The 57671-nt window shown below is 54.4% G+C and carries 51 protein-coding genes, 1 tRNA gene and 1 pseudogene (1 of these 53 only partly in view); 30 read left to right on the top strand and 23 right to left on the bottom strand.

Annotation, left to right across the window (positions count from 1 at the left end):
* From DDZ13_RS12990 to DDZ13_RS12955, 8 genes are all read left to right on the top strand, one after another.
* Positions 1-159: the final stretch of a hypothetical protein gene (locus DDZ13_RS12990; protein WP_110131889.1), read on the top strand. Its footprint begins 192 nt before the window's first position; the window shows 159 of its 351 coding nt (coding positions 193-351); its start codon lies off the left edge, out of view; the stop codon is at positions 157-159.
* 4 nt (positions 160-163) lie between these two features.
* On the top strand, positions 164-526 hold the full coding sequence (locus DDZ13_RS12985; RefSeq protein WP_233246162.1) for a hypothetical protein: 363 nt from the start codon (positions 164-166) through the stop codon (positions 524-526).
* Positions 523-1107: a hypothetical protein gene (locus tag DDZ13_RS12980; RefSeq protein ID WP_110131887.1), complete on the top strand. Its 585-nt coding sequence runs from the start codon at positions 523-525 to the stop codon at positions 1105-1107. Before DDZ13_RS12985 ends, DDZ13_RS12980 begins: the two co-directional genes overlap by 4 nt.
* 289 nt (positions 1108-1396) lie before the next feature.
* On the top strand, positions 1397-1786 hold the full coding sequence (locus tag DDZ13_RS12975; RefSeq protein WP_110131886.1) for a hypothetical protein: 390 nt from the start codon (positions 1397-1399) through the stop codon (positions 1784-1786).
* 62 nt (positions 1787-1848) lie between these two features.
* Complete coding sequence (locus DDZ13_RS12970) at positions 1849-2133, top strand: hypothetical protein (RefSeq protein WP_110131885.1); 285 nt, start codon at positions 1849-1851, stop codon at positions 2131-2133.
* Between the two features lie 44 nt (positions 2134-2177).
* Positions 2178-2618: a hypothetical protein gene (locus tag DDZ13_RS12965; RefSeq protein WP_233246161.1), complete on the top strand. Its 441-nt coding sequence runs from the start codon at positions 2178-2180 to the stop codon at positions 2616-2618.
* Positions 2619-2689: 71 nt separating this feature from the next.
* Positions 2690-3118, top strand: a complete 429-nt coding sequence (locus DDZ13_RS12960) for a hypothetical protein (RefSeq protein WP_110131883.1) — start codon at positions 2690-2692, stop codon at positions 3116-3118.
* Positions 3119-3183: 65 nt separating this feature from the next.
* Positions 3184-4527: a sulfatase family protein gene (locus tag DDZ13_RS12955; RefSeq protein ID WP_110131882.1), complete on the top strand. Its 1344-nt coding sequence runs from the start codon at positions 3184-3186 to the stop codon at positions 4525-4527.
* Here the strand turns inward: DDZ13_RS12955 and DDZ13_RS12950 are convergent.
* Entirely contained in the window at positions 4502-5170 is a 669-nt protein-coding gene (locus tag DDZ13_RS12950) for a metal-dependent transcriptional regulator (protein WP_110131881.1), read from the bottom strand. The genes DDZ13_RS12955 and DDZ13_RS12950 overlap by 26 nt on opposite strands.
* Before the next feature lie 168 nt (positions 5171-5338).
* Between DDZ13_RS12950 and DDZ13_RS12945 the strand changes: the two genes are divergently transcribed.
* Positions 5339-6157, top strand: coding sequence for a tetratricopeptide repeat protein (locus DDZ13_RS12945; RefSeq protein WP_158279919.1), 819 nt, complete (start codon positions 5339-5341; stop codon positions 6155-6157).
* 299 nt (positions 6158-6456) lie between these two features.
* Here DDZ13_RS12945 and DDZ13_RS12940 read toward each other — a convergent pair whose 3' ends face one another.
* On the bottom strand, positions 6457-6798 hold the full coding sequence (locus DDZ13_RS12940) for a hypothetical protein (protein ID WP_146209367.1): 342 nt from the start codon (positions 6796-6798) through the stop codon (positions 6457-6459).
* A 142-nt stretch (positions 6799-6940) separates the two neighbouring features.
* Between DDZ13_RS12940 and DDZ13_RS12935 the strand changes: the two genes are divergently transcribed.
* The 3 genes from DDZ13_RS12935 to DDZ13_RS12925 all read left to right on the top strand — a co-directional run bounded on the left by DDZ13_RS12935 (position 6941) and on the right by DDZ13_RS12925 (position 10573).
* Entirely contained in the window at positions 6941-7402 is a 462-nt protein-coding gene (locus tag DDZ13_RS12935; RefSeq protein WP_110131878.1) for an NUDIX domain-containing protein, read from the top strand.
* Positions 7403-7486: 84 nt separating this feature from the next.
* On the top strand, positions 7487-8740 hold the full coding sequence (locus tag DDZ13_RS12930) for an FtsW/RodA/SpoVE family cell cycle protein (RefSeq protein WP_199221124.1): 1254 nt from the start codon (positions 7487-7489) through the stop codon (positions 8738-8740).
* Between the two features lie 87 nt (positions 8741-8827).
* Complete coding sequence (locus DDZ13_RS12925; protein ID WP_110131877.1) at positions 8828-10573, top strand: Rne/Rng family ribonuclease; 1746 nt, start codon at positions 8828-8830, stop codon at positions 10571-10573.
* Positions 10574-10676: 103 nt separating this feature from the next.
* Here the strand turns inward: DDZ13_RS12925 and DDZ13_RS12920 are convergent, their stop codons facing one another.
* The 3 genes from DDZ13_RS12920 to DDZ13_RS12910 are packed head-to-tail and all read right to left on the bottom strand — an operon-like array spanning position 10677 to position 13353.
* Positions 10677-11468: an SDR family NAD(P)-dependent oxidoreductase gene (locus tag DDZ13_RS12920; protein WP_110131876.1), complete on the bottom strand. Its 792-nt coding sequence runs from the start codon at positions 11466-11468 to the stop codon at positions 10677-10679.
* 20 nt (positions 11469-11488) lie between these two features.
* Positions 11489-12655 carry a mandelate racemase/muconate lactonizing enzyme family protein gene (locus DDZ13_RS12915; RefSeq protein ID WP_110131875.1) on the bottom strand — a complete coding sequence of 389 codons (1167 nt, stop codon included), beginning with the start codon at positions 12653-12655 and terminating at the stop codon, positions 11489-11491.
* Positions 12656-12657: 2 nt separating this feature from the next.
* Positions 12658-13353, bottom strand: a complete 696-nt coding sequence (locus DDZ13_RS12910) for an RraA family protein (protein WP_110131874.1) — start codon at positions 13351-13353, stop codon at positions 12658-12660.
* Between the two features lie 235 nt (positions 13354-13588).
* Between DDZ13_RS12910 and eda the strand changes: the two genes are divergently transcribed.
* From eda to DDZ13_RS12885, 5 genes are all read left to right on the top strand, one after another.
* Entirely contained in the window at positions 13589-14218 is a 630-nt protein-coding gene (gene eda / locus DDZ13_RS12905; protein ID WP_199221122.1) for a bifunctional 4-hydroxy-2-oxoglutarate aldolase/2-dehydro-3-deoxy-phosphogluconate aldolase, read from the top strand.
* Positions 14219-14265: 47 nt separating this feature from the next.
* Complete coding sequence (locus DDZ13_RS12900) at positions 14266-15483, top strand: sialate O-acetylesterase (protein WP_233246160.1); 1218 nt, start codon at positions 14266-14268, stop codon at positions 15481-15483.
* Between the two features lie 72 nt (positions 15484-15555).
* On the top strand, positions 15556-16725 hold the full coding sequence (locus DDZ13_RS12895; protein WP_110131871.1) for a glycerate kinase: 1170 nt from the start codon (positions 15556-15558) through the stop codon (positions 16723-16725).
* Positions 16722-17387 carry a DUF2062 domain-containing protein gene (locus tag DDZ13_RS12890; protein ID WP_110131870.1) on the top strand — a complete coding sequence of 222 codons (666 nt, stop codon included), beginning with the start codon at positions 16722-16724 and terminating at the stop codon, positions 17385-17387. The genes DDZ13_RS12895 and DDZ13_RS12890 overlap by 4 nt, the downstream gene beginning before the upstream one ends.
* A complete protein-coding gene (locus DDZ13_RS12885) occupies positions 17362-18639 on the top strand; it encodes a DUF1343 domain-containing protein (protein WP_110131869.1) in 1278 nt (425 codons plus the stop codon). The genes DDZ13_RS12890 and DDZ13_RS12885 overlap by 26 nt, the downstream gene beginning before the upstream one ends.
* Before the next feature lie 134 nt (positions 18640-18773).
* Here the strand turns inward: DDZ13_RS12885 and DDZ13_RS12880 are convergent, their stop codons facing one another.
* From DDZ13_RS12880 to DDZ13_RS12860, 5 genes are all read right to left on the bottom strand, one after another.
* On the bottom strand, positions 18774-21101 hold the full coding sequence (locus tag DDZ13_RS12880; RefSeq protein WP_158279918.1) for an ATP-binding protein: 2328 nt from the start codon (positions 21099-21101) through the stop codon (positions 18774-18776).
* 133 nt (positions 21102-21234) lie between these two features.
* The gene (locus DDZ13_RS12875) at positions 21235-23580 is read right to left on the bottom strand and encodes an FG-GAP and VCBS repeat-containing protein (RefSeq protein WP_110131867.1); all 2346 of its coding nucleotides are present in this window, start codon (positions 23578-23580) and stop codon (positions 21235-21237) included.
* On the bottom strand, positions 23577-25355 hold the full coding sequence (locus DDZ13_RS12870) for a hypothetical protein (RefSeq protein WP_146209366.1): 1779 nt from the start codon (positions 25353-25355) through the stop codon (positions 23577-23579). Before DDZ13_RS12870 ends, DDZ13_RS12875 begins: the two co-directional genes overlap by 4 nt.
* 21 nt (positions 25356-25376) lie before the next feature.
* Positions 25377-26330, bottom strand: a complete 954-nt coding sequence (locus DDZ13_RS12865; protein ID WP_110131865.1) for a S1C family serine protease — start codon at positions 26328-26330, stop codon at positions 25377-25379.
* Positions 26331-26410: 80 nt separating this feature from the next.
* The gene (locus DDZ13_RS12860; RefSeq protein WP_110131864.1) at positions 26411-27145 is read right to left on the bottom strand and encodes a LolA-like protein; all 735 of its coding nucleotides are present in this window, start codon (positions 27143-27145) and stop codon (positions 26411-26413) included.
* Between the two features lie 108 nt (positions 27146-27253).
* Between DDZ13_RS12860 and DDZ13_RS12855 the strand changes: the two genes are divergently transcribed.
* Entirely contained in the window at positions 27254-28513 is a 1260-nt protein-coding gene (locus tag DDZ13_RS12855) for a mechanosensitive ion channel family protein (protein WP_110131863.1), read from the top strand.
* A 5-nt stretch (positions 28514-28518) separates the two neighbouring features.
* Here the strand turns inward: DDZ13_RS12855 and DDZ13_RS12850 are convergent, their stop codons facing one another.
* Together DDZ13_RS12850 and DDZ13_RS12845 are read right to left on the bottom strand one after the other, a co-directional pair.
* Positions 28519-29616, bottom strand: coding sequence for a class I SAM-dependent rRNA methyltransferase (locus DDZ13_RS12850; RefSeq protein WP_110131862.1), 1098 nt, complete (start codon positions 29614-29616; stop codon positions 28519-28521).
* Positions 29617-29620: 4 nt separating this feature from the next.
* On the bottom strand, positions 29621-30292 hold the full coding sequence (locus tag DDZ13_RS12845) for a response regulator transcription factor (protein WP_110131861.1): 672 nt from the start codon (positions 30290-30292) through the stop codon (positions 29621-29623).
* A 78-nt stretch (positions 30293-30370) separates the two neighbouring features.
* Between DDZ13_RS12845 and DDZ13_RS12840 the strand changes: the two genes are divergently transcribed.
* A complete protein-coding gene (locus DDZ13_RS12840; RefSeq protein ID WP_158279917.1) occupies positions 30371-33031 on the top strand; it encodes a TonB-dependent receptor domain-containing protein in 2661 nt (886 codons plus the stop codon).
* A 23-nt stretch (positions 33032-33054) separates the two neighbouring features.
* Entirely contained in the window at positions 33055-36924 is a 3870-nt protein-coding gene (locus tag DDZ13_RS12835; protein ID WP_110131859.1) for an ATP-binding protein, read from the top strand.
* Here the strand turns inward: DDZ13_RS12835 and DDZ13_RS12830 are convergent.
* Positions 36921-38036, bottom strand: a complete 1116-nt coding sequence (locus DDZ13_RS12830) for an LptF/LptG family permease (protein ID WP_110131858.1) — start codon at positions 38034-38036, stop codon at positions 36921-36923. The genes DDZ13_RS12835 and DDZ13_RS12830 overlap by 4 nt on opposite strands.
* Before the next feature lie 96 nt (positions 38037-38132).
* Between DDZ13_RS12830 and DDZ13_RS12825 the strand changes: the two genes are divergently transcribed.
* Complete coding sequence (locus tag DDZ13_RS12825; RefSeq protein ID WP_110131905.1) at positions 38133-39857, top strand: SLC5/6 family protein; 1725 nt, start codon at positions 38133-38135, stop codon at positions 39855-39857.
* Positions 39854-40009, top strand: a complete 156-nt coding sequence (locus tag DDZ13_RS15530) for a hypothetical protein (RefSeq protein WP_158279916.1) — start codon at positions 39854-39856, stop codon at positions 40007-40009. Before DDZ13_RS12825 ends, DDZ13_RS15530 begins: the two co-directional genes overlap by 4 nt.
* A gap of 204 nt (positions 40010-40213) precedes the next feature.
* Here the strand turns inward: DDZ13_RS15530 and DDZ13_RS12820 are convergent, their stop codons facing one another.
* Complete coding sequence (locus tag DDZ13_RS12820; RefSeq protein ID WP_110131857.1) at positions 40214-41578, bottom strand: glutamate--tRNA ligase; 1365 nt, start codon at positions 41576-41578, stop codon at positions 40214-40216.
* A 276-nt stretch (positions 41579-41854) separates the two neighbouring features.
* Here DDZ13_RS12820 and DDZ13_RS12815 point away from each other — a divergent pair, with 276 nt between their 5' ends.
* Complete coding sequence (locus DDZ13_RS12815; protein ID WP_110131856.1) at positions 41855-43741, top strand: PAS domain-containing protein; 1887 nt, start codon at positions 41855-41857, stop codon at positions 43739-43741.
* Positions 43734-44144, top strand: a complete 411-nt coding sequence (locus tag DDZ13_RS12810) for a response regulator (RefSeq protein WP_110131855.1) — start codon at positions 43734-43736, stop codon at positions 44142-44144. Before DDZ13_RS12815 ends, DDZ13_RS12810 begins: the two co-directional genes overlap by 8 nt.
* A 196-nt stretch (positions 44145-44340) precedes the next feature.
* Here DDZ13_RS12810 and DDZ13_RS12805 read toward each other — a convergent pair.
* Positions 44341-44418 (bottom strand) — tRNA-Pro (locus DDZ13_RS12805).
* Positions 44419-44529: 111 nt separating this feature from the next.
* On the opposite strand from DDZ13_RS12805, the gene DDZ13_RS12800 reads away from it, so the two are divergent.
* From DDZ13_RS12800 to DDZ13_RS12785, 4 genes are all read left to right on the top strand, one after another.
* A complete protein-coding gene (locus DDZ13_RS12800; RefSeq protein WP_110131854.1) occupies positions 44530-47379 on the top strand; it encodes a tetratricopeptide repeat protein in 2850 nt (949 codons plus the stop codon).
* On the top strand, positions 47376-48272 hold the full coding sequence (locus tag DDZ13_RS12795) for a hypothetical protein (protein WP_146209365.1): 897 nt from the start codon (positions 47376-47378) through the stop codon (positions 48270-48272). The genes DDZ13_RS12800 and DDZ13_RS12795 overlap by 4 nt, the downstream gene beginning before the upstream one ends.
* Positions 48259-48975: a MotA/TolQ/ExbB proton channel family protein gene (locus tag DDZ13_RS12790; protein ID WP_110131852.1), complete on the top strand. Its 717-nt coding sequence runs from the start codon at positions 48259-48261 to the stop codon at positions 48973-48975. Before DDZ13_RS12795 ends, DDZ13_RS12790 begins: the two co-directional genes overlap by 14 nt.
* A 183-nt stretch (positions 48976-49158) precedes the next feature.
* The gene (locus DDZ13_RS12785) at positions 49159-49689 is read left to right on the top strand and encodes a fasciclin domain-containing protein (RefSeq protein WP_110131851.1); all 531 of its coding nucleotides are present in this window, start codon (positions 49159-49161) and stop codon (positions 49687-49689) included.
* Between the two features lie 153 nt (positions 49690-49842).
* On the opposite strand, the gene DDZ13_RS12780 is transcribed toward DDZ13_RS12785, so the two are convergent.
* The 6 genes from DDZ13_RS12780 to DDZ13_RS12755 form a co-directional block, all read right to left on the bottom strand.
* The gene (locus DDZ13_RS12780) at positions 49843-50838 is read right to left on the bottom strand and encodes an SHD1 domain-containing protein (protein WP_110131850.1); all 996 of its coding nucleotides are present in this window, start codon (positions 50836-50838) and stop codon (positions 49843-49845) included.
* A gap of 26 nt (positions 50839-50864) precedes the next feature.
* Positions 50865-52829 (bottom strand): phospho-sugar mutase, encoded by a 1965-nt coding sequence (locus tag DDZ13_RS12775; RefSeq protein WP_110131849.1) that lies wholly within the window; start codon positions 52827-52829, stop codon positions 50865-50867.
* Between the two features lie 8 nt (positions 52830-52837).
* Positions 52838-53224: an HI0074 family nucleotidyltransferase substrate-binding subunit gene (locus DDZ13_RS12770; RefSeq protein ID WP_110131848.1), complete on the bottom strand. Its 387-nt coding sequence runs from the start codon at positions 53222-53224 to the stop codon at positions 52838-52840.
* A complete protein-coding gene (locus tag DDZ13_RS12765) occupies positions 53212-53562 on the bottom strand; it encodes a nucleotidyltransferase family protein (RefSeq protein WP_199221121.1) in 351 nt (116 codons plus the stop codon). Before DDZ13_RS12765 ends, DDZ13_RS12770 begins: the two co-directional genes overlap by 13 nt.
* A gap of 2 nt (positions 53563-53564) precedes the next feature.
* Positions 53565-54983, bottom strand: a complete 1419-nt coding sequence (locus DDZ13_RS12760; RefSeq protein ID WP_110131846.1) for a UTP--glucose-1-phosphate uridylyltransferase — start codon at positions 54981-54983, stop codon at positions 53565-53567.
* 121 nt (positions 54984-55104) lie between these two features.
* Positions 55105-55410, bottom strand: a complete 306-nt coding sequence (locus tag DDZ13_RS12755) for an FtsB family cell division protein (RefSeq protein WP_110131845.1) — start codon at positions 55408-55410, stop codon at positions 55105-55107.
* 57 nt (positions 55411-55467) lie between these two features.
* On the opposite strand from DDZ13_RS12755, the gene DDZ13_RS12750 reads away from it, so the two are divergent.
* Complete coding sequence (locus DDZ13_RS12750) at positions 55468-56289, top strand: ExeA family protein (RefSeq protein ID WP_110131844.1); 822 nt, start codon at positions 55468-55470, stop codon at positions 56287-56289.
* A 64-nt stretch (positions 56290-56353) separates the two neighbouring features.
* Entirely contained in the window at positions 56354-57055 is a 702-nt protein-coding gene (locus tag DDZ13_RS12745; protein WP_110131843.1) for a hypothetical protein, read from the top strand.
* A gap of 32 nt (positions 57056-57087) precedes the next feature.
* On the opposite strand, the pseudogene DDZ13_RS16035 reads toward DDZ13_RS12745, so the two are convergent.
* Both DDZ13_RS16035 and DDZ13_RS15640 read right to left on the bottom strand, forming a co-directional pair.
* Positions 57088-57221: pseudogene (locus DDZ13_RS16035) on the bottom strand (type II toxin-antitoxin system YafQ family toxin); the annotation flags it as partial.
* Positions 57222-57246: 25 nt separating this feature from the next.
* Positions 57247-57507, bottom strand: coding sequence for a hypothetical protein (locus DDZ13_RS15640; protein ID WP_199221126.1), 261 nt, complete (start codon positions 57505-57507; stop codon positions 57247-57249).
* Between the last annotated feature and the right edge of the window lie 164 nt (positions 57508-57671).

The raw sequence follows: 57671 nt of genomic DNA, 5'->3' as shown, positions 1-57671 counted from the left end.
AAGATCTCAAAGTCCCTGATCTACAAGATCGATTTCGGCATCCGTCACCAGTACGATCCAAATACCGGCCTCTACAGAGTCCTTTCAAAAACCAACCAACCTGCCCTCAGAATGCTGAAGCCCGACATAAAATACATCTCCTCACTGATCGAAGAATAAGAGCATGACCGGACGAAGGTATTTATCCCCTTACGCTTCGTTTTACATCTGCACCAACCTCAACATTAAAAACTCCATGATTGAAGCATTTTTAATCGGCCTGGTCCTCGCAACCATTCCGGGCTACTGGTTCAAGAAAACGATTCGTGCCGACGGGCACGAGTTTGTGATTCGAAACAACCTACTGGGCTTCGAGAAAATCATCGTGGACGGTGAAGTCCTTGTGTCCAAGTTTTGCTGGGCCGGCACGCATAAGTTTAGAATCGAGGGGTCCGAGTACGAGATATCCTTTTTTCATAAGCCACATTTCCTGTCACTCGGTATCAGCTTTCAAAAAGACGATACTCTCATCTACACAGATAAATGAAGAAGGCGAAGAGAATAGCCATCACCATCGGCATTGCCTGGCTTCTCACCCTTGGAATTCACGTGGGAACACTTCCGGGCGGCGTTCCTTCCATAGGAACAAAAGATGGTTATTATTGGGATGATTTCATCGACGGAAAACTACCGCACTACATGCTCGGCTTCATGGATGTCTCCCAGTATGATACAGGAATTCCATTCCTGTTTACATTTAGCGGAGGAGCGATGCCCGCATCAGTTGATTTAGCACTCAACGCTGACAGTAGCTTTAAAGGGAAATCATTCGTTATTCACAAAGCTACTTTGGTTTACGATGATGGGCATCGTTACGACATCGTCCACGAGACTCGTCCGAGGTCAGGGATTTTCTACGAGCTCGAAAGAGAGGGGAAGAAGTATTGCCGGGCAAAAGTTGCAGTCCCCGGCTGTATTTGGAAGAAACAGGACTACACGGTTGAGGTGCATGGAATGATCGAGAACGGAGAGAAGGATATAGAAATCAGGGAAGACGTAAGAGTCCTCTACTCTGAAAATAGTTTCGTTCATCCCGGATGGTTCTACTTTCTGTACCGGAGCGTATAAAAGCCAAAACAAAAAAACCAGGCTGCGGAGGACAACTCCGTTGAGGGTTCGCCAGCGGAACTCAACGGGCCTGGATTAGCCGGGGATTTCCGTGTTGAAAGGAAAGAGGATTGAGCTTTGGGCTGAACATTGTATTAGTCTTTTGAAATGTAGGCGATTCAGTCAACATGTCCGCCCCCGCCGACGGTTGGAGGAGGAAACTGATCAACCCCGATTCGGCCGCCCGACAAGCTCGAGAACCTCTTGAAACAATTCCCCACAGACTGGAATCACGGTCCTCACGTTCAAAATGAAAAGAATCCTCACAGCACTGGTATGCTTGGCTTTCGTCGGCTGTAGCGCAACCGTGCAGGAGCTCAAACAGACCCGGGAAAGGCATCCCCCCGAAAAGTTGAGCCTGAAGCCGGGGTATAATGATTACGTAAAGCGGCACTTCCTTGAGGAAGAAAAGGTTGAATGCGGCAGGATCTTCTTTGCCAACGGCGATTACGCGGATTATTGGTTCAAATCGCATCACCTCACCAAGGATGCAGGCTTCACTTACTTCGTCTTTTCAGACGATAAGGCAAAAATCATGGAGGGGTGGTTTTGCTGTGAAGTACAGCTTCCCCATGACCAACTTTCCAATAAGCATGCACTGATTGCTTTTATCGAAAAGCATGACGGCATGGTCCCATAAAATAAGGCCAACCTGGCAAAGGCGACCCACCCCGCTACTCTCTGCTCTCGACGCCCACAAATATGAATAAGCTAAAAGAAAGAATCGTTATTTTCCTGTTTGTTACCATCTCGGGCGGGGTGTGCGGCTATCTTTATCAGGCAGGCATATTTGATCTCTTCTGGTCTGCATCGTCGGACAGTTCGACCATGCGCAGCCACTACCGCGAGAGGGCGATGGAACCCGTGACAAAAGAGGAATTTAAGAAAGAAACGACAACAGGCTGGTGGGTCGGTTGTGCCGTAGGTGCGGGTTTGGGAATCTACTTCGTTGCCAGGCCAACCGGGAAAGAAGACGACCGTGCTTAAGCAACTGATCAAATGAAACGCAAATCCGGCCCGAGCCATTAACTTTGCCCGCTGCCGTTTCACCAGGACAGCCACGACGATTCACCAAGAAAAATAAAACGCTCACCGTAAAAACAGAAGGAAACAGAATGCTTTGGGACATAATCCAGCAATGGAAGATCGAGCAGATGCAACGCAATGTTGATGCTGCCAAGAAGGATAGCCGTGATGCCGTCGACAAATCACAGGATTACGCGGAAAAGGTGGGGCAACTCGCATTGGCAACGCAAGCAGTATGGAGCTTCCTGAAAGAAAAGCACCATCTGGATGAAAAAGATCTGATGCAGAGAATGGAAGAGCTCGACCTCATGGACGGCCAAAAGGACGGCAGGGTCGCCCCGAAGGTTGTGACCTGTCCGTCATGCAGCCGAAAGATGAACTCGCGAAACATGCAGTGCATGTTCTGCGGATGCGGAAACCCGGAATTCAACCCCTTTGCCGAATAAGCTCCAGCCGGCAGCACCAGCCAATTCCGGGCAAGGTCCCCAGATAGCCCAGCTTGACGTAATCAGTAAAAATGAAAACCTTCAAATGGAGCGCCCCCGAGCCAACTCACCATCAGGACTCATTGGACCCGGTTGAGACAAAAGAAGGAGGAAAAGAGATGATCGTCGGGGCCTTGATCATGACCTTGGGCTACCTGATGCTTTTTCCATTGGCTGAACTCGCCCTGGACGAATCTGCCCACACGGCCCTTTTCTGCACGATCATTGCCAGCGTCGGATTGGCCACTACCACAGTTGCGGGAAAGAATGGCATCATGGGAAACCTGATTGCTTCGGCAGCCGGAATGATTCTATTCGCAATGCTCTATGCAAATAAGGACCCCCTCTGGGCGATCGGTCTGTTATTTCTCGGCTTCTACCACCTGCCCATCCTTCTTGGCTGGGGAGTGGGCTATGGCTTTTATAAAAAGCGAAAAAACGACAACCAATCCAAACTCTGATATCAAATCCGCGACCATGCACCGCGTGGCCACCCCTTGAGACACTTTACTTTGTCTGAGTGAAAATGAACCGCCAGAATTTACTCAAATTAATTGCCACGCTATGTATCCTAACCAAGCCACTTCCGGCTGAAGATCCGACTCCGAAAGCCGCGCGGCCCAACATCGTTTGGATTATGGCCGAAGACATCAGTACGGAGCTGTCGTGCTACGGTCACCCGGCGGTGGAGACGCCCCATCTGGACGGCCTGGCCCGGCAGGGCGTGCGCTACACCCGGGCCTTTGCCACCGCACCATCCTGCACGCCATCACGCAATGCCATGATGACTGGCGTCTACCAGACGCGGACGGACACCCAGGACCAGCGTAGAAGTATCGGCACACTCCCCGAAGGCATCCAGCCGATCACCCACTTACTGCGTAAGGCGGGCTACTATACCGCTCTTGGCTGCGGCTACTCGGCTAAGACCGACCTGAATTTCGAAGCAGCCCCGCTCTTTGACGGTGACGACTGGTCCCAAAGGGAAGCAGGCCAGCCTTTCTTTGCTCAGATTACCTTATTCATCACCCACCGCCAGCCGGGCTCGGGCTGGCGTGAGGTTCGCGAGGCATCGGAATCCCCGGTTGCAGTCGACGAGGTCGAGTTACCCCCCTACTTTCCCGACCACCCGGTGTGTCGACGGGACTGGGCCGAATATCTCGACAGCATCGAAAAGATGGACGCACAGGTCGGTGAAATTTTGGACCGGTTAAAGAGCGAAGGCATTGAAGATAACACGGTCGTGGTCTTTATCGGCGATAACGGGCGCTGTCATCTACGCGGGAAATGCTGGCTTTACGATCCGGGCATTCAGGTACCGCTCATCCTCCGCTGGCCCGGGCAGCTGGCCCCGGGAATGGTCAACCATGATTTGGTCAGCTTGATCGACATCTCGGCAACCATACTTGATCTTGCGGGCGCCAGTCTCCCGGCCTACCTCGACGGGCACCCTATCCTGGGGCCCGACGCCCGGAAACGGGAGCAGATCTTCGCTGCCCGCGACCGGATCGACGAAGTGACGGACCGCATACGCTGTGTCCGCACCGAACGCTTCAAATACATCCGCAATTATAATCCTGAAAACGGTTACCGCGAATGCCGCTACGTGCAGAAGCACCGCCCGATGCTGCCGGTCATCAAAAAACTGAATGCCCGGGGTGAACTGACGCAGGCCCAGCAGCTGTTTCTGGCCGAAACCAAGCCGAAGGAAGAACTATACGACCTGAAAGCCGACCCGCACGAGCTGGACAATCTCGCCAAGTCGCCGGCGCACCAGCAAACGCTTAACGAGCTGAGGACCCGACTCGACGCCTGGATCGCCGACACGCAGGACAAAGGACTTATCAACGAGCCGCCTGTCGCACCATAACCTTGGCGGCAGCTCCAAACCCGAGGCTGTGCTGATCACCGGGGCCGACGTCGACCTGCACGGACTCGGCACTTGGATTCCGGGCAGTCACTTTGACTTTAATCCCGGGATTGAGGCCGGCAGAAGCGATGTAGTTCAAAAATCCGGTGTCCTGATCACGGATACGCTCGACTTCGAACTCCCTGTCGAGCTCGCAGTCGGCCAATGAATGCACGCTACCGACAGACAGCTCACCCTCCGCCGACGGGATGGGGTCGCCGTGTGGATCTTCCGTGGGATGACCAAGGTATTGATCCATCCGGTCCAGTAAAAGGTCGGACACGACGTGCTCCAGTTGCTCGGCCTCCTCGTGTACCTCGGACCAGTCGAAGCCAAGCACCTCGACGAGAAACTGCTCGATCAAACGATGACGACGAAGCACGTGGAGCGCGAGCTTCCGGCCCGGGTCGGTTAGTTGCACGCCGACACGGGGCGCATATTCCACCAGTCCGGCATCCGCGAGGGCCTTGACCATGGTGGTGGCCGTGCCCGGCACCACGCCGAGGGCTCCCGCGACCTGTCCCATAGGAATTTCGACTTGGGAGGTCTTTTCCTCCAGCAGATAAATCTGCTTGATGTAATCTTCGACGGTAGAGCTGGGCATGGTGTAAAAATCTATTGGGAACCAGTTCAGGCCAAGTCGAAACAAAAGATAAGACAAAAATCCATCAGCCACCTTTAGATTTATCGACCAGAGCACGATTTCGTGCTTTTCGTCATTTCAGACTTTTTTAATGTCATACGCAATATGAGGTGTCCTCTGCTCAAAGTCATGTCTCTATCTCTCATCGGCGTCGTGGTGACAAGTGTTGCGTGGGCTCAAACCAGCGTGGCGGACAGGCGCCTGGCCGACATCGCGATGAAAGAAGAGCGGATCTACAAAAAGATCGCGGAGGATCCCGAATTTTACAGCACCGACGATATTGAGCGCCATGTGACGGACCTGATCGGCGCTTACAGCGCCTACCTGATCGACCACCCCAATGACGTGAATGCCCTCATCCTTTACGGGAAGCTGCTCCGTCGGGTGGAGCAATACGAGGAAGCGTTCAGCGCCTTTCTCAAAGCGGACGAGATCGATCCCAACATCGCGGTGGTCAAACAACAGATCGGCACCCACCTGGCTGAGGGCGGCAAGGCAAAAGCGGCCCTGCCCTTTTACCTGCGCGCAGTCGAACTGGAACCGGAAACGGCGGTTTATCATTTCGCACTGGGGCAACTCCTGCAGGAATTCCGCACCGTTTACATCGATGACGGTATCTTTACCCGTGACGCTCTGGAGCGGGAAATGCTGAAAGCTTTCAAAAAGGCAGCGAGTCTCGAACCGGAAGCCTTCGATCTGCAAATGCGACTGGGCGAAGCCTACTACGACCTCAGCAGCCCCGATTGGAAGTCCGCACTGCTGCACTGGAACCGAATGCACAAGGAGGCCGATGACCCACTGAGGGTCGAAATTCTTAATCTGCACCGCGCCCGGGTCATGGGCAAGCTCGGCCGGACCAACCAGGCCATCGAGCTCGCCCGGAATGTGCAAACACCCAGCCTGCAAAAATCAAAGCAGCAGGTACTGGATGAGATCGCGCAGCACTGAGCGTAAGCGGCAACGGCAGAGCGATGCCCTCCGTCGAGGACTGGATGTAGTCCAGACTGGTCGAACGGTGTCCCATGCTCGAGTGCTTTCCCTCGTATAGCATGGGTTCACTTTGAACCGTTAATTGACGTTAATTAACGTTCATTAACGGTTCCTCCCCCAGCACTGTGGCTTCTCTTTTTCGTGTTTCTCGCGCCTTTCGTCGTCAAAATCAGACACGCCTGGCTTTTATTCATTCTTTCTACATCAGATTGAAAAGGTAAGGCCGGCGCCTTGCCCTGGTGCTGCTCCCTTAACTTCTATGACTGCTCCACCGCGGACTCGAAGCCGTAGTCATCGAGCATCTCGGTGACCACTCCGGAGAGCGTCGTGAGGTTCGCACCGGCACCGGCGGCCTCACAGGCGCAGCTTACGTAACCCAGCTGGTCCTGAAATGAGGCCCGCAATCCCCGGGCGTCCAGCCACTGGCCGACCACAATGAAGGCATCGACCCATTGGCGAAGACTGTACGGGCTCTCGTCGACCGCGTCCACCAGAGCGCGCACCGATTCCCGGTCCGAGAGATACGCCTCCGCCCAGGCCAGTCTGGCGGGTGAATCCGCAAACTGCTCCAAAAATTTATCTCTGCCGATCTCTTTCATTAAAACGATCATCGCCTAGAGGCTGCCCAAGCAGGGGTCGATTGTAAATAACGGTAAATATTTTTCACCCCTTTGTGACATCGTGAAGCAATTGTTGAGACTTGCCCCTCTTAGTGAGTGGGATTTGCTGTAGGCTCTATCTATGCGATTTATTCGAACAGCTGCCCGCGCGCTCATCATCCGCCAGAAAAAACTGCTCACCATCAAGATGCGTGATAAGACCGGTATTTTCTACATCCTGCCGGGTGGAGGACAGCGCCACGGCGAAACTCTCCGCGAGGGCTTGGAGCGCGAGTGCCTGGAGGAAATCGGCACCCGGGTCGAGGTCGGCGAGCTCCTCTACGTACGCGAGTACATCGGCAAAAACCACGAATTCCGCCATGCCCACCGCGCCTTTCATCAGGTGGAAAACGTTTTCCGCTGCAGCCTGCCCGATCCAGACGGCATCGGCCCGGGGAGCGAGCACGACAAGAAACAGATCGGTGTGGAATGGATCCCTCTCGACGAGTTGAAAGACCGCCGTTTTCTACCCGAAGTGATCAAAGCGCATTTCACCGACAAGGGTTTTGACCCCGGCTCCAATTATCTTGGCGACGTCAATTAAGTGCGTTGTTGGTTGCAGGTTGCCCGTTGAACGATAGCAGTCTGACCCAACAAACAACTTTCAACCAACAACTTTCAACATAGTGTGTCCGTCTACCGCCGCATTTTCAGTAAACAATACCAGCGCCTGATGTATCCGGGCGGGGAGATGCGCTTTGATATCATCAATCCGCTGAGCATTCTGCTGCTCTGTGGAATCGGGGTACTTTTCATCTACTCGGCCCAATTCTCCCACGACGACGGCGGCGACTGGAAAAAACAGATTTTCTGGATCACGATGGGCCTGACGGTCTACACCGTGATCGGCTCGATCAACTACAAGATTTTCCTGGAATACGCCCATTTTATCTACATGGCGGGGATCGTCGGGCTACTCCTGACCAACGAGCACAGCCCTGTCAGCGTGGAAATGATGGGCGCGCGGCGCTGGATTGATGTGGGCATCACAACGGTTCAACCCACGGAGGGGGCCAAGATCGGCACACTGATCATGGGGGCCAGCATCCTCGCCCGCTCGGAGATCGGCTCGGTGCGGGATTCGCTCTGGGCGCTGGGTAAAGTGGCCTTCGTATTTTTGCTGCCTATGCTATTGATTTTCCTTCAGCCGGACCTAGGCTCATCACTTGTTTTTCCACCCATGGTGTTCGCCTTGCTATATGTTTCCCGCTTGTCGGAGAAATTTTTCCTCAGCGCGATTGCGATTTTCGCGATCGCTTTGGTCGCGCTGGGCGTGGACATTTATGGCTACAGCCAACATCTTGAAAAACAGCGGGTTGCGGAGACGGCCGGAGAAACCTTCTCCGAAGAGTACCGTTCCCTGCTGCCCATTCGCAACTACCAAAGAAACCGGATCCTGACCTTCGTCGCCCCCGACGTGGTGGATCCTAGTGGCACCGGCGCAAGCTGGAATGCCAACCAAGCAAAAATTTCTGCCGCGACCGGCGGAGCGACCGGCAAGGGCCTGTTTAACGGGACCCAGGCCCAGCTCGGCTATCTCCCCCAAGCGGTGGCACACAATGATTTCATCTTCTCCGTGATCGCGGAGGAAACAGGCTTTCTTGGAAGCGCGTTCGTCGTCGGGTTGTTTTGCCTGATGGTCGCCAACGGCATACGTATTGCCGGACTCGCAAGAGACAGATTTGGAATGCAACTGGCGGTCGGCGTCAGTGTGCTGTTCCTCGTCCACTTCTTCATCAACATTGGCATGACTATCGGCATCACCCCGATCACCGGACTCCCGCTTCCGTTTTTAAGTTACGGAGGCTCCTTTGTTCTGAGCTGCTTCATTCTTCAAGGACTCGTGCAAAGTGTATACCGGTATCGGAAGGATTTCTCATGATTTCGATACATGGCATTCACGCACCAGACCGTCGGCGAACGCAGCTAGAGCTTGGGACCCCCGCTCACCCCCGGGAAACCAAGACCAATGCAAAATACTACCGAAACATCTGAAAAAAACAGCGACGACAAATTCACTGAAGAATTGACCTCGGCTCCGGCCGAGAAAAAGGCCGAGCGCATCGACACGCGCGAACTCAAGGACAAGGCGGCCGAACGCGAGAAAAAGCAGCCCATCATCACCCGGATCGCCAAGGCGATCAAACGGGAGAAGAAGGCCTACACGGAGCTGATCATCAACTCCGAGCCACTGGAAAAGCGGGTTGCCCTGCTCAAGGACGGTGTGCTGGAGAAGTTCGAAGTCGAACGCACCGGCGAGGCCCGCGAGGTCGGCGCTATTTTCAAGGGCCGCATCCAGAACCTGGAGCCGGGCCTGAAAGCCGCTTTCGTGGACATCGGCGAGGAGAAAAACGCCTTCCTCCACTACTGGGATATTCTCCCGGCAGCCAAGGACAACTCGATCGAAGTCGTGCGTGACAATAAGTCCGAGAAGCAGCGTAAGCGCGAAGCCGAGAAGGTCACGATCAAGGACATTCCGAAGCTGTATCCTGTCGGCAGCGAAATCGTGATCCAAATCACCAAGGGACAGATCGGGACCAAGGGCCCACGCACCACCACCAATATCGCCCTGCCCGGCCGCTTTCTCGTACTCATGCCGCACACCGGCACACTGGGCATCTCCCGCAAGATCGACGACAAGAAGGAGCGCAGCCGCCTGAAAGGCATCCTGCGCGACCTCACCCTGCCCGAGGGCATGGGCATCATCGTGCGCACCGCCGGGGAAGGCAAAAAAGCGCGCTACTTCATCCGTGACCTCCATATCCTGCTCAAGCGCTGGGAGGTCATCCAACAGCGCATCGAAGCCAGCAAAAAGCCCACCTGCCTCTACGTGGAGCCGGACATCGTGGGCCGCACCGTGCGCGACTTCCTGACCGAGGAGATCGACCGGGTGATGGTCGATAAGAAGGACGACTACGATAACATCATCGAGGAAGTGACCCGGATCTCGCCGCGCTCGAAGTCAAAGATCCACCGCTTCGCCGAAGACATCCCGGTCTTTGAACGCTTCAACATCGAGCGCCAGATCGAGCAGACTTTTATGCGCTGCGTGCCCCTGCCCAGCGGTGGTGAGATCGTGATCGAAGAAACCGAAGCACTCATCTCGATCGACGTGAATACCGGCTCGCATAAGAACAAGAGCAAGGACGGTAAAGATTTCATCCTTCAGGTGAACCTGGAAGCGGCCACCGAGATCGCCCGCCAGATCCGCCTGCGTAATATCGGCGGCCTGATCATCCTCGACTTCATCGACATGAAGGCGAAGAAGGACCGTAATGCGGTTTACAACCGCATGAAGCGGGAAATGGCCGGTGATAAAGCTAAGAACCATATTCTTCAGATTTCCACGCTTGGCATCATGCAGATGACCCGCCAGCGCCACTCGGAGAGCCACTCCAGCGGCGTGTATACCGATTGCCCTTACTGCAACGGCCGCGGTTCGGTGAAGTCGTCCCGCACCATGAGTGTGGAGATTCAACGCCGTCTGATCAGCGTGATCCGGCACATGCGGGCTAAGGACGGGCACGACAAGGAGATCAGCCTCCGCGTGCTGCTGCACCCCACCAACCTGGACCGCCTGCGCCACGAGGACGAAGACCTGCTTCTGGAAATCGAACAGAGCTACGGCGCACACCTTTCCTTCCGTGCCGACCCCATCTACCACGTCGAGAACTTCAAGATCATCGACGTGGAGACCGGACAGGAGCAACGCTAAGGCTTTCTAACGTTCGCGGCTTCCCCCCGGGAAGTCGCGGACATCCAAAGCGCCACGCAGGACACGCGAGTGGCGACGAGCACCCCCCTGGCGAAAGACATTCTCAACCGTCCTGCATCAAGGCGCTGCGCCCCCCGTCCACGCAGAGCGTGGTGCCGGAAATAAAGCCGGCCATGGGTGAGGCGAGATAGGCACAAAGCTGGCCGATTTCATCGACCGTGCCGATGCGCCCGACCGGGTGCATGGCCTCCGTGCGCGCACGTTCGGCGGCGGAATCCGGGAAGGAGTCGAACCAAGTCTGGTTGCCCGCAGTATCAATAAAGCCGGGGGCGATGCCCACGGTACGAATCTCAGGGCCCCACTCGATGGCGAGCGATTGCACCAGCCCAAGCAGGCCGGCCTTGGCTACATTGTAAGGGAAGCAGCCGGGAATGCTGCTCCAGGCGTGGTTCGAACCAATGATAAGGATGACACCGGGCTCGGCCCGGGCAAGATGCGGCCGTGCGGCCTGAGCGAGACGCCAGTGCGATGCGAGGTCGAGGTTCATACATTCTTCCCATGCGTCCTCGCTACAGTCCTTCGCCCCTTCAAAAACATTTCTGCCGGCATTTGATACCAGCAGATCGATACCGCCCAAAGCCTCGGACGCTTCTTCGATAAAGCGGTTTGGCGCACGCTTGTCCGAAAGGTCGGCCGTCAGATAGACCGCCTTCCGCCCCTGCGCTTCGACCGATTCGATAAATTTGCGCGCACCCGCTGAATCTCCAGGGCTGCGCCCGCAACCGGCCACATGACAGCCAGCCTGCGCCAGCACTCTTGCAATGGCGGCACCGATCCCACTTGTCACACCGGTGACGACGCAACGTTGATTCTTAAGGTCGATTGCGAGCATGATGCAGACGTACGTTTTTCCGGTTAGACGTAAAAATTCTCTCTAGCTTTAAGATCACGGATCCCGGGATGTTTCTCCAACTCCGCTTCGACCAAGTCGACACCGAGGCCCGGACGCTCTGAGAGATGCAGGTAACCGTCCCGTACATCCAACGGATGTGAGATGCAGGCATCGCGCCAGGGCACGTCATTGAACATGAACTCACAGCGGAAGAAGTTCGGCACCGAGGCACAGACATGGGCGCTGGCCAAGGTGCTGAGCGGCCCGTTCGGATTGTGCGGAGCCAGGAGCACGCCATAGGCCTCGGCCATGGTGGCAATACGCTTCATCTCACTGGGACCGCCGCAGCGGGTGATGTCCGGCATAATGATATCACAAATATGCTTTTCCAGAACAGGGCGGAAGCCGTGCCGGGTGTAGTGCCGCTCGCCCACACAAATCGGAACACTAGAGGGTAAACGATCGCGAAAAGCCTTAAGCGTATCGGCACTCTCCGGACCTGCTGGTTCCTCGTACCAGGTCACCCCGAGCGGGGCCAGGCGCTCCGCCATCTTGACCGCGATCTCGAAGTTGAGCATAGCGTGGGTCTCGATCATCATGTCGAATTCCGGACCAACGGCTTCGCGCACAGCCTTCGTCACTTCGTAAGCACGATCCTGTTCCTCGGGTGTCAGCGTCAGCTCCGTATGCAGGTCCTCACCGTAGAGATAGTTGGTGTGGGCAAAAGGATCGAACTTCAGGCCGGTAAAGCCCAGTGCTTTCACCCGCTTGGCCTGCCTGGCGTAATCCTCAGAGCTGTGGCCGCCACCGGTAAACCAGTAGTTGGCATACAGCCGGACCCGATCGCGGAAGGCCCCACCAAGTAACTGGTAGCACGGCACGCCGAGTACCTTGCCCTTGAGGTCGAGCAGCGCCATATCAAGCCCGCTGATCGCACACATGGAGGCCCCGTAGGGTCCGATCCAGTTGAGGTCACGATAGAGCTTCTGCCAGATAAAGTCGGTACGCATCGGATCGAGCCCGATCACCCGCTCGCCCACATGACGGGCGGCTGCCTCGATGATAGGACTGCCCGGCCAGTTTGTCGCCTCCCCGACGCCGGTTTCGCCCGTATCGGTAACGACTTTGATCATCGTCCAGTTGTATTTAACCCCCTCGACGAGCCAGACTTTAACTTCCGTAATTTTCATACTTACATGATACCAAATTTATCCCAGGCCGCCTGTGCACCCATGCCCCCTTTGATCGCCTTGAAGACTTCCTTTTCTCCCTGTGCTTTTTCCAGAGCTTTTGTCAGCACTTCCTCTTCAATCGTCTTGGGCACCACACAGACGCCGTCAATATCACCAAAGACGATGTCGCCCGGCTGGATTCGTACGCCCTGAATCTCGATGGTACAGCGAAAGTCGATCACCTTGCCACGCGGACGCTGGTCCTGAGCGTAGCGACCATAGGAAAAGGTGGGGAAATTCAGCTCCAGAATGCCGCGGGTATCACGTGAATAACCGTCCACGACGGCTCCCGCCGCGCCGCGGTTGCGTGCCGCCGTGCTCATCAGCTCGCCCCAGAGTGCATACCTGGGCGAAGCACCGGTGCAGATGTAAACTTCATCCCGCTGCAAATCGTCCAGTGCCCGGAGCATCAGCCCGAAAGGCTGATTCAAGTCGCCTCCGGCACGACCGGGGCCTTCGTGAGCGCTGAAGTCGTCCGTTTCAAGCACCGGCATGGCGCGACCAACCACGACCATATCGTCGCGCAAGGGCTGAACCTGGGGCGGCAGGAATTGATGGGTGTAGCCGAGGGTGTCCATAACATCGCCCACCACCGCAGTGAAGAGTTCTCGGCGGCACAGCTCAAAACGCTCGGGATCGTTAGTAGGAAGTACCATAACGCATAATTTTGGACGACGTCTCATCCGAGACAAACACATACTGATTCTAAATAACGGAACCGCCTGCTCATTGAAGAGACAGGTTCCTTCTCCTGCTTCAGGCGGGGAGCTTGGGGGCATGCCCGCAAGCCTTCCAACCGCGGAAGGTTTATAACCGCTCTGCCAAAACGAATGATCCGGCAAAATACACTTTATTCTTTCGCATTTTTCACCGGTGGGCATGCTGCCCAACATGATCGATCGAATACTTGCCAAACAAATCGTACCAGTCGTCGTACTGGACGATGCGGAGAAAGCCGAACCGCTGGCCGAAGCCCTGCTCGCCGCTGATTTGGACATTATTGAAATCACTTTCCGCACCGATGCCGCGGAGGAATCGATCCGTCGCATTGCCAAGCGTTTTCCGGAACTTCTGCTCGGCGCAGGGACGCTCCTGGATAACGACCAGGTGAAGCGCGCCCGCGACGCAGGGGCGGTCTTCGGATTAGCTCCCGGCCTCAATCCTAAAACCATCGCAACCGCCCGTGAAGTTGGTTTGGCATTCTCGCCCGGGGTCATGACTCCCAGCGAAGTCGAGCAGGCGCTGTCACTGGACTGCAAACTCCTGAAGTTTTTCCCGGCCGAAGCAGCCGGCGGGGTCAAAATGCTGAAGTCGCTGGCCGGACCGTATGCCCACACCGGCGTCAAATTCACTCCGACCGGAGGCATCACCGCCGGTAATTTGCAGGACTACCTCAAGCTGCCCGTGGTGGCGGCCATCGGTGGCTCGTGGATGGTGAATCCTGCTTTAATCAAAGACAATAATTGGTCCGAGATCACCCGCCTGACCCGCGAAGCGCTGGATCTGGCGGCACAGCCATAAAAGGGACCGTGGAACACACGCCTCCCCTGCGCAACTAAACTTCAACTATGTTATCCAAAAGTATGAGACCACTCGCCATCACCGTTCTACTCACTCTCACAGGACTGTCGTCTTTGATCGCAAATGACGGCCCGCTCAAAGTTTTCATCCTGAGCGGACAGTCCAATATGCAGGGACATGCCCACGTCAGCACCTTTGATGTCATCGGACTCGATCCGAAGACGGTTCCAATGTTGGAGGAAATGGTTGATGAGAAGGGTCAACCCCGCGTCCTCGAGAATGTCTGGATTTCGTCGATCGGTTCTTCCGACGAAGAAAAAACCGGACAACTCACTGCGGGCTACGGGGCGGAGAAACGCGGCCCCAAGATTGGTCCGGAATTCACCTTCGGGATCTACATGGAGAAGCAACTGAATGAGCCCATCCTTATCATCAAGACCGCCTGGGGTGGCAAAAGCCTGCACACGGACTTCCGTCCGCCCAGTGCCGGACCCTATGTTCTGAATGAAGGGAACATCAAGCAACTGAAGGCCAAGGGCAAGGACATCGAAGCCGAGCAGGCCAAGCGGACCGAAGCATCCGGGCACTACTACCGGTTGATGATGGAGCACATCAACAAGGTGCTCGGCGACATTAAGCGTGTTTATCCGGAGTACGACGCCAGCGAAGGTTACGAACTGGCCGGTTTTGTCTGGTTTCAAGGCTGGAACGACATGGTGGACGGCGGCGTCTATCCAAACCGCTACCAACCGGGGGGCTACGACGCCTACTCCGAACTGTTGGCCCAATTCATCAAAGATGTGCGCAAGGACCTTTCCGCCCCCGAGCTCCCATTCGTTATCGGGGTGATGGGAACGGGCGGCCCCACGAAATTATACCGGAAAGACCGCTACAAGGGCGTACACCAGAACTTCCGGGATGCCATGGCCGCACCCGCAAGCTTACCGGAACTTAAAGATAACGTCGCCGCCGTGCTTACGGAAAATTACTGGGATATGGAGCTGGAAGAGCTGCGACACAAAGAGAGCGAAATCAAGCAGCAGATTAAAGAGATCCGCAAGAAGGTGAAGCAGGGCGAACTCAGCAAGCAAGCCGGGAACGAGGCGGAGCAGCAACTCTACGACGAAACTTTCACCGAGCGCGAGAACACGATTCTGAAAGACGGCGTCTCCAACTTCCAGTTTCACTATTATGGCTCTGCCAAAATTCTCGGTCAGATCGGTAAAGCCTTTGCCGAGACCATGGGTGAACTCATGCAAAAGTAAACCAATGCCCCCGGAGCACCGGGGCAGCTTCTCCCTTGGAGCAACTGCACTCGATGTTCATTTTATAACGACATGAACATCCTCGTCGCCTTCGATAAATTCAAAGACTCCATGACGGCGGTACGGGCCTGCGATGCCGCCGCCAATGGCGCGCAGCGCGCCCTGGACGGAGAAGTCATTTTTACCCGCGCCCCCCTGACAGACGGCGGGGAGGGCTTTTGCCGGATTTTAACCGAAGCCGCCAGCGGACATATCGAGTATTATCCGGTGACGGGTCCGCTCGGTGAGGAAATCGATGCCCCGCTGGGTTGGATTGAAAGTGACAAGATCCCCACACGCGCCCGGGAAATACTGGGCCTGCCGAAGGGGAATGTGGCAGTTATCGAAATGGCCGCCGTGGCCGGTCTTGAGCTGGTTCCGAATGACCGGCGGCATCCCGGACAGTGCACCACCCGCGGTGTGGGTGAACTCATCCGTTCCGCCGTAGCGAAAGAAGCCTCTGCGATCCTGCTGGGCATCGGTGGAAGCGCCACCAGCGACTTGGGACTGGGCGCCCTCGAGGCACTCGGGATTCAATTCCCCGGCACAGAGGCGATATTTCCCTCACAGTGGGACACCATCACGGCAATCGCCGGACAACTCGATTGCGTCGTCCCTCCGGTCTACATTGCCTGCGATGTGGATAACCCCCTGCTTGGCCCCAAAGGAGCCGCCAGCGTCTATGGCCCGCAAAAAGGACTGGAAGACGATGAGATCACGGCTTTCGACGCCCGGGCGGCCAAAATGGCAGAACTACTTTGCCAGCATTTCGGCCAACCTTCGAACCTGAAGGATATCCCCGGAAGCGGAGCCGCCGGAGGCATCGGCTTCGGCCTGAAGGTCGCCTGCGGAGCCGAATTCGTGCCGGGTTTTGAACTCGTGGCCGCCTGGCTCGACATTTCCGGAAAGGTGGCCGAAGCGGACCTCGTGCTGACCGGAGAAGGGAAATTTGACGCGAGTTCCCTCGCGGGGAAAGGCCCCTACTCCCTACTCGCTGCCGCACATGCGGCCGACAAGCCTGCCATTCTACTTGCCGGTTGCGTGGAAGCCTCGGCCGTCGCCACGGCCCGTGAGCGCTTCCCCGAGACCGGCTTTTACGGGATCAGCCCGAAGGAGATGGAACTGGAAGAAGCCCTGTTAAAAGGCCCCGAGCACTTGGAATTTTCCGTAGAAACGATTCTTTCCCAACTATCCGAAGGATGAGCGAGGAAGAGAACGAGTTTCACGAAACCAAGTGGCGGCGGATTCGCCGGGTGAAACGCTGGCTGCGCCCGCTGCCCCGCCGTGCCACGATCCACCGCTACCCCGTGCTGAAAATATTCTCCGAAGCGGCACGCAAGCGGGTCTACATCTGGAGCTTTCGCGTCGAGAATGCGGTACCTGCCATCTATGCGGGAAGCATCCTGACCCTCATGCCGCTTTACGGTATACAACTCCCACTCTCCTTGTTGCTGGCGCTCCTACTACGCGGCAATCTACCCATCCTTGCCGGTCTACAGATCGTCTCCAACCCGCTCACGGTGATTCCAATCTGGTTTTCCGCTTATCAAATCGGGCGCCACTTCCTCGGTGTAATTGGGGTCGAGGCGGCCCCGCTGGCTCGCAGTGAGGTGCAAACCCTGCTGTTTAATTTCACTCACGGGCACTGGGGCGAAAAAATGGATCGGCTTTTGACCGTATTTGGCGTCACGAGCCTCGGGTCTATCATTATGGGAACTTTTTTCGGTCTGATCGGCAGTATCAGCTATCGCATTGTTGCCTCCAGGACTGCCGCCAGCTATGCCGTGCTCAAAGAAAAAGTTCACTTGCCGAAATTGCGTAAATCCCACCCTGCACCGAATGAAGATAAGAAAGCCTCTGATTAAATCCCTCACCGTTTGTTTTGCTGCGGCCCTGTTCTGCCTGCCTTCCACCAACGCCGCCGCCAGAATTTTGCTCGGCATCGATGTTCTGGAGCAGAGCGGTTTCCGTGCCGTGGCCGGTAAGCGCGTGGGACTGTTGACTCATCCCGCCGGTGTCAACCGCGACGGCGTGAGCAGTATCGACGTTTTGAGGCGCGCGCACAATGTGCAACTGGTCGCTCTATTCGGACCGGAGCACGGCATCTACGGCAATGAGAAAGCCAATGTTCCGGTCGATGATAAAATCGACCCGCGCACCGGACTTCCGGTATACTCACTTTACGGAAAGTATCGAAAGCCGAATGCCAAGATGCTGCGCGGACTCGATGCACTCGTAATCGACCTGCAGGACGTGGGCGTGCGCTCATACACTTACGTCAGTTGCATGCGCTACGCCATGGAAGCCTGTTTCGAGCAGGGCGTGGAAGTGGTGATTCTCGACCGCCCCAACCCGCTGGGCGGGCTGAAAGTCGACGGGCCACCGCTCGACCGCGAATGGCGCAGCTATGTCGGAGCCTTTCACGTCCCCTATGTGCACGGCCTGACCATCGCGGAGCTTGCCCGAATCGCAAAGCATACACCCGGCTGGATGGAGGTGCCCAACGAAGTCCGCCAGCGCGGCAAACTGACCGTGATTCCAATGCGGGGCTGGCGCCGCGACATGCTCTGGACGGATACCGGCCTGCGATGGGTACCGACATCACCATATATTCCCGACCTATCCGCCGTGCTCGGTTACGCCATGACGGGGCTCGGCGCACAGGTGGGTGGCTTCTCGCACGGTATCGGCACGCCCTATCCTTTCCGCCTACTCCGACACAAGGGCAAGTCCCCCGCCGAGGTGCAACGGGCCTTGCAAGCCTGCCGTATCCCGGGCCTGAGCTACCGTATTTTGCAAACGCGTTCGGCCGCAGGCGCACCGGTTGAAGGCGTCTATGTCAGTGTAAGTGATTGGGCCGCAGTCCGCCCGACCGAATTAAGCTTTCACATGATGCGGATCACAGAAGCCTGGACACCGGGCAATCCGTTCACCGAGGCGAAGAACCCCGGCCTTTTCAACAAGCACGTCGGTAGTACTGCCTGGTGGGACGAAATCAACCAGCGTGGCAGTCAGGCACGGGTCGGGCAATTCGTAGAAGGCTGGGCGAAGAACGCACAGCGCTTTCAGCAGAAAGCGAAACGCTTCTGGATTTATACCACTTCTAAAAATTTCTGACCTTTATGCAGAGCTCAATTGGTTTGCTGGCATGAGGATGGCAGAGGACTCGTCTTCATGGGATTACGCCGAAGCATGCAGTCGTAGCGACAAAAGAACTTTTGCTAATAGCCCAAAATTATTTCGAATCGTTATTACTCGCCCCAACTGGCTTTTCTGAAACGGAGCAGGGCAGCTTTCAGGTCATCACCGGAGACAGGTTTGGCCAGAAAGTCATCCATACCCGAGTGCTTACACGCCTCCCGGCTCTCTCCCAACACGTTGGCGGTCAACGCCGCGATGTAGGGCGCCTTTTTCCCTTCACAAGCTTTCAGGATTTCGCGGGCGGCTGAAAAACCGTCGAGCACGGGCATTTGCAGATCCATCAGGATCAGATCGTAATCTTTTTCCTTTGCCATCTCGACCGCTTGACTGCCGTTCTTGGCCCAGTCCGGAGTAATTTGAAAACGCCCCAGCAGTTTTCGCGTGAGCTTGAAATTGGTAGGGTCATCCTCGGCGATCAAAACCGAAAGCCCTTCACCAAAATCGAGCTGCGATGCCTTGGTATTTTCCAGCGAGGTACCTGCGGAATCCTGGCGCAAATCAGATAAGCTACGAAAGCTGAAACTGAATGTGCTGCCCTCGCCGGCCACGCTATCCACCGAGATTTCGCCACCGAGCATCTCGACAATGCGTTTGCAGATAGCCAGGCCAAGGCCCGTACCGCCGTATCTTCGGGTCGTCGACGAATCCTCCTGGGTAAATGCGAGGAAGACGTCTTCAAGTTTCTCCTCCGCAATCCCTATGCCGGTATCCCCCACGGCAATATGATATATTTCTTCCTCATCCGGGTTATTCCGACTGGCCCAGGCTTTCACCCGGATCGTCCCCTCCTCCGTAAATTTCAGAGCGTTGCTGATTAGATTGCCCACGACCTGTTGCAGGCGGGTCGCATCGGTATAGACCGTTTCAGGCAGGGAGGATGAAGTATCCACTTCAAGTTTTAGGCCCTTACGATTTGCCTGCAGCTTAAACAGGCTGCTTACTTCGTGGACCATTTCTTCCAAATTCACCGGTTTGACCTCGAGGTGCATCTTACCGGCCTCAATTTTGGAGAGATCCAGAATGCTGTTAATCAACTCGAGCAGGATATTCCCCGACCGCCGGATCGTGGACAGGTCCTCGCGCTGTTCATCACTCAAAGGCGTGCCATCGAGCAACTCGCTGAAACCGATAATTGAATTCAGCGGCGTGCGAATCTCGTGACTCATCGTAGCCAGGAAAGCACTTTTTGAAAGGTTCGCTTCCTGCGCCGCATCAGCCAGCTTCTTGGAGCGCACGGTCGCCAGTTGTAACTCCTTCGTCCGCTGTCGCACACGATCTTCAACCTCCGCGTAGCTCTTACGCAGCTTGTCCGTCATGTCGTTGAAGGCGCGGGCCAGGTCGTCCAACTCGCTTTTCCCGGGAGTAGGTACCTGCAAATTGAAGTTGCCATTCGCGACGACCTTGAAGTTCTCCCGCAGGCGCTTGATGGGGCGGCTGACACTGAGCGAAAACCAGGTCGACACCAGAACTGAGAAGGAGAGGATCACGACTGCCGCTGTCCAGAAGATTGCGCTCAGGCGGTCACTTTGTTCACTACTTTCCAACTGACTGCGTTCAATCAACCGGTTCATCATACTGCGCAAACGGTCGCCGTGGCTTTCGAGCTGATCGGCCAACTGGGAGTCTTCCCGTGAAGCGATGGTAAACTCCACTGATACCGCATTCAGCCCGCGTGTAATCTTATCCAGAATACCGACGTACTCTTCAAACTCCTCGAGTTTGAGAAGTTTACCCAATTCTTTGATATTCGCCACGTTCTCCTTGCAGGCCCGCATGGTGATGACGAAGTTGGCGTTGAAACGGTTGATGTCATTCTCCAACAAAAGATCCCGGTCGATCACGCTGACGGCACGGTTGAACCAACCCCAAAGCCGTCCGTTAGCGAAAATAATTTTTTCGATCAGGTGCCGCTCCTCCGCGTTATCGGATTCCTCGTAGAGCACCACCAGCTTTTCGTGCATTTCCAGGTTGATCTCACTGAAGCGGACAACATCGGCATACACTTCCCGGTCGAGTTCGGAGAGAAACTTCTTACTTTCCACCATTCTAGAAAACAATCTGGCGTAAGTTTCGATTCGCTCGAGCATGCCGGAGAGGAAGATCATCTCCACCTTGTCCGCATCTTCGGCGATATCGTTCAGATCGTTTTGAGCCTTGTTGAGCGTGTTCTCGACATAACTGGCACCCGAAAGGCGATCCTGGAACACCCGGCTACCGATCAGGATATTGGCAATCTCACGCTCAAGGGAGTAATAGGCATTCAGGCGCCTTTCGTGCTCCTGAACCTGGTCCACTGTGTAGCGGCTCAGGCCGATAAAAACCGCGAATAGCAGAATAGCACCAGCCAATGCGATCGCAATTTTTGTAGATATCCTCATCGCAGCTCTTAATAGATAAGGCATTGGCTAACATAACGGTACAGGATATACCATATAAATCTCCAAAAGCTGACGTAGATGTAGACTGGTATACAGCCCCGCACCAGCTCAGAGATGACAGAATCCGTGTGGCTTAACGTTGCGGGTAGATTAGAATCCTGTCGTGAACCAGCAGGACCAGGTCATGCAGACCGTCTGCGGTCAGGTCATCAATCACGATTTGCCTCGGTTCCAGTTTTGCACCGGTACGCCCCTGATAGTGCATGTTCTGCTCAAAGACCTGCCAAAACATCAGGCTCTGAAATTCACTCTCCTCGAGACGGAGGACATCGAGTATATGCTCATTTCCATCCACGGCCACCAATTCCGGAACATGGTCACCGTCGAAGTCGGCTCCGGCGAGGTGGCTGTAGTGAATGTCTTCCAGATCCGTCTCGTAAATATCCTCGACCACCCACGAATGCCCGAGATTGTGGCTGTTGAAATACCAAAAGCGGTCTTCCCCGGCGAAAAGAAACGCATCCTTCTCGAGCTGAGGGTTGACCGCCGGGACTCGATACCAACCCTGAAGGTCCAGACGGCCGACTTCCTTGGATCGGCTGTAGCGAAAGACTCCCGCCCTGTCACGAGCGAGGAATTGCAGTTCCCGCTCCGCAGCAACGTAAAGGGCAATGCTTTCAACCTTGGATCCGGTGTACAGTGGGATCACCGCATCGATTTCGTCGCCACCCCGCCGTGCATTAAATTGATCTACCATCTCCAGGTCTTCACTCACCACCTTAAATGCCCGGGCGAACCCTGTTCGAGCCACCACAAGCTCGTTCAACCCGTCCCCGTCAACATCAAATACCGAAGTTTCGGCGGGGTCCAAAGACTTGAAGAGACTTTCGCGAATGCTCGATTCGTTTGCAATCGCCTTGAAGGCCAGGCCTTCGGCTGATTCCCGCGGCTGAAGCAGGACCGGTGGCTCGCGCGGGACGAACAGCATCAAGCCCGGCGTGGCACCACCAAACACGTCTATGGTAAGAATGGCCGAGGGTTTTCGACGGACGCCGGCCAAATCCAGATCGAAAAGCACCTCCCAGGCGCTGTCTTCCGCCTGCCTGTCTGCGGGAGCGGCCACGGCTAAGGTATAGTTGCCAGCGTTTTCACTGACGAAAAGCAATTCATCGTATCCATCATCATCGAGATCCGTGGTGGCGGTAACGACCGGATTCCCGCTACCGATTTTCAATTGCCGCGGAAAAGACAGTCTGCCACCTGCGTCCAGCCCGCAGAGGCCCATCGTCTTTTCCTCCTCACTTAATACAATGAGCTTCTCACGCTGCGAATTGAAGAAACGCCCAACTGACAGGGACGACACCGATGAGAATGACGGAAATGCCTGCGAGGCCTGAAACCGCCCCTTCTGGTTGGCCAGAAGAACCAACTCGGCATCACCGGGATTCGCCACGACCAGATCCCGCTCGCCGTCACCATTAACATCACCAAGCGCGTAACTGGCCGCTTCCCGCATCTTGTTGAAGATGGGATAAATTTCCGGCGCGCCATGCTCCAGGGCATATCCCGACTCCGACACACCCACTTCAGGAGAGCGCAAACGCAGAAACTCGAGCGAGCCCGTGCGTGAATTCACCAGGCCAAGGGTCGGCGCCCCGCCGGCATAAGTGCCCAAGGGCACGACCACTCTGGCAGGACGCTCCATCATATGGCGGCTTTCGGGACCAAACTGTCCACCTGCAATTTGTTCACGCATCGCCAAAACCTGCCTGCCGTCCGTACTGAGATAAAGAAGGTCGGGAAGCCCGTCTGCGGTTGCGTCAAACAGCATGAGGTTGAACGGATTTTCCCCGGAAGTATAAAGTAAACGTGGCTCGTTCAGATCTCCACCTCTTCCGGGGCGGAAGACACGAATCGCATCTGCAGCGAGCACAAAAAGTTCGACGGAGCCATCCATGTCCACATCGGCCGCTTTGATCGAATGAGTCCAACCGACAGCTTCAAAACCATCATATTCCCGGGAGTCCACCCACTCGCCGTCTTCATCCTGATAACGAACGGTCAGCGGGACTTCCCCGGAGGTATACGCCAGGTCGACCCGCCCGTCGCCGTTCAAGTCTTCCATCACCATATCAAAAACAGGAAAGCCGACGGTTAGGGCGCGCTTCTCAAAAAGCGCGTCTTCCAGAACCGGTTCCCAGCGACTACGAGTGACAGACTTCTTAGGGTCCCGCGCAGCTTCACCCTTCGGGAGTTGATAGAGAAACTCGATTTTCCCGGCGTCATTGTTGATCACCGCCAAATCTCTCAACCCATCGCCATCAATATCCGTCGGAGTCAGCGAACGTGTCGACCAGTCCAGCTTCACGACCTCCGGGGCACCGAATCCGATTTTATGTAGGGAGGTGTTTTCCGCCGGAAGACTGGCATGGGCGAGCAAAGAAAAACCGAGCAGCGCAGGAACGTGGCATTTCATCATGAACCTTCCTTCCGCAGTAGAATCATCTCACTGAAAATGCCGTCTTCTGCTTCGTAGGTTTCCGTTATCAGGTGCCAGGGGATTTCCATCTCTGAGGGTAGTTTGGAAGGGTCCAGTGAAGGGCCCCGACCCGACAATTGTCCCGCGCTGGCAATCGACTCCAGTAATGAAACCACCACTTGTTCCAGGTCAGTGTAAGAACGGGACACCACATCCGGGTGCCGCACCTGATCGACCAGCATGCGTGTTTCCGCCTTTTGCCAAAAACCGGCATCCTGTGACTGCATGTCGGTAAGCACGCCCTGCACGAGTCCGACCCTGCCGACACAGACGATCAGATGAGTCCGGGTGACAACATAGCTGAAATCATAGGCGGGCACATCGGGCATGGCCGGATCGGCAACGCCGGGAATCGTATGAATGGTTTCGCCCTGAAAATCCCGTGTCCTGATCTGCTCGCGCGTGCCCGGAACCAGGTCTTTCAGTGCCTCCAATGCTCCGGAAAGAGCCGCCGCATCTTTTATCTCAAAAACATAAACCTGTTCGGCTTGGGCAAAGGAATTCTCGTCCGGCAGGCCCTCGGGCATAACCGAAAAGCTGACGATCTCCGATCCGAAATTTTCCAGCAGGGCGCTGCGTAAATCGACTCCGGTGTTCGTCTTCACCTGCTGCAGCTGGATGTTGATCAGCGCGGGCGTATTGGGACTGGCCACACCCAATAATGCTTCGAGGCGTGCGAACATTTCACTCAAATCGAATCTCGCCACCGTGCTGGCAAGGACATCCTCGGGGACGTAAGTCGCAGCGGGCAAAGCTCCCGCTTCGTAAGTCAAAAGCTGTAAAAAGCCCAATTTCTCCCGGTAGACGATGGCACTGTGCGAAGCGATACCATCCTCTGTTATCTTACAATTGAAACTGATGGCCTGAAGAGCTTCCAATGCGAGCGCAGCCTCGAGGCTCTGACCGCTGACACCGAACATCGCCATGCCACCGGCCGTCGCCTGTTTGAGCAAAGCTTTGTTTAGCTTGGGCATGACGGATTCCAGATTCATGTAGAGATTCAAATCCACGGCACCGGACTCCTCACGCACCCGTTGATAGGGACGGCTGCGGGCAATCGGCTCTTCACTGCCCGCTTTAATTGATTCCACCAACGAGCGCAGCCGTTCTTCCGGCCTCGCCAATATAAAGACACCGTCCACCAAGGCATAGCCATCTTCGATGTAGGTATCCTCGCCGTCGAAAACTTCGTCAAAGTAGAGCGTTTCGCCCATAAAGTTTTCTTCAATCATCTCATGCTCGATGGCGGGATTAACTTCCTGCTGCGCTTTGGCATTTCGCTCGAATTGTATTTGCATGAGTTCGTCGAGGCGATCAGCCGATCCGGTGAAGTTGGCCATAATCGCGATATCCGGCTTATCCGCATCCTGCAGCAGCAACCCGGGAAGGTTATACAAGGCCAGGCCAAACTGGCCGGAAAAGAGCTCAAACAACTCTTCTTCATCCAGGTCAAACTCATCCAGCAGCTGCTTAAAATCCGTTTCGCTCTCCGCGTCATTGGCTTCGTCAAACACCGGGGCAAAATATTCAGAGAGCGACGCATCCCCAAGATCACGGACCAATGGATGCTCCAGCCAGGCTTTACGCAGCTCGGAGATATCCCGAACGGTCAGCATGACGTCCGCATCGGTTTCGATAATCGTGTCAAAGGCTTTGCCTGAGGCCTGCGCAATAAGCACAGATAGAGACAGTAAAATGAATCGGTTAATTCTCATACGGGTGACGATTGAATGATTCTAATCTTCCGGCTGCTCCCCTTCGGTCCCGGAAATGGCAGGTGGTGTGAGGTAGCGAAATCCTGCGTTCGGATTGCGCGGGTCAAACGCATAGGCCTCCAGGTTATCCAGAAATGATTTTAGAGTCCTGGATGAAATCGAAAAACCCAGCCCCTCGGCACCAACAGCCGCGATCTTCATATTATTCACTCCCACAACTTCCCCTCTAAGATTAAAGAGTGGCCCGCCGGAGTTACCGGGATTGATTTGCGTCGTGGTCTGAAGGTAGAGGCGTCCGCCGATGACACGGTTTGCCACGCTGATAATCCCTTCCGAAACGGTTCGATCGAGCCCGAGCGGACTGCCGATAGCGAAGACCGGTTGCCCCTCGCGCAGTCCCTGATCCGCCGCCGCCAGCGAAACAATCTTGAACGGTTCTTCCACCTCGGAATCGATCTTCAGGAGAGCAAGGTCCAACTCCGCACTGGTGGCCACGATGCGAACGTTATCGTAACTGATTTTGTTCAGCTCGCGTTCGCCCTCTTTGAAGATGGTTATGGAGATACGATGCTCACCGGCAATCACGTGGTTGTTCGTCACCACGTAACCGTCTTTATTGATAACAAATCCGGAGCCCAGGCCCGTCGGCGTTTGAACCAGCGCGACCGCCTCGCCCAGCTGATCGATCCAGTCGCGAATCGAACGATCATCGCCCGGCTGAGCTATCTGGTAGAGCATGTTGCCTTCGCTGGAGGTTCCGGGCGCAGCGGTGGCACTTTCCACACTATGCATGGAAGCGATGAAAGCCTTCGGTACTTTCACGAGTTCAAATCCCAGATCGACGTAATAACTACCCGAACGTTCAATCACGACCTCCCCCCGGAGAGAGGCTCCGTTTTTGAGTTCAATCGCCTGGAAACCCTGCAATGCAGAGCTTATTCCAAGCAGTAGACCGGAAAATAGGCAAAGTCGCATAACAGCTAACAAAAGAGAAAAAGACGATCAGGCCAACAAAAACGGCCTTTTTCAACAGGTCTTATACCCGCAATGGTACCTCATTTATCGGGCTTTTCGAAATAGAAGCTCAATAATCCGGGGTTGACCAAAACTTTCTCAAGACGCGTCAGCGAAATCGTCTCGCCATCCATTCGGGTTTCCACTTCGTAAGCGAAAGGATAACCACTCACCTCCCTGTAATCACGATAGAGGATCTGCAAGCTGACACGCCCTTCTGCGTTCAGGCGGTCAATACGCAAAATCTGAGCGTTTTCCGGATGGAGATAATAGAGGCTGGGAAGTGATTGAGGCTCTGCCACACGTAGCACAAATGCGTAGTTTCCCCCCACCTGCTCGCGACCTTCGAGGCGAATCGTGTTTTCGGGCTTCTCGAGATGACGATAAAGGGGGCTCTCAAAACGGGCTTCTCTTTTCAAGGTTTCCAAACTTGCCCCAGAAAGTTCCTCGGTCGTCGACTCGCTGCCCTGCTTCGTCTGCAACCAGGCCTGATTTCCATTATAAATGCTGGTTATGGTGGTATCGCCCCGCTCAAGCTGGTAGCGAATCGAGGACGGTCGTTTTTTCCGAAGCTGGAAGCCGAATTCGACACCTCTTTGTATTTGCACCCCTTCAATACTGATCGAAGCCAAGCGGTTGGCTTCTCTGAGGCCGCCATACGTTTCCGTGTATTTCTGCAGCAACTGACGTATCGTAAACTCATCGCCGACACCCTGCGCGACGACCGCGGCGCCGAAGCAGCTGAGAAAATAAAGTATAATGAACCCTCGACGCATTGTCACATACTAGCGCCTCTACAGCTTGTAGCAAGACCACAAGATGCGCGGGTTTTGGCCAAAGGGAAAGGATTGTCAAAGCACAGGGAAGCCGCCTCAATCCCCTGCATGACTGCTCAATCTGTAACTCAATGGCTCGAGGGACACCAGGTTCCTCTGGAGTTCGCCCAACTCGGCGGCTGGGCCTTTGCCATTCTCTACCTGCTGGTCTTTGCGCTCTTAGCCAACTTTCTGGCGAAGCGGCTGATTGCTTACATCATCCACCCGGTCATCAAAAAGACTTCCACCGAGTGGGACGACCTTCTGATCAGTAACGGTGTTTTTGTCCGCCTCTCTCATATTGTTCCGGCAATCGCAATTCAGGTTTTTTCGCCCCTGCTCCTAGGCAGCGGGGACAACATGACCAAAGTCATCGACTTGGCGGTTAACCTCTACCTGATCATCATCGCGCTCTATGTCATCGACGGCGGGCTCAACTTCATGCGTGCACTCTGGGAACGCGGGCCTCTGGGCAAGCGATTCCCGGCCAAGAGTTTCACTCAGGCCTTCAAGTTGGTGGTGAACTTGATCGGCATTATTTTCATCCTTTCTGTACTTTTTGATGAATCGCCGCTGGTACTTTTCTCCGGTCTCGGCGCCGTCACCGCAATCCTGCTTTTGATTTTCAAGGATGCAATTCTCGGGCTGGTCGCGGGATTTCAGCTCTCGGTCAACAATATGGTCATGGTGGGGGACTGGATCGCCATGCCCGCGCGCGGTGCCGACGGCGACGTTATCGACGTCTCCCTGACCACCGTAAAAGTGCAGAACTGGGACAAAACGATCACGACGATTCCAACCTACGCCTTAATCTCGGATTCTTTCAAAAACTGGCGCGGCATGAGTGAAGCCGGAGGCCGCCGGATCAAGCGGGCTCTGAATATCGACATGCGCACGATTCAATTCGCCAACGAAGAACTCCTTGAGCGTTTCAAGCGCATCCGTCTGCTTCGTTCCTACCTCGATGCGAAGCTTGAGGAGATCCAAAAGTACAATGCCGATGTCGGCGACGATCTGGCCGAGCTGATCAATGGCCGGCGCCTGACCAATATTGGCACCTTCCGCGCTTACTGCCTGGCTTATCTGCGCAACCACCCAAAGGTCCGTCAGGACTTGACGCTATTGGTGCGCCAACTTGCTCCGGAAGAGCACGGTCTGCCGATCGAGATTTACGTTTTCAGCAATGATATCGCCTGGGCGAACTACGAAGCCATCCAGGCCGACATCTTCGACCACTTCCTCTCCGTACTGCCCGAGTTCAATCTCAGCAGCTACCAGGCACCCAGCGGGGCCGATCTTGAAAAAGCCGCAGCAGCCTTCAAAAGCTGACCGCCTCACTCCACCTGCAGGATAAGTCCGCTGAGCGACTGGCTCTCCGGAAAGTTGAGCCGCATGGGATAGTCAAAAGGCTGGCTGGTGCGCGCAAAAATCCTTGCCTCCCGGCCTACTTTTGCCGCCGCCTCGGCAACCATTGATTCAAACTCAGACAGCACGCGGCCACGGGAATAGGTCGCCAACAAACCGCCCTCCGACAGACCGGCGAAAGCTTGACGGTGCAATTCACCCACTTGTTCATCCGACTTCGAGTAAGTAGACGGCGGATCCATCACGATCGCGTCGAACTCACCCGGCTCGGATGAGCGCAGATAATCCAAGGCATCGCTGACCTCCGCTTCCATGTGCAGCCCGTTGCGCTGAGCATTCGCCCCAATGGCTTTGACGTAATTCTCCTCTAAATCCACTGAAACAACACGTGTTGCGCCCGCCCGGGCCGCTTGCATCGCAAAGGCTCCGCTGTGGGAGAAAAGATCCAGCACGGCCCTACCTTCACAGAGACTGCCTACCAGCGGATGCTGCTCCCGCTGATCGAGATAAAAGCGGGGCTTTTGCGCGTTCAGCAGGTCGATACGGTAAAGGAGTTCATCCACCTCGATCCAGCGGCCTTTCAGGCCCTGGCCGCTGTAGGTCTTCGGCTCCGCGCCCTGGTCAATGACCAACTCAACCGGATTCACCAGTTCTTTCAAGACCTCGGCAATCAGATCGGCATGGGCACGGACAGCCGCCGTCTCCAGAGAGAGCCAAAGCACATCTCCGAAAAGCTCGACGACCAAACCCGGTAAATAATCCGCATCCGAGCTCACCAAGCGTTGACAGGATTCATCGCTCCGACGTTCAACGGCTTCGACAAGACTGGCCGACACGTAAGCCTCGTCAAACGCCACATCCTCTGCGTGGCTGTAACGGCGCCAGACAACTGAACGCTCCACGAAATGGAGGATACCACAACCCATGGAGTGTCCTTGGATATCAGTTAGATGCAGTGATTGCCCCTCAACCGCTTGAGCCGTAAGCGTTCCCAAATGGGAGAGCTCCACCCAAGGATGACCGGGCACACACCCGGCACGCTCGATTTGCATCGTCTCCAAAGCCATCAAATTAGAATTGGTGATGGCCCCCGGCTGTCCAGTTCAACCCGCTCTTATTCTTAATAATCCCTTTCTCGAGGGCGAAACGAAGCAAGCTGGCCTCATCACTGACTCCGAGTTTTTTCATCGCAATATTCTTGTGGCGACGAACCGCAAGGGGGCTGACTCCAAGCTCCTTGGCGATGCCCTCATTACTTTCTCCCATCGAAACCGAACGAACGATTTGAAACTCCTTCTCTGATAGAAGTTTGTAATAGGCATCAGGATCTTGCCACAAATGCAAAATCTTGTCCTGAACATTAGGCGAATGAAAGACGCAGCCTGCAGAAACTTCGTTGTAAGCTTCAAAAAGCACCTCAAGCGACATTTCGTTCTTATCAACAAACCCGAGAATACCGCTGCGTTGGACTTCACGGACCACATAGTCATCACATTCGCTTGAAAGGGCCAGGATTCTAATTTCAGGAACCGCCTCCAGCATGCGCCGGGCAAGCGCAAGTCCATCCAGTTTTGGAAGCAGCAGATCCAAAACTACGAAATGAAATGGCTCAGCGGCAAAAGTCTTCCATGCGGATTCGCCGTCAGCTTCACCTTTGACGACATCAAACTCAAATTCTCTCAAGGCTACGCTTTCGAGAAGTTCCCTTACGATCTCCTCGTCTTCAACTATTAACGCCTTCATGTCACGTACCCTACGAATGGTAATTTTCGTTTTCGAGATATTTAATTGATGGAAACCAAATTTGCGCCAAAACCAGCCATGATGATATTTCCAAGAAACGGGCCAGCAGTTTCGAAGCTCACTCTCTGGGTCGCGAGTATTGGCTTTCTAAACACGACATTTGGTACCAGTGACAAAATTATCGACTTGGAGAGTTACGTCATGACCGGTTCAAACTTCAAAAATGTGGACGCTAGTTCCGAAATTCCAATCACACGGATCGATAACGATACTTTTTACAAATGGGGAGACCAGTCCGCCTACACAGCCCTACTCGATCAACCGTATAGCTACGGTTATGCCAACTCGAATAAGCAGACCAACGGCGGAACCGGATCGGCGGGGGCAAATCTGCGCGGCCTGGGCAACCTCAACACGCTTACCCTGATCAACGGGCGGCGTGCAGGTGGTAACAGCGCAATCGGTTTTGAGCACGGCGGCTTCGCCGACCTTAACTTGATTCCAATTGCAGCCATCCGTGAAATGCAGGTGGCTGTCGACGGAACCTCGGTGGCTTACGGATCGGATGCAGTTGCCGGCACGGTCAATCTCCTTCTACATCAGGATTACATAGGCGAACGGGTCGATGCGAGCTACAGCAACACAACCGATGGCGATGCCTCGGAGAAAAGCCTCTCCTTCCTTACGGGCCAACAGATCAATGAAAGCACCCACCTCGTCCTGTCGGGAAGCTGGTATGAGCGAAACGCAATCTTCGCACGCGACCGGCATATTTCCGAGAATGCCGATTTCCGGAACCAGGGCGGGACGGACCAACGGAGCGACTCATTCCCTGGAAGGTTGAATGCAAACGGCCAATCTTTAATTCTGGAGGGTGGCACTTATGCTACTTCCATAAACGATTATACGCCGTACTCTCGCGATCCGGATGGCTTCAATTACAACACTTATGCACCGACTGCACCTACCATGGAACAGAAGAGCGTAATGGCCCATGTCACCCATCAGCTTACCCAACAGATCGAGATCTGGACTGAACTGCTCTACACCGAAACCAGTTTTGAGAATGGACTTGCTCCAGCCCCATGGAGCACGACTCTTTTCCCGGATGTCCTGGAAGCGGTCAGGGGCAGCCCGCATCGCCCCGATGACTTACCCGAGGACGACATCGATTCCCTGAGTTACCGGAATCTCGAGCTTGGCAACATGAATAAGCCATCGGAAAAACAAGCGCAACGGCTTCTATTGGGGCTTCGCGGCGAATTGGACCGGTGGGACTGGGAAGCAGCCGTGATGCAAATACAATCCAGACTCGATATTCGAACCGAAGGACTCGTCGATAAAACCGGCCTGATCGAGCGCATTGACAGCGGGTTTTTCAACCCCTTCGCCATGGCATTCGCCAGGGGCACGAACGACGGGCTGTTTTTCAATAATGCAGCAGCTCTGCGGGAAGAAGCAACCTCTGCCCGCGAATCGTTCAAGGAGACGTATCGTAGCATCGACTTCATGGTCGAAGGGCCTGCCTTTGAACTTCCTGCGGGTGAGCTCAATGTATTGTTGGGCGCTGAATTCAGGGAGGAAGAAATCGACATCGATATCGATCCTTCCTTCCTTTTCCCCGGAATACCTGGGGCATGGTCAGGCTATAGCCCCTATGAAGCCGAACGCAGTGTTTTTTCCGTTTTCGGAGAGTCCATTACCCCGTTGCTTGGAGGGGATAACGGGGATGGAATGAAATTGAACCTTCACCTGGCCGCACGCTACGAAAATTATACCGATGAAAGTGCTTCCCGAAAAAACAAGTACAACCAGTTCGTCTATAAGGCAGGCTTTGAATTTATCCCGATCCGCCAGGTAACAATCAGAGGCTCATTCGGCACCGCGTTCCGAGCGCCAACGCTAAACGAGAGCTTCAATACCAACTACGCTTCCCTGGTCTATAACACCGGCAGCGATGCCAGTCCAAACCTCCAACAATTTGCGACCGTATTAGGGGCCAATCCGAATTTGGAGCCGGAACAATCCAATGTCTTAAACCTGGGGATCACCTATGAGCCCGACTTTGCTCCCGGCCTTACCGCCCGGGTGAATTACTACCGGATCGAGACCCGCGATGCCGTGAACCACAACGGTCAGCAACTTGTTAATGAGGGTGCGACAGATTTTATCTTCGCCACCCGATTCAATACAGCCGAGGTTTTGACCGACGGCGTTGATTATCAAATTACCTATCGATACAAAAACGAGCTTGGCCAATGGGAGGCCAGCGCCGGCATCAATCAGGTTTTTCGCTATGAAATCAAACCGTCGAATAATAGCGAAACGATCGATTTCCTCGGTCGCCTGGTGCACCCGCTGGTGCCGAGCGAGAGCGTGCAGGGTCCCGGCTCAATTCCCGAATACAAAGGCTACGCCCGATTAATTTGGAACCGGGGCAGCCTAACTCTGGGCGCGACCCTCAACTACATCCATTCACTCGACGACAACCCTATCATGACTGCCGACAGCCGGCCCCGTGAGATCGATTCATGGACCACGCTTGACCTGATCGCGCAATACGCATGGTCAACCCGTGAGATCGGCTGGCTGTCAGGCACGACCCTGACGCTAGGCATCGAAAATGTCACCGACGAAGCCCCGCCCTTCGCTGCCGGTGCCTTCGCCGACGGCTATGATAGCTCGCTTTACAATCTGGAGGGACGGCGCATCAGTCTTTCACTTCGAAAAGAATTTTAAGTCCGTATCCGCTTCACTCTATCATGAAAACGATATCGAGGACTGTATCGGCTGCCCAGATAGAAAAATACTCTATCTCGAAATTCCTAGTCAAATATAAGCTCGTCGTCTTCTACTGCTTTGTCGGGCTCTGCATACTGCCTTCACTGCGCGCATGGCATCTTATCGACGGGAGTGGAGAAGTCCCCTTTACGGAATTCGAGCCCCACGAACATCCCGGAACCCAGCTTTCCAATCAGGTCGCCGAGGATTCGCGTGGCAACATTTACGTGTGTAATGAAGCCGGTGTCCTGCAATACGACGGCGAGGCATGGAAGATGTTGCCCGCTACCGGCTATGTGCCGATGGCAGTCGCCATATACATCGATTCAAATAATCGGATCTGGATTGGAGGCACCGATCATTTTGGATATTACGAAGCAGGTCCCACCGGGGAACTACATTTCAACGACCTGACCGACGACTTGAACAGTGTTCTTGACGGGGACGAGCACGGCCTCATCTGGGATATTTTCTCCGATAATCAATGCCATTATATTATAACGAGCTTCCAAGTCATCGTTTGGAATGGAGTTTCATGGCAGCGCCACGACTTCAAAGTGGATCGTCGAATTCTGCCGACCTGGCTGGACGGACAACTCTACCTTCATGTTCGGGGCGATGGGCTTTACCGCTTTCGAGGCAATCGAAAAGAAAAGATCCTATCGGAACATGAATCGATCTCCAGCGGTATTATCACCGTACTATCTGCCGATGAAAACGAGCTCCGCCTGGCGACGATTAAAAACGGAATCTGGACCGCCCTGAACGGTTCGTTGAATAAGGAATTGGACAACCCTATCCCCGAGGGACAAGCGCTCGGTCATATTGCATTGAGTGAGGATAAAACACTTATCGCGTTCACGGAAGGCCTCTTTATGGTCGATGCGGCTGGAGAAGCCATACGGATTAATGAACATAAAATCCGATCGGCCAACCGTCTATTCAGATCGAGCGACGACAGTATCTGGGTCACATCGATGGATACCATTTATCGTATTCCTCCCAGCAGGCACACACGCCATGGGCAAAAAGCGGATAGTCTGGAGCGACATCGGGATCAGATCTATCTCTCGAACAGCACGAGGCTCTTCACACTTGGGCAAAGCAACGAATCGAGTCTAGCCAAAGGCTGGCTCTCCAATCCGATCTCTCGTGGGCGATACCTAGTTTATGCCGAGGGCGAGGGGCTTCAAGCAGTTTTGAACGGGAAGCGACACGACCACGCTTCGCTCGATCGAGTATCTTCGATCATTTATAAAAGTTTTTGGTCGCCTAAAGTATTCTACATCATGGACGAACCGGAAGCGAGCCGGTGGGAAGTGAACGAAGACGGATTGGTCCGGTTGAGCCGGACTGAAAACACAAAAAATATTTTCGTAGCGATGGCTGAAGTGGATACGCAGACATCACTCTATTCGACCAACGATTTTGAAATCGGATTGATTCACTGGCCGTCGAAGGGGCAATCAACAGCCACCCCCTCCAAAGAAGTATTAACACTGAATTCCGGGCAGGACAAAAGCTATCAATTTGTAAAAATCCTTCAGTTGGGCAAAGAAGCGGTCGCCGCGACCGACCGGGGCTTTTTTGCTTTCGACCCCAAAGAGAAAAACTTCAATCGCATCGAAGCCCTCCAAGGATATTTCGGCCGCACTTGGAGCGACATTGTTTATTGCCCCAGTGCCGATCGAGAGGGTGCCGTCGTTTATATCAATCAGAACAACAAGCCTTCGGAGCACCACTTGGGGATTTTGCGGCATAAGGATCAAAGCGGCTATACCTGGCAGCCGCTCAATTTGAAAAGCCTCGACGACCTGGGAATGATTCGCGCTCTTTTGCATGAGAAAAGGAATGAACAAGAGTTCCTTTGGATCGCCGGCACCAAGGACCTTTTCCGCTACGACATCACCGAGCTGTTAATCCCTCCTTCGCTTCCCGTCAATCTGACCACGATTCATGAAACGACTGATGATCGTCTTTATTACGGAGGCTTCGGTTCCCTACCCTCGGAAACACACTGGCGCTTCCCACAGAAATCCCTAAAAATCAGCTATGCCGCACCTGCCAGTGCCTTAAGCGCCAAGGGCTACCAGACTCGCTTGCTCGGCTTCCGCGATAAATGGTCGCCACTCACGGAATCGACTTCACATGAATTCAATAATTTATACGAAGGCGACTACACATTTGAAGTGCGGGCCATTGACGAACTCGGGCGTCCGGGCCCGAGCACCGCTTACGCGTTCACGATACTTCCGCCCTGGTATCGGACACATTACGCTTATCTCGGATATACCGGACTGACCTTTGCTTTCTTCCTCCTTATCGCACGCCTCTGGACGCAACACCTGCGCAGGCGCAATCTTGAACTGGAAGCCATCGTTAACCAGCGGACCGGAGAATTGAAGCTGAGTAACCAACAACTGCGGGAAGCCAATAGCGTGAAACAAAATTTCCTCGCCAGCATGAGCCACGAAATCCGCAACCCCCTGAACGGCATTCTCGGTATTGCCCAATTGCTCAAGCAAGAACCAGCCAGAGATAAGACACGTATCAACCATCTTCACGCATGCGCCGCGCATTTGCACCAACTACTCGGGCAAGTGCTCGATTTTTCCAGCATCGAGTCGGGCAGGTTGGAGGTCCGACCCTTACCATTCAATCCCGGGCAACTGATCCATGAGGTCGTTGACATGCATCGGGTACTGGCCGAAAGCAAAGGCTTGGCCGTGAAGCTGAGTATCCAAAAAACAGACCGGCTATGGATCGGTGACTCTGTGATGCTACGCCAGATTTTAATCAACCTTCTTTCCAATGCCATCAAATACACACCATCCGGTGGCATCCATTTGGAAATGAAGTACGAAGTACGGAACGACAGCCTGCAGGCGAAGTTTACCGTCGAAGATTCGGGACCTGGCATCCCGGAGGAGCATGCGGACTACATATTCCAGGATTTCACCCGGCTAAGCCGACCGGGGGAAAGTGAAGTGGCGGGGACTGGGTTGGGTCTGCCCATTGCCAAACAAATGGCCGAAAGGATGAACGGTACCATTTGTTTGGATAGTAGCCACAGCAGTGGTGCCCGCTTCATTCTGGATGCGCCTTTTGATTTCGGCAGCCCGATCCGGGCCGAAAAGCGACTGGAGAAGTCCGATCACGGTAAGCCGCTCCTGGGAAAGCATGTTCTGGTCGCGGATGACATGGATTTCAACCGATACATCTGTCGAGAGCTTCTGGAAAAATTTGGCGCGCGGGTCAGCGAAGTAGAAGACGGCCAACTTGCCCTGGAGGCACTTCTTAAAGAACGCTTTGATCTCGCGATTCTCGACATCAACATGCCCAATATTGATGGACACCAAGTCGTGCGAAAGTTCCTGCAGGCCAACATCGGACACCCCCCACTTTTTATTGCGCTTACGGCCCACGTGACTGCCGAGATGGAACATGAAGCATTTGAAGCAGGCTTTAAGCACTTCATGGAAAAACCTTTGGATCCGGATCAGGTTATGCAGATCGTGCATACACAACCACTGCACGAGAAGAAGAGAAAGGCATCCGATCTACTAAGTTATCTGGCCGGAAACGACCAAGACTCAAAATTCACTTTGCAGGCACGTTACCAGGCATCTATGCGCAAAGAGATCGAACGGCTACGCACGCGTATCGAGGGAAAGGATTACCCGAAGGCTGAAGCAACGCTCCACAAACTTCGAGGGTTAGCCAACCTGCAGCGGCGCGATGATATCATCGATAAGATGAATCAGGTTTCACTTGCCCTCTCCTCCCGTACACAGGCGGAATCCGCACTAAAACTGGTTCGGGAATTGTCGGACCTTATCTCCAACCATTAGCGGGCTTTTCGAAAGAGGCGCACCGCCAGCAGGAGCATGACGATATTCGGTAGCCAGGCCGCAAGCGCAGTCGGGATAATTTGACGCTCGCCTAGAATCGAGGCCACGCTGATCAACACGTAGAAAATCGCGAAGAACCCGAGACATTTGGACACCCCGATCATAGGGCTGGTCCGCACTCCGGAAACGGCAAAGGGCACGGCAATCCCGACAACCACCAGACAACTAAAGGGCGCTGCCAGCAGTGAAAGGTAGCGTACTTCGTAAGCATGCACGGCCGGATTTTCTTCCGCCGGGACAGCGTCGATGATGCGCTTGAGTTCGAAGAGTGAAAGCTCCTTTGGCTCCTTGTGCAGACCGAGCATCAGGTTCGGGTCCTCGTCAAAGTCTTCAAAAGTTTTTTTCTCGAACGGGAGCGATCGCAGCGGGTCGCCGGTCTGGGCATCGAACAACAGCTCCCGCCCGTCGAGAAAGACCCAGTTTCCGCGGGTGTCATCGTAATAGGCTTCACGGGCGGCAATACGACTCAACTCGTTACCCGCTTCATCCCGTGTGTGCACGTTGACTCCGAGCCCGAGCCAGGCGCGCTCGTTGAAGCGGTTCATAAACCACAGCCGCCCGTCCTTGCGATTGTCGAAGCCGAGATTGTAGAGCATGGACTTTCGTTCCACTTCCTCCGTGGTTTCAGCGGAGGCGAATTCCAGGTTCTCGTAGAAGGTCCGGGCCTGCTCCACCGCGTTGGGCACCACCAGCGAAGTAAGATAAAAAAGCAGGACCGAAAGCATAACCCCCGCCCCCCAGAGCGAACGACTGATTCGAAAAAGGCTGCTGCCCGAGGCACGCATGGCCACGATCTCATTATTCCGGTGCAAGCTACCGAGCGAAAAAAGAAGGGAAACCAGAAAGGCCACCGGAAGAACCGCAGGCAGGTAAGTGGGCAATGCCAGGGAGTAGTAGAAGAGAATCTCCCCGGCAGTGGCCTTGGCCTCCAGCAGGTCGGGGAGCGAATCATACATATTCTGGAGGATGAGGATACCAATAATCACCCCCAGCGTGAGGGCAAAGCCCACAAGCCACTCCTTCAAAATGTAGCGGTCGATTAATGACATCATGAAAGTTCTACGACAGGAGAGGGCATAAAGTCACTCTGTTTGCGCAGATTTTTTTCTGGCATGTGCTGAAAGGCTTTATCTTGATACATGCTTGATATGGCGGGATCGAAAAAAGAATCGTGGAATTCGAGAGTCGGCGTGATTCTGGCCGTCGCTGGCAGCGCTGTCGGACTGGGCAACTTTCTCCGGTTTCCCGGTCAGGCCGCCGAATACGGGGGCGGCGCCTTCATGATCGCCTATTTCCTGGCATTTTTGCTAATCGGTCTGCCCATCTGCTGGGCGGAATGGACAATGGGGCGCTTCGGCGGACAAGCCGGCTTTAACTCCTCACCGGGTATTTTCAACTACATCACCCGCAAGCCGGCCTTTAAGTATTTGGGGGTGATCGGCGTGCTCATCCCGGTGATCATTTACATGTACTACGTCTACATCGAGGCCTGGTGCCTCGGTTATGCGGTGAACTTCCTCTGCGGGAACATGGATTTCGGCACCGTGGAGGAGTCGAGTGATTTCTGGGGCGGCTTCATCGGCATCAAGGAGAACGGAAGTGCCCTTGGCATCGGATTGAAGCAAGTCGGCATCTACCTGCTGCTCGTTTTTATCCTCAACTTTGTCCTGATCTACCGGGGCATTTCCAAGGGTATCGAAATCTTCTGCAAATACGCGATGCCTACGCTGGTGTTGATCGCGATCGTTATCCTCTTCCGGGTGCTCACTCTTGGCACTCCGGACGCAGCTATGCCGGAACGCAACGTCAGCAACGGACTGGGCTTCATGTGGAATCCGGTCAAACATGTGGTGGAGACGAAAGACGAAGCAGGTGACTGGATCATCGACCACGAAACGGTGGACGCCGAAAAGTTGGCGATGGAAAAATCGACCGCCGAGACGGATGAAAACATCCGAGTGCGTCGCATCGGAATGGTCGAACAACTGCTCAACCCACAGCTCTGGCTGGCCGCTGCCGGGCAGATTTTCTTTTCACTGTCGGTGGGTTTCGGGGTCATTATCACCTACTCCAGCTACATGTCGAAGAAGGACGACGTCGTCCTCAGCGGGCTGTCGGCGACCAGTGCGAACGAGTTTTGCGAGGTGGCCCTGGGCGGGCTGATCACCCTGCCCGCGGCCGTGACCTTTCTCGGGGTAGCCGGAGTCGCCGGCATGGGAACCTTCGGGCTGGGCTTCAACGTCCTGCCGATGGTTTTTGCCAATATGGCATTCGGGGAATTATTCGGTTTTCTCTTCTTTTTCCTCCTCTTTCTCGCCGCGGTGACCAGTTCGCTCTCCATGCTGCAGCCGGGCATCGCGTTCCTGGAGGAAGCTTTAAAGATCAACCGCAAGCAATCGGTCGCCCTTCTCGGTCTGGTGACCGCTCTTGGATGTGGCTTCGTCGTTTATTTCAGCGAGAGCGTGAAGGCCCTCGACACTATGGACTTCTGGGTCGGCACCTTCCTCATCTTTGTGCTCTCCAGTATTCAAATTGTGATATTCGGCTGGGTTCTGGGGATCGACAAAGGTTTCGAACTCGCGCACCAGGGGGCCGCCGTCCGCATTCCCGCAGCCTTCAAGTTTATCATGAAGTATGTCAGTCCCCTCTTCCTGCTCATCATCTTTTCGCTCTGGGTGGCGGCGAATGTTTTCGGTATCGATTTGCGAACCGGGGAGACCAGCTACAGCGGTTATGTGCGTGACTTGTTTATTGAGCCCAACACCGTGGCATGGCTGAGCGTCAGCCTGATTGGCATTGTGGCGGCACTGTTTGTCTTCATTGTCGGTCAAAATAAAGAATACAAAGAGTTGAAAAAGGAGGATCGTTCATGACCTTACCGGGCTGGCTTATCATGTTGATCTCCGTCGGCACTGTGACGGGGCTACTTATCTGGTGCATCTACAAGGTACTCACCATCCCCAAGGAAACCGAACACATCCATGGCTTCGAGCAGGAAACACCGGACACGGATCAACGGGATTAATGGGATTAACGTTTTTACCGTAGCGGCAGCGCGATAGCAAACGCCCGGGCGCAGGGTGAAATGCAAGCATCATCGCTTTTCGCAAGCACAACCGAAACGTGGTGTCATCGCTTGCGACGGCTGAGGCGCAGCAGTGCCATTTCTTTACCAGATCGGGATACCCGGTCATCCCGCAGAAGATTCTGGCATGCGCAAGCGCAGCCTCTACCGGCTAAACGCACGCAGCCGCCCCAGCACACGATCGCGCCCCATCACCTCAAGCATGGGCAAAAGATCCGGGCCGCCGCCCTGCCCGCTCACGGCAAAACGCAAGGCAGGGAAGTAGGCGAATACCTTGACACCCTGCTGCTCGGCATGGGTCTCGAGTGCAGATTTCAAACTATCTGCATCAAAGCTTTGGGCATTCTCCAAGACGGGTAGAATTTCGGCAATCAACACTTTGGGATCGGTCTTCTTGGCAATCTTGGCCGCGGTTTTTTCATCCTCGGGGTACGCATCCTTGAAGAAGTAGCTGACATACTCCGGAAGCGCCTCGAGGGATCGGGCTTTCGGCTGCGCGAGCTTCAGGACCTCCTGCAGGTAGTCCTCGTCCTCATCCTCCGTGATAACACCGGCCTGAGCCAGAATGGGACGCACCAGAAAGGTGAAACTTCCGATTTCGAGCTCACGTAAATACTCGGCGTTCAGGGCGGACAGCTTCTGCTCGTCGAAGCGGGCGTTGCCGCGGTTGATCCCCGCAAAGTCGAAACGCTCGATAATTTCGCCGATATCCATTTTCTCGCGGTCATCCTTCGGGCTCCAACCCAGCAAGCAGATGTAGTTGCGCACCGCCGCCGGTAAAAAGCCGCGCTGTTCGTACTCTTCGATCAGCGCACCCTTGTCCCGCTTACTCATTTTACCCGGTCCGGATTCTTTGAGAATCAGGGGAATGTGCGCGAATTTCGGCGGCTCGACGCCAAAGGCTTTAAAGAGTTCTACGTGCTTGCTCGTATTCGAGAGGTGGTCCTCCCCCCGAATCACGTGCGTGATGCCCATCGCGATGTCGTCCACCACGTTCACAAAGTGAAAGACGGGACTGCCGTCTTTACGCACGATAACAAAATCCATTTCTTCAGCACGCTCAACGCGCCCGCGGACGGCATCGTCGATCACCACCGGCGCTGTCTTCACCTTCTCGACTTCAGCCTTCTTAAAATCATCGTAGGCGGTATAACGCTCACCTTCGAGTTTGAACCAAATCGCCCCATCCTTCTCGTAGGTTCGCCCGGCGGCCTCCAACTTCTTGAGATACTCATCGTAGATCGGCTGGCGCTCGCTCTGAAAATAGGGGCCGCAATCACCCCCGACTTCCGGACCTTCATCCCAATCCAGCCCAAGCCAGCGCATCCCTTCGACCAGGACACGCAAAGCTTCTTCCGTATTACGGGCTTTATCGGTATCCTCGACACGCAGAATAAATTTACCTCCGGTGTGTCGGGCATAGAGCCAGTTGAACAGTGCCGTACGGGCACTGCCGATATGAAAGAACCCTGTCGGGCTGGGAGCAAAACGAACTCGAACTTCAGACATAATATAACAGGCTAGCGCGGATAGGACCGCAAATGTGAGAGGGCTCTGAAATCAAGCTTTCGGCTCGGCCGAGTCAACGGCAGAGCACTATAAAAGCCAGAAAAGAGCACGATCCGGAACAAACGATGCCGGGAATCGGATCTTGTTTTCAGGACGTCCTGCGCATAGCATGTAAGCCAGTTGTCATCACTCCAATCTGAGAAACTACCGGATCATCCCCGGAAACTCTTACTACTAAGTGCCGACCCCGCTGAAGAAGTATTCCTTAGCCGGCACTTGGACACGGAGGATCATGGCCAGCACGAGTTGAAACTCATTCAATCGCTCGACGAGCTAAAGACCCTCGATCTGGATAAGGTTTGCCATGCCATTCTACTGGATATCCGGTCTGGGTATGACGAGGCCATTAAATCGATCAAGTGGATCGGCGAGTTGCAAAGCCAGGTCGCGCTGATCTGCCTCTGCTCCAATCACGATCAGCTCAAAGCCTATAAGTCGGTCATGCATTTGATCGATGACTACATCCTGGCCGACACCCTGCCGCACGGAGAGCTCTGCGTACGTATTAGCCATGCGATCAGAAGGCGCCTGAAAGAACATGAGCTACTTCACGAGCAGGATCTACTCCATTCCCTTATGGAGAACATCCCCGATGTGATTTACTTCAAGGACCGTGAGAGCCGGTTCACAAAAGTCAACAAGGCCATGGCCGCCAGCTACGGCCAGAACGTGGACAGCATGATCGGCAAGAATGACTTCGACCTGTTTACAGAGGAACACGCCCTCCCAGCCTACCAGGACGAACAACGCATCATGGAAACAGGTGAGCCTATCATCGGTAAGATCGAAAAGGAAACTTTTGTCGATGGCACGACCAAGTGGGTGAACACAACCAAGGTCCCCTTACGCGACAAATACGGACGGATTATCGGAACGATGGGGATTTCCCGGAATATCTCCGACCTGAAACGCGCTCAGGATACACTGACAGAAGAGCACCGCTTACTCAGCACCATACTCAATAACATACCGGACCGCATCTTCGTCAAAGACAGGGAGGGGAAATACATTGTGAGCAACCGTCTCCACCTGAAATTTTTGGGCGCGAGCGATGAGGAAGATGTTATCGGCACAACACTCTATGATCATTTCCCAAAGGAGCGGGCTGAAAAATACTTTAATGAGGATATGGAAATTATCCGTAGCGGTATCGGCCTCATCAATTCGGAAGAATCCCGGGAAAACCCGGATGGTAGCATCATTTGGTATCTGACCAGTAAAGTGCCTCTAATCGACGAGACAGGAAAATGCGTCGGCATTGTCGGTATTTCACGGGATATTAGCGCCCAGAAGCACAACGAAGAGCAGTTGCGCAATACCATCGAGGTGCTGAACGATACGCAACTGCAACTGATCGAGGCGGAAAAGTTAAAGACTGTGGGCAGGCTCGCTGCCGGCGTCGCTCATGAGGTCAAAAACCCCCTGAACGTCGTCAGTCTGGGGGCCGAATACCTCGAAACAAAAGTAACGGAGCCTCAGGAACTGATCGACATTATCAAAGACATGAAACAGGCGGTGGAAAAAGCGAATACCGTCATCTATCAACTACTCGATTACTCCTCGCCCCATGAGGTCACCACCGGCCCCCAAAATATAAACACCATCATTCGGGAGGTGCTGGCATTGATGCGTCATAATTTCAATGAAGCCCATATCGAAGTCATGACCGATTTGGCCGGCGACCTACCGATGATCGCCGTCGACGGGCAGAAAATGGAACAAGTCTTTATCAACCTCTTCCTCAATGCCATTGGAGCCATGAAAAAAGGTGGCACACTGAGCGTGCGCAGCTACTTGCAGCAAATGACGAACACCGGCTCAAATGTGTCCAGCCAGATGACAGAGCTCTTCAAAGTCGGCGAACACTTCGTCACCATTGAGGTTGCCGATACCGGGCAAGGCATCACGAATCAATCCGCGGATAAGCTGTTTGACCCCTTCTTCTCCACCAAGTCCACCGGAGAAGGCACAGGACTGGGACTCTCTGTCACACGAAGTATTGTTGAAATGCACCGGGGAATCATTACTTTAGATAATCGAAGAGACGTCCCCGGCGCCTGCGCCACCCTACACTTCCCCGTTAGCCCAGACCCCCATGCATAATTCCGGCCACTCCAAAGCGGGAGATAAAACTCGCGTCCTCGTCATCGACGATGAAGAGCGCTTCACCAAAATGGTAAAGCTCAACCTGGAAGGTACGGGGCTCTATTCTGTGCGCGCCTTGAACGAAAGCCGCAAGGCAATCGACGTGACCCGGGAATTTGAGCCCCACATCATTCTACTCGATGTCGTTATGCCGGAGGTGGATGGAGGCGATGTCGCCAACAACCTGCGTGCCCGCACAGCCACCAAAGACATCCCGATCATTTTCGTCTCCGCGATGGTCTCGAATAAGGAGTCACACTCCGGTTTCTACGAAAGCGGGGGCGAACATTTTCTCGCCAAGCCCGTCACCACGGAATGCCTCAGCGGAGCGATCGAAGAAGTCCTCTGCAAAGTTAAGTAATCGGGGCATACGACATCGCGGACGCCTTCCTTCCGGCGGTCGGGGCGGAGGGATTGCGTTGCCATCTTCGCTTATTTCATTCGCTTCGTCGAACCCGGAGGTGCGGCTTCGCCGCATCGCCCTTTCAGGGCTCATTTCGAATCCCACCGCCCCTCCAGACACAAAAAAAACCTCCGCTTAAGCAGAGGTTTAATTTTGGTCGGGGCGGAGGGATTCGAACCCCCGACCCTCTGCTCCCAAAGCAGATGCGCTAGCCAGGCTGCGCTACGCCCCGTCACCAAAAGAAGCGCGAAGTGCATCATAATAACAGCGCCTGTCAACGCGGATTTTTATCGAATTTAAGTTCGCGATTTAAAAGACGGACCGGCAGCCTAACCCTTCAATCATGAGGGTTTTCCCGAACAGATTAAATACGGTTGCGGCTAATGCTTCCCTGCATGTCTGCTGCCTGATCTGCCTCGCGACAGCCATCTCACATGGTGCAACCTTGCAACAGCAGGTCGATCAAGCGGTAAGTGCCTTCACCACTGGCCAATACCACAAATGCTACTGGACCTTTGAGAGTATTGAACTGGATTTCGGACAGGAACCTGAATTCCTCGACCGAAATTTTCAGAAAACTATCTTACCTGTCCGTGCTTACGCGGCAATGATGGCGGAGAGGCCGACCGATGCCCTGGTTCATTTCCAAACACTTTTATCCGGGCATGAGGTCAGTCCCGGCGTGCGAGCCTTTGCCCTGTATAACAAGGCAATCGCACTCTCCCAGACAAATGCCCCGGCTCAGGCAGCCCGCGCCTTTCGGGAATTTCGGCTGACTTACGACGGGAGCAACGAAGCACATTTGGCTCGCCTGCAGGAAGCCGATTTGTTGGCAGAGGTTGGAGAAATCGAGACCGCCAATCAGTTGCTGGATGATTTTTACCATTCCGAAGCTCCAGAGAGCCTCCGTATGCAGGGTCGCCTGCGTGCTTTGCAACTCGCCAGCGACCGCGGCGACAGTAAACGGGTCAACCGGATACTCTTTCAGAGCGACTGGAGCGTGGAAAGCATGCCGGACATCGCGGTGCTGAGCTTTGCGGCCGTAGAAGCGGCCGACCTTCTCCTGCAAGACCACCTGCACGACGAAGCCATGCGGGCCTACCGACTCGCGCTCCCGAAAGATGTGCTCATCGAAAAGCAGCGCGAACGATTGAGCGCCACGAAACAATCTTTTCGCCAAAAAGCTGATTTTGCGTCGAGTATCTGGAAAAGCTATTCGTCCCAACTCATCACCCGGCTGGAATCGCAACTGGCCAAGCTGGAATCCATGCCGGACTACACCCCCGGACTTTATTTACGCAGAGGCCAGGCCTACTTGCTGGGCGAGCGCTACCGGGAAGCGGCAATCCTCTTTAAAATCATCGCCCAATCCGAACGCTACGACAAGGACCTACGGGCGGAAGCCCATTACCGCTGGATACTTGCCTTAAGCGAGGCCGAAGACTGGGACGCCGCACGTCAAACGGCTGAAATGTTCATCGAGGCCCACCCCACGCATGCCTTGGCTAGCAGCGCACTGTTTCTTGTCGCACGTTCCTATCAGGGTGAAGGGCGCTACCCCGAAGCCGTCGGAGTGCTCGACGACCTGATCCGCAACTATCCCGATGACCAACAGGTGCCGCGCTGGTATTTCACCCGCGGCTACAACTACAGCGTGCTTGAAAATCAGAATGAAGCCCGCGCGAACTTTGAGACCGGGGCCGAGCAATTTCCCCGGAGTAAACTTCGTACCCAACTGAAAATGTGGGCGGGGCTGACGTACTTTTTTGAACGTGATTACGAGGTTGCGCTGAAAAGCCTGGATGAACTGGCAAAAGACAACCGCAACCATGCCCTGTATCCGGAAATTCGCTACCGGATCGCCAATGTGCAATACGCGATGCGTAATCATTCCGATGCTTTGAGGACGGCGGAAGCCCTCATTGAAGATTTCCCCGGCCACTATCGCTACGCCGAAGCGCTGGCACTGAAAGGAGATATCTACATGGGCATGGGGGAACTCGCGACGGCGGCACACGCTTTTCGCCAAGTGCCTACTGATTCACCGCAACTCTACGACTATGCCGTTTTTCAAGCAGCCAAGATCTATCGTGCCCTGGAACGTTACGACCTGCTCCGGGAACACCTGCTTGCCTACGTGGAGCGGGAAGATGCCAATGAACGGCCAAGGGTCAGCGAAGCGCTCTACTGGATAGGCTGGTCCTTTCAACAGGAAGGCCGGGCCGAGCAAAGTTTTACACTCTTCGAAGAGGCATTGAAGCGTTTTGGTAATGACCCAAAAGCCAGGGCAGTCGAGTCCATCCTCTCGGCCTATTCCGAGCTTTACCGCAGACAAAATGCGGCCGACGACTTCAATATTTGGCTGCAGGAAACGATGGAGGAAAGTCTGGCCGAGCGCCAGCTGACATGGTTTGCCCGGCTCACCCAATTCAAATCTCTTCGTCAGCAACGCCTGAACAAAGAATCCCGGGCTGATGCCACCCTGCTTTCCATCCACCGAATCGTCCCGATTGACCAACAGGACGCCGTCACACTCGCCTCCGTTGGAGTCGTTCTTGCCGAGGGCGGTTATTCTGCAGCCGACGCTTATTTTGAGCGTATCTTAAATGAATTCCCTAAACGGACTGAACGCGCTGCCGCCTTTTACGGCAAAGCATTGCTCGCGAGCCAGGCGGACCGTCTTGATGAAAGCCGCCGCTGGCTCGTGCGCTTCCTCGAAGAAACACCCACACATCCACTGGCAGCCGATAGCCGGATATTGGCAGCGGATGTGCTCCGGCGGCAAGGGCTCTACGATGCGGCGACCGAAGGTTTAAACGAAATCCTGCAACTCAAGGCAATGCGGGGACGACCTCATGCCAGAGCTTTGGCGGGATTGGCACGCATTGAAACCGACCGGGGCGACCCCAAGCGTGCGATCCCCTACTGGCAGCGCATCTATACACTCTACCGCGCTTACCCTGAGCTACTTGCCGAGGCCTACTGGGAGAGTGCCCTGCTGTTCGAAAGGATCGACGATCCGATCGCTGCGCACAATACCGTGCTGGAAATGTTGCGCGACGAACGACTAAAAGACTTTGAACAATACGAATTAGCCGAAGCCAGACAACCACAGTGGGAGCGGAAGGCGCGGGAACGGAGTGCCTTGGCCGAACAAAATGAACCTCATACAGAAAAGGAGGCCAGACAGTGAAACACACCGCGACCGTTTTCTTTCTGATCATACCAATGGTATGTTTTGGTAGAGGGATCGCTCCGCCTGAGCGTGATACGATTGAACAAGAACTAAACTCCCCAATCACGTGTCACCTGAAGAACGGCCAAGCCATCGCAGGCCACCCGGTCACTGTCACCGAAGAACAAATACAAATTGCAGCTGCTGAAGGAGCCGGCGAAATTATCTTCACATTCAACCATGACGAAGTCGGGCGAATCGAAATTCCCGGTGAGAGCTATAAGAGCCTCGCGATCGAATGGATGGAGAGCGGCAAGCCGGAAAAAGCTCTGGAGTTGATGGACCTGCTTTATCAGCAACGCAAGACGCTGCTGCATGTCATGCCCACAAGTGAGTCCAATTTCTTTGTTCTCTACATTCAGCTGATCCTTGATTCACCCGATCCGGCGCGAGCCATTGGCGCCAGCGCACGACTACGCCCGCAGCTCAAGAACCCGGCGGCACTGCGCGCTCTGGATAATGCAATTTTAGAAAGCTACCAGAAGCTGGAGCTATACGAAGAAGCGATTCCCCTGGCTGAAAATTTCGTCCATAACAGAACTCCCTACGGTAAGAGTGCCCTTGGCCACTATGTTCTGGGATGCCAGCACCTGCGTCACGCCGAATACGAAAGGGCGCTTGAAATCGCACTGCAACCGATCGTTTTTTCCTCGCTACTCCCTAAAGACAAACTGGCTCACTGCTATGCGGTCGCCATCTGCGCAGCAATGGAACTGCGTGAACGTGATTACGCAGCAACTCTCTTTGCAGAGATGCAAGGGCGTGGGTTCCTTTGGCCACAGGGAGATTCAACCCTGAAACCCTACCTGAATAAAATCGAAGAACACCTTGCTGAAAATGAAGCTAAATAAACACTCCCTTCGCATTACCTGTGCTCTAATACTTTCCATCTGCAGTCTTTCGGCGCAGAGTGCCGAATCGGCCAAGGTAACAACGGAAGCCAATCTCAGCTTGTGGGGATTGATTCAACAGGGCGGATGGGCGATGTATCCGCTCGGAATCTGCTCACTCGTAATGTTCTTCCTGATTTTTTACGCATGGAAAGAAACCCAAAGAGGCAAGTTCTACACAAAAGAACAAACCGACTCTGCGAGCAAGCACCTTTCCGATGGCTCGGTTAAAGAATGTACCGCCGCCCTCAGCTCGAACAATACCCTACTTGGTCGGGCCCTTGCCCCCACCATTCCGAAACTGGACCAGGACAGGGAGAAGGCCGAAGCGCTTTTTGTGGAAAATCTGGAAGCGGAAGAAAACTCCGTCAGCCAATGGGTGACCTACCTGAATGTTGTGGCTTCGGTCGCACCGATGATCGGACTACTTGGCACAGTCAGCGGCATGATCAGCGCCTTCCAGACCATCGGGCGCGGCGGGATGGGACGACCGGAACTGCTGGCCGGTGACATCGGGGAAGCCTTGATTACCACGGCCACCGGACTGACCATCGGCATCCCGGCGATGATAGCCTACTTCGTTCTGCGCAACCGCTTGAACAGTGCCATGATCGCGACCGCTCAAGCCGGTACGGAAATCATGGACACCAGCAGCGGCGATTAAGCGGCGGCGAAAGGCCACCGGCATGCGACGAGAGCCTGCCCTCGATTCAATCATTCATCGGCAATGGCTCCAGGCCCCCGAAGATACAGAAAGGTTTTCTGTAAGTATATAACGATGCTGGCGACTAGTTATTCCTAACACGCAACATCGCAAATAAACAGAAAACCAAATAAGGGAATAGAAATGAATAAGACAATTATCACACTTATCGTTGCGAGTTTGGCAATCCCGGCAGCGGGATTGTATGCACACTGTGGCAGCTGCGGCGCAGGCGGACACAGCGACAAATCATCTCACAAGAAAAAAGCCAACATCGTTGAGACAGCTGTGGCTGCAGGTAGTTTCGAAACACTTGTTGCTGCGGTCAAAGCGGCAGGTCTTGTCGAGACACTCAGTGGCGAAGGTCCGTTTACAGTGTTCGCCCCGACGGACGAAGCGTTCGCCGCATTACCGGAGGGAACGGTTGCGAGCCTCCTGAAACCCGAGAATAAAGATCAGTTGGTCGCCATCCTTACCTACCACGTGGTCCCGGCCAAGGTAAAAGCCAAGGACGTCAAAGCTGGTGAAGCACCTACCGTCAACGGCCAGACCGCTACAATTACCGTCAAGGACGGCAAGGTTATGGTCGAAGGTGCAAACGTCGTAAAAACTGATGTGAAGGCCAGTAACGGCATCATCCACGTGATCGACAAAGTCATTCTCCCCGAGTCCTAATAAGACTCCAACCACTCTTTCAGGTGCTTCCTTCGGGAAGCACCTTTTTTTTACCCCGGCCCGACAATCGACGGCACTGCCGAGCCATCGCTACCATCAATTTACCAGAACACACCTTCTGTAGGAGATATTAGTCGTATCGAACCACTTGTCTTAGTCTTCCCTCTCAGGAATTTTCAATAATTCGAGAGCCAGGACAGACTCAAGCACAACCACATCATCCTCTCCGAAGAGATTACCCGGAACAAGTGCCGGATTCGTCACCTCAAGGTAACCCTCCTTCTTGTAGTTGGCCAGGCGCAGACGTTTGTTTTCATCAAGACGACTACCGGCTAATAATTTATCTTTCATCAGAAAAGAATACTGCACTCCCATGTAGTTCTGTAGCAGCGAACGCCCCTGAACACCAACAAATGTAAAGTAGTGGCTTCTCACAGGTCTTAATCTTCCGGATGCGTTCGGCTTGTACTGTTGATAACATGCAATCACGCCATACCAGCCTTCGGTCAGCTTGGAGAGTTCCTCAAGACTCGGAGCATGGGTCCTCCCGTGGCTCACGATAACATATCCTTTCAAATTTCTCTTCGAATATTTTCCAGCATACCGATCCAGAGAACCATAAAACCAGGATTTATGATCAAAATAGCGTTCCACATCCTCCGCAATTCGCTCGATTGAGGAATCCCTGCGTTGATGGGGCATGATCTCCGGGGCAATCGTTTCACCCCACCATATAAGAATATTCAAAAACGTTGAATAGATGAATGGATATCTTTCTCCGATTTCCTCTTTACCTAATGATGGAATCTTTGTGCGATCCGGAACCGCGCCCACACCAATAGAAACAGGACGAGGGCCCTGGGACTTGCTTAATTCCTCCAACCGGGAGTTGCTATTTACAATATAAGGGTCGGTCTCACCTCGTTTTAATTTCCCCGTTACGTAGTCCTGATCCGCCCTGGACAACGAGGTAATCGGAACATTAAAGACACGGTCGTCTAAAACCCGACGGAACTTCACCTTGTATTTTGTCGCAGACACATACTCTGCCCGAATCTCACGACCGGATTTATCCGTCCATATCCGAACTTCACCAAAACATGAACCAGCAAAGAAAATCACCAGAAGGATTACGGGGCTTTTGACCATCGGAGCTACATAATATCGGTAATGTCTTATGCCTCCGCCCGCTTCCGGGCATCGGCTTCGATGGCTTCGAGCATTTCTTGCATCACTTTTCCGGCAGCTTCTTTCACTGATGGCAACTCTTCGGGCTCACTGACTTCCGAACGACCGAAAACGTAGAACTTAATCTTGGGCTCAGTGCCGGAGCCTCTCACGGCAAAGCTGTAGCCGTTGCCCAGTTCGAGAAAGTAGAAGTCCTGTGGCGGTATCTTTTTGCCGTCTGCATCTATAATCTCGTCCTTACCGAAGTCCGTGAATCCGGAAACCTCGACATCGCCAAAAGCCTTTGGCGGGTTGCTGCGGTATGAATCGAGGATGTTCTTAATTTTCTGCGCGCCAGCCGCACCTTCGTAGTAGATATTGATGGTTTTTTCCTCGTAATAGCCGTGCTGCAAATAAAGGGCGTCGAGATACTCCGGAAATGTCATCTCGTTGGCTTTCAGATAAGCCGCCAGTTCACAGAACATCACAACGGCTGCGTTGGCATCTTTATCACGCAGTTTATCCGTCGCGAGATAGCCGTAACTTTCCTCCCCTCCGAAGACGAAGTAGGTGGAATAATCGAGAAGCAGATCGGCACGTGTCCAAACATCGCAGGCATCGTAGTCCACAGCCAGGCCCTCCTTCTCCAGGAGCTTTGCTTTCATCTCTGCTTCGTAAGCAGCGAGTTTTTCGCCGATCCACTTAAAGCCGGTCAGGGTATTGATCGTCTTCAACCCGTGCCAATCCGCGACGGACTCCTGCATCGGACTGGTGACGAAGGTCTTAATCAGTGCGGCACTCTCCGTGCCGTCCTCGGGAAGGATCTCCGCATCTTTCAAAGTGGAAATGCGATATTCGGCCAGCACGGTGCCGATCTGGTTCCCGGTCAGCAAGACCATCTCCCCTTCAGGATTGCGGACGGCAACCCCCATGCGGTCGGCATCCGGGTCGGTGGCAACGACCACGTCGGCACCGGTTTCGTTTGCCTTGGCAATAGCCATCTCCAGAGCTTCGGCATTTTCCGGATTGGGCGACTTCACGGTGGGAAAGCGGGGATCCAGGACGCTTTGTTCCGGCACTTCGATCACCTCGACACCAAGCTTTTCCAAAACGGGCACTGAACTGATCGCCCCGGTACCGTGGATAGGGGAAAACACAATCTTAGGTGCTTCTTTCTGCATCACTTCCCGGTCGATGACCATTTCATCAAGAAGTGACAGGTAGGGTTTGTCCGCTTCCTGTTGCAGCGTAACGACCGGATCAAGATTCACTTCGAGGAACTCGGGCAGCTCCTCCAGTTTCACCTGATTGACCAGGTCGACGATGCCCTCCGCGTGCGGGGACACTACCTGGGCACCGTCTTCGAAGTAAGCTTTAAATCCGTTGTCATGCGGCGGATTGTGGCTGGCCGTAATCACGGCACCGCAAGTCGCCTCAAACTGGCGCACACAAAAGCTGAGCTGGGGGGTCGATCGTGGCCCGTCGAAAATCAGGGCTTGTCCACCGAGCTTGCACCAGGTTGAGGCCGCAAGCTCACAGAAGTGGCGGGAAAAGTGTCGCACGTCATGAGCGATTATGAAACGCGGCAGGTCATGGCGGCCGCTCTCGCGAAGATATTTCTCGCAGTAACGGAAAAGACCGATGGTAGCTTTAATGATGTTAAAGTCGTTCAGCACGTTGGTCCCCACCGCCGCGTGTTCGGGCGTACCTTGCGGACCTTCGTTCCCGATTTCCACCGACGAGGACACACGCCCGATCGTCCGCCCCCGGATACCACCGGTCCCAAAAGCCATGTTCTTGTAGAAACGGTCGTTGAGTTCGTCCCAAGCCTCCTGCTCCACGAGCTCGCTGATACTGGCGCCGACCCATTCCGGCAGAAACTCGGCCGAAGCCCAGACTTTTAGATTTTCGACGGCACTGTCGAGGAGCTTGCCCTCGTCCGCTGCGGATTGCGCTTTCTCGATTATAGACATCTCTGGATTTATTTTATAGAATCGCTCTGTTGAATCACCCGCAAAACGGACTTCAGCGTTTGCAGGTGCTGTGGAATTTTTTCGAAAACTGCCTGAGCAAGTGCTTCGACGTAGGCGTGGCTCGTGCGATTGCGGTCATCGATCCAATCGAGCAATTTCATTGAGAGCGCTTCATCCATTTGACCAATTCGGAACAACTCACGAAAACTGCCGCGCGGATGATTCGCTTCGATCGATTCTTGCGTGTATAGCCACTCGCGAGCCGCTTTCCAAACGGCTTCCGAACTGAATTCGACTCGCTGAATGGTAGCATCCCGCACAATCACACTGAATGGTTCCTCCAAGATGTCTTCCAGAGCGGCAACCGCCTGCCGTGCCTGAATTAATTTTTCCATACACGGCCCTCGTTATCAATTTTTTCAAGCGTTGCAGGAGAAACGGTGCGGGTATCGACGGTATCCAGTGGATAAATAATCTTAGAAGACCGCTCCAGCGCATCAGTAAACCGAATCAGGTCTTCATCGGCAAAACCCGTTTGCGGAAAAACCGCCAAGTCGAAATCGCTGCGGGCCCGGGCATCACCACGCGCACGCGATCCGAAAAGCACGAGCTTGTCATGGGGCAGAGTTCGGTCGGCTATGGCCCGAATCGCCTCTTCCGTAAGCGCGGCAGCATCAACTGTGTCCAAGATCGACATCAAGTAGATGCTGGAATCAGAATCTGCAATTGGCAAGACTAGTCAATAATCGTACCCTCCTTGATTTCCGGTTTGGACGAAAGCCCGTTCCACCGCTCGACAAAATCCTTCTCATCCGCGGCAAACCGATGACTGATCTCAAAGGTGAACGGCGGCAGGCCGGAGTCGTCCGTTTTTATCTCAACACCGGCTGCATTCAGCCAGCGGGTGAACATGCGAAGCTGATCCTCCTTGCAGGATTGCGGGGAATCGATCCCTTCAGCATTCTTCACCGGGCTGAAATCATCGCCCCGGGCCGCTTCGATAATCACCGGGTTCTTGGCCAGCGGCAGCGCGTCAAAGACAAACATCTCAAACTTCACGCCATTCGGTTCATCCGGGCTCGCGACAGAACCGTCCGCATCGACGTAAGGGATTTTCTTATTGGCCCGGTGAAACGGCAACTTGGTCTCCGAAGAGTCCCCGCCTGCGCGCGCAATAAAATCGCGGTCGAAAATGTGTATGGCCACACTGCCTGCCTTAAAGCGAATACCGCCATCCGCATCGGACTCTTCCTGCATCGATTCCGGCATATCGCTGTATTCGATGACCTTGGTGACACCGTCCTGGGTGCAAAAGTGCCCGACCTTCTCGAGCGCATAAGCCTTGGGCACCATCTTACTGGAGAGCTCCGACTGGCCCAGGACGTGGAAGCCCACGAAGGCAGGATCAACGCATTGCACGATGGGATTATCCACCTGAAAATAGCTGATAATATCGACACCATGGGATTTCATGGTATCCACAGCCCCGCTACGGGCCAAAGCTCTCAAGGATCCACCGTGACCGTCCGGAGTCATGGCTATTCTTCCTTTTTCCGAGAGTAGAATTTTACCCTGCAGATCCACTGCCGGCACAAGGCCCTGAACGATAAAATGGACGCTGTCCTTGGGCAGTCCGAAGTAGTCGTTCTCCTCAAATGCCGCCACCGTGGCCACATTGTTTATCTCACTGGTCAGGATGAACCAGGGGATCGTGACCCCGAAGCGCTCACCCGAACGCATGATCTTTTCCGCAAAAACCTGGAACAGGGACTTACGGGTCAGAGGCGTCACGGGATAGGTGCCCTTGGGCCCATCGTAGCCCAGGCGTGTCCCTTGGCCGCCCGCCACGGTAAAGGCGGCGACCCGTCCCCATCGAATGGCCTCGGCACCGGCTTCGAAAGCGCGGTGCCATTCAGTGGCACTGGCCTCATTATTCGGCAGCGCGATATAGGGAGCTGGCTCGAGACCGTCCAAATTCACGGAGGCATGCGAATCCCCCAGCACATGTTCCTGGACCAGAGTGCCGACCTCCTCCAAATCGATCGTGCCGGCCTGGGCCAGCAACTTTTCCTTTCCCGAATCGTCGAGTTCGTCAAAGAAACGAAACACCTGCCCCTGGCCGGCTTGTTCAAATTGAGTGATGAGCGAATGCATAAGATTACCTGGGTTGATCGTCAGCGGTTCTGTTAAAAACTCGGGAGGCAAAAGGCAAACTTCGAACCATCAGCCGGGTAAATTCATCGTTAAAATCAGGCTCGGCCGGGAAAATGCGCGATCAGGGGTCCTCGGAGAAGCGAAAGAGCAACTCATCCGGGCGCGAGTAGCCGAGCCGTTCGCGAACCACTCGCTCCAGAAATTCAGGATCTTCCAGCAAACGCGAAAGGTAAGCCTCCTTCTGCTCGAACTCTTTTCGAGCTTGTATGAGTTTCGACTCAATTCTAACTTGTCGGGCCTTAAAGTTCTCAAACTCCCGGTGAGTTTTCAGCAACAGCCCCCCGAAAAAGACGACCAACACGCCCAGCATGCCCAATAGCATGATTAACAGAACGCGCTCTTTACGCTGTGCGGAGTTTCTCGGCATACCTTGCTTAGAGAAGTTGATTTTATATCCATTGAAAAGGGTAATTTAAGTCCAGCCATGTATCAGGATTACTTTGGATTCACGGAAATGCCCTTCCACGTAACGCCCAACCCGCGTTTTCTTTTCCTCAGCCCCACCCACGAGGAGGCGCTACAGCACCTGCGCTATGGTATCGAAGACAAAAAGGGCTTCATCGTCCTGACCGGAGAAGTCGGCTGCGGAAAGACTACCCTGTGCCGAAAACTGCTGGAAGAGCTCGAATCGCGCGAGGAAGTCGACACCGCCCTTCTCCTCAATCCCCGGGTTTCCGAAACCCAGCTGCTGCGCGGCATCATGAAAGAACTGGGCGAAGAGGTGAAAGCGCGCTCGAAAAACGACCTGCTCGACAAAATGAACGACGCCCTGCTCGAGCGCATCCACGCCGGGCGGGAGATCGTAGTGATCATCGATGAGGCACAAAACCTCTCCTTCGAGGTTATGGAAATGCTGCGGATGCTCTCCAATCTGGAAACCTACGACCAAAAGCTGCTGCAAATCATTCTCATGGGCCAGCCGGAGCTGAACATCAAGCTCAAGGAGGAACGCCTGCGGCAGCTACGGCAACGCGTGCTGGTGCACTACGACCTCAAGCCACTCAACGCCCAGGAAGTGCAGCTCTATATCAACCACCGGCTCACGCTGGCCGGCAGCAACGGCCGTATCCAGTTCACGCAGCGTGCCGTGAAAAAGATCGCCGACGGCAGTCTGGGCATCCCGCGAATGATCAACAATATCTGCGACAAGTCCCTCCTCTCCACTTTCATCCGCAACGGCAACGAGGTAAACTGGTGGGACGTGCGCAAGGCCCTGAAAGACATCAATCGTTTACACAGGAAATAGCGAACGGCTCGTTAGCCTACAGTCATTAGGCATTAGCTTTTAGTCATTACTCATTTATCAAAACATGTCCCTGATCAACCAAGCACTGCGTAAAGCTCAACGCGACCGCACCCCCACACGGATGGGGGATCGCGATGCCAACGGACCTTCCACGGCCGCTCCGGCAAGCGGAAGCGGAATGAAACCCGGCCTGCTCATTGGATTGATTGCCGCCGTTGCCTTGCTTCTGGGACTGGTCGCCGGGCTCAGCGTAGTGGTTCTAAAAGGTGATGACCCCGCACCTCTCGCCCAGCAGCCGCCGACGACTAAGACGGAAAATCCAGCCGGGGAAGCGCCGCCCGAGCAGCCAAAGCCCGGGCAAACTGCGGAGAAGACGTCTGAGCCACTTGAACCGCTGGCACCGCCTGCCGTGGCCTCAACACAAACACCACCTTTGGAGCAGGAAGCCACCCCGACTGTTGTTGACGAATTGCGCAAGGCCCGCGAGGCCGCCGAAGCCAAAGCGGCGGCTGAGGCCAAAGCCGCGGAAGAAGCGGCGGCGCGCGCTGCGGCAAAGCCCAGTCAGGAGATTATCGACTGGCTTACCCAGTCAAAAGTCAACGGAGTGCGGCTTTCCGATAGCGAAAGCAAAGTCATTCTTAACGGTAAATCTTACTCTGTCGGCGAATACGTGAACTACGCCCTCGGCCTAAAGGTCATGATCATTCAGGAAAAGCGCATCCTCTTCGTCGACGAAAACGGCAAGAAGTACATGAAGCGTATTTAGTGGACTTCTGAAGGTAAAAGGTGACAGGGGGCCTAATTAAACAGCTCGCTGTGAGAGCCCGTGCGATCCCACAACAAGTCGTATCAGTTATCTGATAAATCAAAAGCCAGTCGGGTCCAATATGACATTCGCGGCAACCTAGATAGTTCCCGATCAAGTTATGATCGTGTAATACTTTGCAAAAACTTTGATCATTTTGGAAACAGGTTTTTGTAGCGAACTTGCGCCAGCAAGGTCGAAGGTGTGTCCTGAATGCCAATCGACGGCACTGGCGTGCCATCGCTAGGGCGGAGAAGGATCAAATCTTTTTTAAATAGGTATAACTTCTCCTCAAGCGGTTGTTCGTTTGCCAAAACGTCAATAACTGCAAGCAAGTCGTCTTCGTCTCGATTGGACGACTTAAGCTTCTTCAAGTCTTTCTTGAAGCGGTTCTTGAAGACAACGTTAAGCATTATTGACAAGGTCTTTAAGCACACTGCTTACCTCGTCCATACTGGTGTAACGCGGCAGATCGGCGGTCGGTTCATTGATCGCTTCAAGCGTCTCTGCATTAGGCAGATGGCGCACAAACTCTAAGACATTTCCCTTTTTATTTTAGGGAAGGCGTGCAATCTCT

Source organism: Coraliomargarita sinensis (assembly GCF_003185655.1).
Taxonomy (GTDB): Bacteria; Verrucomicrobiota; Verrucomicrobiia; order Opitutales; family Coraliomargaritaceae; genus Coraliomargarita_B; species Coraliomargarita_B sinensis.
Note: the sequence above shows the minus strand (reverse complement) of the source record. Positions and strands in the feature narration are given on the sequence as shown.

Coding starts and splice junctions, on each gene's coding strand:
- DDZ13_RS12985 (WP_233246162.1), top strand. CDS start 164: ATGACCGGACGAAGGTATTTATCCCCTTACGCTTCGTTTTACATCTGC.
- DDZ13_RS12980 (WP_110131887.1), top strand. CDS start 523: ATGAAGAAGGCGAAGAGAATAGCCATCACCATCGGCATTGCCTGGCTT.
- DDZ13_RS12975 (WP_110131886.1), top strand. CDS start 1,397: ATGAAAAGAATCCTCACAGCACTGGTATGCTTGGCTTTCGTCGGCTGT.
- DDZ13_RS12970 (WP_110131885.1), top strand. CDS start 1,849: ATGAATAAGCTAAAAGAAAGAATCGTTATTTTCCTGTTTGTTACCATC.
- DDZ13_RS12960 (WP_110131883.1), top strand. CDS start 2,690: ATGAAAACCTTCAAATGGAGCGCCCCCGAGCCAACTCACCATCAGGAC.
- DDZ13_RS12955 (WP_110131882.1), top strand. CDS start 3,184: ATGAACCGCCAGAATTTACTCAAATTAATTGCCACGCTATGTATCCTA.
- DDZ13_RS12950 (WP_110131881.1), bottom strand. CDS start 5,170: ATGCCCAGCTCTACCGTCGAAGATTACATCAAGCAGATTTATCTGCTG.
- DDZ13_RS12945 (WP_158279919.1), top strand. CDS start 5,339: ATGTCTCTATCTCTCATCGGCGTCGTGGTGACAAGTGTTGCGTGGGCT.
- DDZ13_RS12940 (WP_146209367.1), bottom strand. CDS start 6,798: ATGAAAGAGATCGGCAGAGATAAATTTTTGGAGCAGTTTGCGGATTCA.
- DDZ13_RS12935 (WP_110131878.1), top strand. CDS start 6,941: ATGCGATTTATTCGAACAGCTGCCCGCGCGCTCATCATCCGCCAGAAA.
- DDZ13_RS12925 (WP_110131877.1), top strand. CDS start 8,828: ATGCAAAATACTACCGAAACATCTGAAAAAAACAGCGACGACAAATTC.
- DDZ13_RS12915 (WP_110131875.1), bottom strand. CDS start 12,655: ATGAAAATTACGGAAGTTAAAGTCTGGCTCGTCGAGGGGGTTAAATAC.
- DDZ13_RS12910 (WP_110131874.1), bottom strand. CDS start 13,353: ATGGTACTTCCTACTAACGATCCCGAGCGTTTTGAGCTGTGCCGCCGA.
- eda (WP_199221122.1), top strand. CDS start 13,589: ATGATCGATCGAATACTTGCCAAACAAATCGTACCAGTCGTCGTACTG.
- DDZ13_RS12900 (WP_233246160.1), top strand. CDS start 14,266: ATGTTATCCAAAAGTATGAGACCACTCGCCATCACCGTTCTACTCACT.
- DDZ13_RS12895 (WP_110131871.1), top strand. CDS start 15,556: ATGAACATCCTCGTCGCCTTCGATAAATTCAAAGACTCCATGACGGCG.
- DDZ13_RS12890 (WP_110131870.1), top strand. CDS start 16,722: ATGAGCGAGGAAGAGAACGAGTTTCACGAAACCAAGTGGCGGCGGATT.
- DDZ13_RS12885 (WP_110131869.1), top strand. CDS start 17,362: ATGAAGATAAGAAAGCCTCTGATTAAATCCCTCACCGTTTGTTTTGCT.
- DDZ13_RS12880 (WP_158279918.1), bottom strand. CDS start 21,101: ATGAGGATATCTACAAAAATTGCGATCGCATTGGCTGGTGCTATTCTG.
- DDZ13_RS12875 (WP_110131867.1), bottom strand. CDS start 23,580: ATGATGAAATGCCACGTTCCTGCGCTGCTCGGTTTTTCTTTGCTCGCC.
- DDZ13_RS12870 (WP_146209366.1), bottom strand. CDS start 25,355: ATGAGAATTAACCGATTCATTTTACTGTCTCTATCTGTGCTTATTGCG.
- DDZ13_RS12865 (WP_110131865.1), bottom strand. CDS start 26,330: ATGCGACTTTGCCTATTTTCCGGTCTACTGCTTGGAATAAGCTCTGCA.
- DDZ13_RS12860 (WP_110131864.1), bottom strand. CDS start 27,145: ATGCGTCGAGGGTTCATTATACTTTATTTTCTCAGCTGCTTCGGCGCC.
- DDZ13_RS12855 (WP_110131863.1), top strand. CDS start 27,254: ATGACTGCTCAATCTGTAACTCAATGGCTCGAGGGACACCAGGTTCCT.
- DDZ13_RS12850 (WP_110131862.1), bottom strand. CDS start 29,616: ATGGCTTTGGAGACGATGCAAATCGAGCGTGCCGGGTGTGTGCCCGGT.
- DDZ13_RS12845 (WP_110131861.1), bottom strand. CDS start 30,292: ATGAAGGCGTTAATAGTTGAAGACGAGGAGATCGTAAGGGAACTTCTC.
- DDZ13_RS12840 (WP_158279917.1), top strand. CDS start 30,371: ATGATGATATTTCCAAGAAACGGGCCAGCAGTTTCGAAGCTCACTCTC.
- DDZ13_RS12835 (WP_110131859.1), top strand. CDS start 33,055: ATGAAAACGATATCGAGGACTGTATCGGCTGCCCAGATAGAAAAATAC.
- DDZ13_RS12830 (WP_110131858.1), bottom strand. CDS start 38,036: ATGATGTCATTAATCGACCGCTACATTTTGAAGGAGTGGCTTGTGGGC.
- DDZ13_RS12825 (WP_110131905.1), top strand. CDS start 38,133: ATGGCGGGATCGAAAAAAGAATCGTGGAATTCGAGAGTCGGCGTGATT.
- DDZ13_RS15530 (WP_158279916.1), top strand. CDS start 39,854: ATGACCTTACCGGGCTGGCTTATCATGTTGATCTCCGTCGGCACTGTG.
- DDZ13_RS12820 (WP_110131857.1), bottom strand. CDS start 41,578: ATGTCTGAAGTTCGAGTTCGTTTTGCTCCCAGCCCGACAGGGTTCTTT.
- DDZ13_RS12810 (WP_110131855.1), top strand. CDS start 43,734: ATGCATAATTCCGGCCACTCCAAAGCGGGAGATAAAACTCGCGTCCTC.
- DDZ13_RS12800 (WP_110131854.1), top strand. CDS start 44,530: ATGAGGGTTTTCCCGAACAGATTAAATACGGTTGCGGCTAATGCTTCC.
- DDZ13_RS12790 (WP_110131852.1), top strand. CDS start 48,259: ATGAAGCTAAATAAACACTCCCTTCGCATTACCTGTGCTCTAATACTT.
- DDZ13_RS12785 (WP_110131851.1), top strand. CDS start 49,159: ATGAATAAGACAATTATCACACTTATCGTTGCGAGTTTGGCAATCCCG.
- DDZ13_RS12780 (WP_110131850.1), bottom strand. CDS start 50,838: ATGGTCAAAAGCCCCGTAATCCTTCTGGTGATTTTCTTTGCTGGTTCA.
- DDZ13_RS12775 (WP_110131849.1), bottom strand. CDS start 52,829: ATGTCTATAATCGAGAAAGCGCAATCCGCAGCGGACGAGGGCAAGCTC.
- DDZ13_RS12770 (WP_110131848.1), bottom strand. CDS start 53,224: ATGGAAAAATTAATTCAGGCACGGCAGGCGGTTGCCGCTCTGGAAGAC.
- DDZ13_RS12760 (WP_110131846.1), bottom strand. CDS start 54,983: ATGCATTCGCTCATCACTCAATTTGAACAAGCCGGCCAGGGGCAGGTG.
- DDZ13_RS12755 (WP_110131845.1), bottom strand. CDS start 55,410: ATGCCGAGAAACTCCGCACAGCGTAAAGAGCGCGTTCTGTTAATCATG.
- DDZ13_RS12750 (WP_110131844.1), top strand. CDS start 55,468: ATGTATCAGGATTACTTTGGATTCACGGAAATGCCCTTCCACGTAACG.
- DDZ13_RS12745 (WP_110131843.1), top strand. CDS start 56,354: ATGTCCCTGATCAACCAAGCACTGCGTAAAGCTCAACGCGACCGCACC.
- DDZ13_RS15640 (WP_199221126.1), bottom strand. CDS start 57,507: ATGCTTAACGTTGTCTTCAAGAACCGCTTCAAGAAAGACTTGAAGAAG.